Source organism: Paraburkholderia sp. USG1 (assembly GCF_031570135.1).
Lineage (GTDB): Bacteria > Pseudomonadota > Gammaproteobacteria > Burkholderiales > Burkholderiaceae > Paraburkholderia > Paraburkholderia dioscoreae.
This window is the reverse complement of the sequence record NZ_JAMWXW010000023.1, coordinates 56,684-114,354: the sequence shown is the minus strand read 5'-3', so window position 1 is coordinate 114,354 and position 57,671 is coordinate 56,684. Positions and strand designations below refer to the sequence as shown.

Below are 57,671 nucleotides of genomic sequence, written 5' to 3'. Positions count from 1 at the left end.
AGGACGGCGGTTGATGCGGAGGGTGCATGCAGCTCGCGGGGCGGGGCGCCGTTCCGGGGCCTGCGGTTCAGATATTGCCAACTCAAATGGGTATTCAAATGTTCAAGTCGCTTCATAGGTACCGCGCCATTGCGCTCGTTTCCGCCGCGCTGCTGATCGGGTCGACGGCGGTTTCGTCAGCCTTCGCCGATGCCGGGCCGCCGGAAGTGTCGAGCGGCAAGACCGCGCTGGTCAAACACCCGGACGTGTCGGTGGGCGCGCAGTACGACACCACCCATGTGTACGTCGCCTCGGCCGACCTCGACGCGTTCGTCAACAGCTTTCTCGCGACCTTCGGCGGCAAGGCCTCGCCGCGCGCCGTCTTCACCGTGACGCCGACGCCGAGCAAGACCGCCTCGCAATATGTGCAGACGCCGGTCGGCATGCTGTCGGTGTTCGGCTTCGAGACGCCGATCCCGTATCCGTTCGGCAATGAACGCACCGGCTACCTCGTCACGGACATCGACCAGGGCGTGAAAGCGGCGCGCGCGGCCGGCGCGGACGTGCTGGTCGAGCCGTTCGACGATCCGATCGGCAAGGACGCGATCATTCAATGGCCGGGCGGCCTGACCATGCAGCTCTACTGGCACACCAAGGCGCCGAATTACGCGCCGTTGCAAAGCGTGCCGGACAACCGCGTGTACGTGTCGCGTTACGAAGCGAACAACTTCGTGCGCCGCTGGCTGCACTTCTCGCACGGCAAGGTGGTGTCGGACAATCCGCGCGCGGACGCCGGCGTGATCGGCCGACCAGGCGAAACGATTCGCGAGATCCGCATCACGTCGGGCTTCGGCCGCATGATCGTGTTCGTGACGGACGGCAAGCTGCCGTTCCCGTTCGGACGTGAAACCACAGGCTACAACGTGGACGACGTGGCGCAGACGCTGGAGCGCGCGCAGGCGGCCGGCGCGAAGGTGTTGTACCCGGCGTATGCGGTCGGATCGGGCAAGACCGCGATGCTCGAATTTCCGGGCGGGTACATTGCCGAAGTGCACGATGGCAAGTGAGACGCACGTCGCGCCGTCGTTCACGCTGCGGCGCGTGCGCCGGCGGGCGCGGCACGCCGTCCGCGCATTGCTGCTCAGTACGGGGCTGGCGGCGGCGCTGCCGGCCGCGGCGGCGGACACCGCGCTCGGCGGCGCGGACGATACCTCCACGACCGGCAGCCCGGCGGCCGCCACGACTGCTGCCGGCGCTGCCGCAGCCTCGTGCGCGCGGCCCGCGATCATGTTCAATCGCTGGCAGGAAAACTGGTCGGTGCTGGCCAATCCCTGCGTGCCGAAAAAGCCCTTCGATTCGCTGAAGTACATTCCGCTGTTCGGCAATCCGGATGCGTACATTTCGCTGGGCGTGGTGCTGCGCGAGCGGCTCGAAATCAACGACGCGCCGCTCTTCGGTCTCGGCGCGCAGCACGACGATACCTACCTGCTACAACGGCTCGAAGTTCACGCGGACGTGCGCCTCGGCCCCCACGTGCAGATCTTCACGCAATTCGAAGACGCACAGCCTTATGGCAAAGACGTCGTCACGCCGGTCGACAAGAACCCGCTCGACTTGCGCCAGGCGTTCGTCGCGATTACCGAGCCGCTCGGGCCCGGCACGGTGAAGTTCCGCGTCGGCCGCCAGGAAATGGCGTTCGACTTGCAGCGTTTCGTTTCCGTGCGCGACGGCCCGAACGTGCGTCAGGCGTTCGACGCGATCTGGGCCGACTATGAAACCGGCCCGTGGCGCTGGATCGCCTACGCGACGCAGCCGGTCCAATACCGCGACAACTCGGATTTCGACGACGTCTCCAATCGCGATCTGACGTTCAGCGGCGTGCGCGTGGAGCGCAAGAACGTGGGACCGGGCGACCTGTCCGCGTACTACTCGCGCTACAACCGCAGCAACGCGAAGTTCCTCGACGCGAGCGGCGACGAACACCGCGACGTGTTCGACACGCGCTACGCCGGCAATGTCGCGCCGATCGACTGGGACGTCGAGGCGATGTATCAGTCCGGTCATGTCGGCAACAAGACCATCGGCGCGTGGGCGGTCGGCTCGCTGGCCGGCTACACGCTGGCTTCCCTGCCGTGGACCCCGCGCCTCGGCATTCAGATCGATGCCGCCTCGGGCGACAGTCATCCGGGGGACGGGCGCATCGGCACCTTCAATCCGCTGTTTCCGAACGGCTACTACTTCGCGCTGGCCGGCTACACCGGCTACACGAACCTGGTGCACGTCAAGCCGACTCTGATTCTCAAGCCCAGCAGCAAGCTCACGCTGCTGGCGGGCGTGGGTCTGCAGTGGCGTCAGACCACCGCGGACGCCGTGTACGGCCAGGGTTCGGCGGTCGTGCCGGGAACGGCGGGGCACGGCAGCCCTTGGACCGGCTTCTATACGCAACTGCGCGCCGACTATGCGGTCACCGCCAATCTCGCGGCGGCGCTGGAAGCCGTGCATTTTCAGGTCGGTCCTTCGTTGCGCGATCTGGGCGCGCGCAACGCCGACTACGTGGGCGCCGAACTCAAGTTCGGCTGGTAGAGATGGCACACGCGGCAGCACGAGCGCAATCCGCACACTGTCGTTACGGCGACGGGCTAGACGAGGTCAAGCTATGAGCACTCCGGGCACATCCGTCGACGCAGCCACGCCCTCGGAACTCGAGATCCCTTTTTCCTCGCTGGAGTATCGCCGGCATCAGATGTTCCCCCGTCTTTGCGCCGCGGAGATTGCGAGCCTGCGCCGCTTTGCGCGGCCGATGTCGTTCAAGGCCGGCGAACTGATCTTCGAAACCGGGCAGGTGGCGCTCGGCCTGTTCGTGCTGCTGCATGGCCGCGTGCGGATCGAATCGCGCGACAGCTTCGGGCGCTCGACCGTCGTCACCGAACATGACGACGGACACTTCATGGCGGAGATGGCGCAGCTCTCCGGCAAGCCGGCGTTGATCGACGGCATCGCGCTGACGGACGTCGAGACGCTCGTGATCGAGCCGGAGCGCTTGCGCGCGCTGATCGTCGCCGATGCGCAACTGGGCGAGCACATCATGCGCGCGCTGATTCTGCGGCGGCTCGGGCTGATCGAGCAGGGGCTCGGGCCGGTGATCGTCGGCAATGGCGACGACGCGCGGCTGATCCGGCTGCAAGGCTTCCTGCGCCGCAATGCCTACCCGGCGATGGTGATCGACGCCCGCACCGATCCCGACGCGATCAAGCTGCTGGGCGGCATGACGACCGGCCCCGGCGATTTCCCGCTGGTGTTCTGTCCGAACGGCTACGTGCTGCGCGCGCCGGACGAGGCGCAGCTCGCGTCGTGCCTCGGGCTCGTGCCGACCTTCGAGCAATCGCATGTCTACGACGTGGCGATCGTCGGCGCCGGCCCGGCGGGACTGGCGGCCTCCGTGTATGCGGCGACCGAGGGTCTGTCGGTCGCCGTGTTCGATCAGCGCGCGCCGGGCGGGCAGGCCGGCGCGAGCTCGCGCATCGAGAACTATCTGGGCTTTCCCACCGGCATTTCGGGCCAGGCGCTGGCTGCGCGCGCGTTCCAGCAGGCGTTGAAATTCGGTGCGCATCTGGCGATTCCCGGCAAGGTCATGGACGTGAGCCGCCATGAAGACATCTTCACGCTGACGCTGCAGGACGGGCAGCGCATCAGCGCGCGCACCGTCGTGGTGGCGAGCGGCGCCGCGTACCGTAAGCCGACGGTGCCCGGGTTCGACCGTTTCGAAGGGCGCGGCACTTTCTACTGGGCGTCGACGATCGAGGCCAGGCTCGTGAAGGGACTGGACATCGTGCTGATGGGCGGCGGCAACTCCGCGGGCCAGGCAGTGGTGTTTCTTGCGAACTTCGCGCGCAGCGTCCGCGTGCTGATTCGCGGCGCTGACCTCAACGCCAGCATGTCGAAATACCTGATCGACCGGATCGGATCCTTGCCGAACGTATCGCTTTGCACGCGTTGCGTGTTGCGCGGACTCGAAGGCGACGAAAGCGGACTGACCGGCTTGCACATCCATCATGAGGACGAGGGCGCGGACGAAGTCATTCCCACGCGCCACCTGTTTCTTTTTATCGGCGCGGACCCGAAGACGGATTGGCTCGCAGCGAGCGACGTGGAGCTCGACAACCGGGGCTTTGTCGTGACCGGTTTTGCGCGCAGCGAGCAGGGCTTCTCCGCATCGAGCGCACGCTATCCGCTCGAAACCAGCGTGCCGGGCATGTTCGCCGTCGGCGACGTGCGCTCGGAATCCGCGAAGCGGGTAGCGGCGGCGGTGGGCGACGGCGCCGCTGTCGTGAGTCAGATTCACGCGTATCTGAGCCAGCTCGCCAAGGCGACCGCTTAGGCGATAAGCCACCCGCTCGCAGCGTGCGAATCTGAAAAATGCGGGCGATCAGAAAAAAGCGGGGACTGGCCGTCGGCAATACTCGATTGGCGTATAGGACGCCGGCATGTGCCGGACAATCACCTCAAATGGAGCAATAGCAATGGCATACATCACCACCAAAGACGGTACGCAAATCTATTACAAGGACTGGGGTACGGGCCAGCCGATTACGTTCTCCCACGGCTGGCCGCTCGATGCGGACGCATGGGACGCGCAGATGCTGTTCCTCGCGGAACGCGGCTACCGCGTGATCGCGCATGACCGTCGCGGCCACGGCCGCTCGTCGCAGCCGTGGAACGGCAACGAAATGGACACCTACGCAGACGATCTGGCCGAACTGATCGAAGCGCTCGATCTGACCAACATCATGATGGTCGGTCACTCGACCGGCGGCGGCGAAGTGGTGCGCTATATCGCGCGTCATGGAACGAAGCGTGTCGCCAAAGCGGTGCTGGTCTCGGCCGTGCCGCCGATCATGCTGAAGACGGAAGCGAATCCGGGCGGCCTGCCTATGTCCGTGTTCGACGGCATTCGCGAAGGTGTGCAGAATAACCGCTCGCAGTTCTTCAAGGATCTCGCCGTGCCGTTCTACGGCTTCAATCGCCCGGATGCGAAAGTGTCGCAAGGCACGATCGATTCGTTCTGGCAGAGCGGTATGCTCGGTTCGATCAAGGGGCTGTACGACTGCGTCAAGGCATTCTCCGAAACCGACTTCAACGAAGACCTGAAGAAGGTGACGGTGCCGGCACTGGTGCTGCAAGGCGACGCCGACCAGATCGTGCCGCTCGACGACTCCGGCAAGCTGTCGTCGAAGATCATGCCGAACGCCACGCTGAAGATCTACGAAGGTGCGCCGCACGGTATGTGCACCACGCACGCGGACCGCGTGAATGCGGACCTGCTGGAGTTCATCAAGTCGTAATGAAGCAGGCCGGTGGCGCCATTGCGGCGGCCGTCGGCGCATGCGGTTCGTGCTTTTCCTGTTTTTTCGGCAGCGGATTGCGTGCGCGTTGCGCAGGCGCCGGCAGCGGCTCGCGAACAGCGCGCGACGCTGCGTCCAGCGCGGCACGCACCCGCTGTTCGCTCGTCGCGCTCACCGTTCCCAAAGGCTGGTGTTCCAATGCATCGACCGCTTGTGCGGCGCGTGCGCAGCATTCTTCGAACAGGCCCGCATCGAGCAATGCATCGGCGAGACTCGACGCCAGTTCGATTCCGGTTCGCGGGTCGCCATCGGCGGAAAACGCCCAGTCGAAAGCGACGCGCGCGTCGTCGAGCATTGGCTGAAGATCATGCGCACTGGCAGGTTCGTTTTCGCTGTCCCGCCTGTCGCCGGACAGCCGGGCCTGGACGCAGCGCGACACATAACGCGCGTTGCGTGCAACGATCTCCCGAAGTTCACCTTCAGCCTTGAGCTGCTCCAGTGCGTAGGCCCGGGTCGATTCCGAGAGCCGGTATTTCACCGCGGCTCCCACGAACTGGACGCTCACGAGCGACTTCGCCACCAGTTCGGTGATGCCGTCGATCGCATTCGCCATGGTGTGTTCCTCGTCGCAGACCACTGCGCACATGGACTCGAAACAGAACGTGCCGCTGAATACCGCAAGACGGCGGAATACGGCGCGCGTAACGGGATCGAGCAGCGCGAAGCTCCAGTCGAACGTTGCGCGCAAAGTCTGATGGCGCGGCAGCGCGGTGCGATAACCGCCCGCCAGGATCGCCATGCGGTCGTCAAGCCGGCGGTACACGCCTTCCACACCGAGCGCGACGACGCGGGCCGCCGCCAGTTCGATCGCGAGCGGAATGCCGTCCAGCCGGCGGCAGATCTCGCCGACCAGCCGCAGCTCCGCGCTGCCGGCGGCCACGGTTTCCTGCAACGAGCTGGCGCGCAGAAGAAACAGGTTCACCGCGGAACATGCCAGGATCTCCTCATCGCCGGCATCCGGCGGCGGTACATCGAGCGGGTCGACCCGGAACACCGTCTCGGCCATGATGCGAAGCGGCTCCCGGCTCGTGACGAGCACACGCAGGCGTTCGTTGCCGGCTACCAGCGCGTCGGCGATTTGCGCCACCGCGCCCACCACATGCTCCGCGTTGTCGAGCAGCAGAAGCCTGGGCTTGCCGGCGAGCGCCGCGGCCACGCGCGTCACGTCGATTTGCGTACCTGGGAGAATCAGCCCACAGCTTTCGGCAATGGCGCAGAGCACGCTTTCGTGCGTGGTCAAGGCGGCGAGCTCGATAAAGCAGACCGGATCGGCGAACTGCGCCGCGCTATGGCGGGCCGCCTCGATGGCGAGCTGGGTCTTGCCGATACCGCCGGCGCCGGCCAGCGTCAACACATGTGCGTGCTGCAGCATCGAGCGGATCAGTTCGACCTGGGCGTCGCGGGGCAGCAAGCCGGACTTGGGCGGAGGCAGGCGGTGCGCCAGGGAGACTTGCGAACTCGCTTCGTCGAGCAGAGCATTTTTCTTGCGCTGCAAAAGCCGATAACCGCGGCCGGGCACGGTGAGGATCAGGTCGCGGTCCGGCCCAAGCACCTTGCGCAGCGCCGACAGGTGAACCTGAATATTGTTCTCTTCGACAATCGTGTTGGGCCAGACCGCATTCATCAACTCGTCTTTCGTGACGAGACGGCCGGCGGCTGACGCGACTGCGGCAAGGATGTCGAATGCGCGCGATCCGAGGCGCACGACTTCGCCGTCACGCCGTAAATTGCGCATCTCCAGATCGATCTGAAAGCTGCCTATTTCCATCATGGCGTCGACAGGTTGAGGATTGCGGGCGAAGTACGGAGATCACGTCGGCGGGCCGGCAATGAGGGGAGAGAGGGTCGCGTGCGCCGGGCCTGGCAGGAGCAAAAGTACCGCGCCCCGGCAGACATGTCTTGCACGTTAGTGCGATGCTTTGTAGGAAAGTCTATTGTCGTGATCGGGGTCGCGTTCGTGGTCGCGACGGCGCCCGGCCCGGCTGGTTTCCAGGCGGGCCGGGCGCGCGCGATTCGCCTAGCTGCCGGCGAGTCGCCGCCAGCTTCCTGGCGGCGTGCCGACCAGTTGCGTGAAGGTGCGCGTGAAGTGGCTCTGATCGGAGAACCCGCATGCAATGGCGATCTCCGAGAGCGACGCGTCGGAGCTGCGAAGCAGATGGCGCGCGCGTTCAATGCGCTGTTCCAGCAGCCACTGGTGCGGCGTGCGATTGGTGGTCTCGCGAAACGCGCGGATGAAATAGCTGCGCGACAGGTTGCAGGCATTCGCGATCTCTTCGAGCGAGACATTGTCCTGGGTCTTCGCGAGCAACATATCTTTGGCGCGTGCTTCGTGCAGACCCGAAAGCCGCCGGCCTGGCTTGACCGATTGAGCGGGCGCGCCGCCATAATGATCGACCAGATGCGTGCCGATGGTGACGCCGAGCTGTTCGATGAACAGCGGGCTCGCTTCGCTCTCGCGATCCAGCGCCAGCGCGAGAACCTGCGCGAGGTGGCCGAAGATGGGATCCTTGCCGCCCGGCTGCGCGGAGAAGCCGGTCATATGCGTGCCGCTTCGTTCGTAGCCGGTGTTCGTAATGAACGCGCGCGAGAATTCCACCAGCACGAAGTCGAATGCGCCGTGCAGATCGGCGCGGCAGTCCTCTTCGAAATTGCGGATATAGACCGAGTCCTTGTCGAATTCGTGCATGGCCGAGCGGTTGCCCGAGATGATGCGGCGCCGATGGCCCGCGCTGAGCGAAACGCCGATCAGCACGCCGCGATCGGAGGCCGGCGTGGCGACTTCGCTGGTCTTCTCCTGACGGCGGCACTTGCGATAAAACGTGAAGTCGCCTGCTTCGAGTTCGATGTCCTTGTGCAACTGGTTCGCAAGACAGCCCAGCGAGTCTTTCTTGCGTGCAGCAGTGATGGGGGCAATTTCAGTCTGGTTGAACATGATCCGTCACCTCGGTTCGTCGCGCTACATTCACATGCCCGTTCGCGTTGCCAAAATCGAGAGATGTTTTATATCCGGCGGAGTCCCGCGATTATCTCGGAAATTATTATCGTTGAATATTTATTTTCGTTCAGGTCGAGTGCCGCTATCGGGAATTCGACGAATGTTTGCTCATACGAACCGCTGATTACCGCCCCTCAGGACAATTAATAAAAATTAGCACCGGTTTGGGACGCGCCGTCGTATGCTTTTTTCACGATTGCACCAGGCATGGGAAACGGAATGTCGGAACTGATTCAGCGCAGATGGCTCATGCACTTAGGCTTATGGTGCGCACTTTTTTTGAGCGTTGCGGCGGGCGTCGGGCCGCGCGCCGCGCTGGCCGCCGCGCCGCCGGTCAGGACACAGGGGCCGGGCTTTTACCGGATCATGGTCGGCGGTTTCGAAGTGACCGCATTGCTCGACGGCACGCATCCCTTTCCGATCGATACCGTCGTTCAAGGCGTACCGAAGTCCGAAATCGGGCAAGACCTGTCGCGCGATTTTCTGCAGGCGCCGGTGCAGGGATCGATCAATGCATTCCTGATCAATACCGGTGCGAAGCTGATTCTGATCGACTCCGGCGCGGGCGTGCTGTATGGCGACTGTTGCGGCCGGTTGGCCGGCAACCTGCGCGCCGCGGGGTATCAGCCCGAACAGGTCGACGAAGTCCTGCTCACGCATCTGCATAAGGACCACGTCGGCGGTGTCATCGTGAACGGCGCAATGGCGTTTCCCAACGCGATTGTCCGGGTCAGCCAGGTCGAATCGGACTACTGGCTGAATCCGGCTAATAAAGCCAGCGCGCCCGCTTTTCTCAGTTCTTTTTTCGATGCCGCGATCGCGTCTGTCGCGCCCTATGTCGCGGCCGGCCGCTTCAAGCCGTTCAGCGGCGACGTGGAACTCGATCCGGGCATTCGCGCGGTCGCGCTCCCCGGTCATACGCCGGGCCACACCGCCTATCTCGTGCAGAGCGATTCGAAAGATCTGCTCGTGTGGGGCGATGTCATTCATGTGGCGGCGATCCAGTTGCGCAACCCCACGGCATCCGTCGAATACGATACCGCCGCCGCCGCGGCGCAGCGCTCGCGCCGCTATGCGCTCAAGCTCGCAGCGGACAAACATTATCTTGTCGGCGCCGCGCATATTGCTTTTCCCGGATTGGGGCATATCAGGAAAAACGGTAGCGTGTACGACTGGGTGCCGGTCAACTACGAGGCCGAGCCGGGGCATTGAACCCGGCTCGCGCCCGGGAAACCGCGCTATTGCGCCGGATCTGCCCGGCTATGGCGAAACGGACCTGGGGACGGGATACGACGGGCGCAACGTGGGGCTGGATATCGTTCGTCCGCCGGATGAGTCAAGCAAGGGCGACGGTGGACGATCGCGGTTTTGCCGGAATCGTCGGCCGCGTCGCAAGGTTCACTGCCAGTTGATGGGAGCAAGCATGATGCATAGCGAAACCTGTTTGACGCCGCGCGGCGAGGCAAGCCGGGAAGCATGTTGCGCACCGCGCGAGCCGGCCGACGCGTCCCCCGACGGACTGCGCGCCTCGGTGTGGGATCACGTGATTCACGCTCTGTTGCCGGGCTATCGCGGCGAAGGCGGCGAAGCATCCCGCGAGCGGCGCACGCCTCGCATGGCCGCTTGCGTGCCGTCGCCGCATATCCAGGTCGAAGTGATCGAGCGTCTGTCCGATACGTCGGTGGCGGTGCTCTGGCAGGATGCGACCCGCTGCCGCTACGACGACCAGGTGTGGATCAGTTGCCGCGCCCGCCAGAAGGGTTACTGTGCGCTGAGCGGAGCGGTGATCCGTCGTGACGATCCGATCTACAAGCCGCGAGTGCGGGCGAGCATGCCGGCCAACGCTACCGCGATGATTCTCGCCTCGGTGGTCGAGCAAATGTCCGCCCTGACCACGGCGGACGATGCGCGTTAGATCTTCAGCAACTGTGCTGCGTTGCTGCCGGGATACGTAGTGAGCCCGGCGCAGTTTCCCCCAACTCCTGTCCCATTGATCGACCGCTTCGGCACGATCCGACGTTCCCGCACTTCAGGCGCGAGCCGACGCATGACGGTCTTCTCATTGTGTCCGCTTAGTGCAAAAAATTTGAACAATAGGTTCAGTTTTTTCCGCGCACGCTGATCTCCCATTGATCTAGACTTCTGGGACGCCACGCCCGGCGGCGATTCCGCAGTTTCTCCGTTCCTTCCCGTTCTCTTTCTCAGCGTCGCGTCCTGGATACTCCGCATGATTTGCATTGGCCCGCTTCAGGTGAACATCGACCGTCGCGAAGTGTTTCTCGATGGTGCGCCTGTGCGGATCGGCGGACGTGCTTTCGACATGCTTGCCGTGCTGATCGCCGCGAACGGCGGGCTGGTGTCGAAGAACGAGATGCTCAGGCAGGTCTGGCCGAATGCGATCGTCGAAGAGAACAACCTGCAGGTGCATATGTCCACGCTGCGCAAGCTGCTCGGCGAAAGCCGCGGGCTGATACAAACGGTATCGGGACGCGGCTACAGGCTGGCGCAGAGCGCGTCGGCGCCGGCCGCGGCCGGCGAATCGCGTGCCGGCGAATCGAATGCCGGCGATGAACCCGCGGACTTCCCGCCAAGCGGCAGCGTCCGGAACAATCTGCCGGTCCATTTTTCTCCGCTGATCGGACGCGACAAGGCACTGGACGACGTCTCGCAGGCGCTCGCCGCCGCACGGCAGGTGACGCTCGTCGGTTCCGGCGGCATCGGCAAGACGCGTCTCGCGGTCGAAGTCGCGCGCGGCTTGCTGGCGCGCTTTCCGGACGGCGTCTATCTGGTGCCGCTCGCGTCCACCTCCGACGCAGGCAGCGTTCTCGCGGCATTCGCCGCCAGCGTGGGCGTGAATCCGGCCATCGGCCCGCTCACGCTCGCGCGCGTCGGCAAAGAGCTCGGCGAGCGGCGTGTGCTGTTCGTGTTCGACAACTGCGAGCATGTGCTCGGCCCCGCGGCCGAACTCGCTGAAACCTTGCTCGGCGTCGGCCCGGAAATCTGCGTGCTGGCCACGAGCCGCGAGCCGCTGCGCATCATGAACGAGCATCTGTATTGGGTCGCTTCGCTGCAGGTGCCCGGTCAGGACGATCAGAGCCAGGAGGTACTGCAATGCAGCGCCGTCAAGTTGTTCCTGTCGCGCGCTCGCGCGATCGACGCGCGCTTTTCGTCCGATGAAAAAAGCATTCATCTGACCGGCACGGTATGCCGCCGGCTCGACGGCATACCGCTCGCCATCGAACTGGCGGCGGCGCGCGCGGCGATCCTCGGTATCGAAACGCTGGCCGGCCATCTGGACGACCGCTTCAATATGCTGACGGGCGGCAACCGCACGGCATTGCCGCGGCATCAGACCTTGAAGGCGACACTCGACTGGAGTCACGCGCTGCTCGACGACGCCGAGCGCACCACGCTGCGCAGGCTCGGCGTTTTCGTGAGCAGCTTTACGATGGAAGCGGCGATCGCCGTTGCCGGCGACGGGGCGCTGCATGAAATCGACGTGGTTGCGGCGGTGTCGGGGCTGGTCGAGAAATCGCTGGTGGTGACACACATGGAGCGCGGCAGGGCCAGCTATCGTCTGCTGGAAACCACGCGCGCCTACGCCATGCAGAAGCTCGACGATAACGGCGAACGGCGTTTCGTCACGCTGCAGCATGCCCGCTACTTTCTGAGCGTGCTGGAACGCGATGCGCCGCGTTGCGCCGACCCGGCGCTGGCGCTCTCCGACGGCTGGCACTACCGCATGCGCGCGTTGCTCGACGACCTGCGCGCCGCGCTGACCTGGGCCTTGTCGCCGAAGGGCGACGAGGCGCTCGGCGAGACGCTGGCCGTGAACTTCGTCTTTCTGCTCTACGAACTGTCGCTCGTCGACGAATGCCGCGCGTGGGCGCAACGCGCGCTCGATACGATAGCCGTCGCGCAGCAGGGCTCGCGTTCGACGCGTCATCTGCGCGTGCGCATGCAGCTTCAGGCGGCGCTTGCCGCGGCGCTTGTCTATGTCAGCGGACCGAACCGGGAAACGTTCGGCGTCTGGTCGGAGATTCTGGCGTCGGCGATCGCGCTGGGCGATCATGTGTTCGAGGCGCGCGCTTTGTGGGGCATGTGGAATGCGAGCCAGTCGTCCGGCGCGGCGCGCAATGCGCAGGCGTTCGCGCGCCGCTTTGCCTTGCTCGCCGCCGAGGTGGGCGACGCCAGCGGAACGATTCTGGCCTACCGGTTGCTCGGGATCGCGGCGCATTACAGCGGCGATCAACAGCAGGCGCGCGCATCGCTCGAACAACTGCTGCAACACGGCGGGGAACTGCAGCATGGCCTGCCGCTCGGGCAGTCGGTGGATCAGCGCCTCGTCGGCCATGCGACGCTCGCGCGGGTGCTCTGGCTGCAGGGCTTGCGCGATCAGGCGCTGCGGCTCGCGGAAGACTGCGTGATCGCGGCATGCGATCAGCAACAGGCCATTGTCACCTGCTATGTGCTGGTGGAGGCGTTGGTGCCGCTGACGCTGCTGTCGGGCAAATGGGAGCGTGCGGCGCAAGCCATCGCGTTGCTGCGGGACACCTCGGCGCGCGCGGGCCTGAGCGTGGCGCAGGCCTGCTGCCGCTGCTTCGACGAGTATCTGCGCTCGGTGCAGGACGGCGGCGCGCAGCACCTGCAAGCGTTCCGCGCGGCGCTGGACGATCTCGAGTCGCTCGACTTCGGTGCGCAACGCGCGATGCTGGCCGGACAATACAGCCTCGCACTCGGGCGCGCGGGGCGGCGGGAAGAGGGCATCGCCACCGTGGTCGGCGTGCTGGCGCGCTGCGACGAAACCGGCGACCACTGGTACGCCGCGGAACTCCAGCGCATCCACGGCGAATTGCTGTTCATGAGGCAGGCGGACATGCCGCAGTCCGAAATGGTGATGCGCGATGCGGAGGCGTGTCTGGTCGCGGCGCTGGAGGTGTCGCTGGTGCAAGGCTGCCGCTCGCTCCAGCTGCGCGCCTCGACCAGTCTGGGCGGCCTCTGGCACATGCGGGGCCGAAGCGCGGACGCCGCGAAACTATTGCAATCCGCCTGCGCGAGAGTCACCGAAGGTCTCGACTGGGGCGATTATCAGGCCGCCGCGCATCTGCTGCGGATCACGACATCGGAGAGCGAAGCGCGCGCTGCCGTCCCGATGATCTGTCCATCTGCCTCCCGTCGTGCGGCGGAAGCGCTCGACGTCGCGCCGTCGCGCCGAATCAGATCGGGCAGCTGATTGGCGCTCAGCCGTGCAACATTCTCTGTTGCGCAACTTCGTCGATCAGATCCGGCCGGTCCAACTGATCGACCCACCAGCGCAGCGCCTTGCCGGTTTCGTCACTGCGCCACGCGAGAAAGAAATGCGTGACGTCGCGCATGCCCAGCACCTCCTTTTGCACCAGTTCGCCCCGGCTCAGCGGCTCGGCGGCCAGACACTCCGGAATCGTGCCCGCCGCGAGCCCTTTGATCTGTGCGGCGAGCTTCGCCTCCAGCGTGGGGACCGTCATGACCTCCTGGTTGGCGGCGAGCGCGATGGTGCGCGGCGCGAGCTTGCGCGACGTATCGCCGATCGCCACCGCGCGATGCCGCGCGACCATTTCCAGCGTCAGCGGTCCCGGCGCCGCAGCGAGAGGATGATGCGGCGCCACCACGAACACGTGGCGCAGCGAGCCGATCGGTTTGGCGATCAGATTGGGAATTGGCGGCGGCTCGCCCGCGGCGCCGACGACCAGATCGGCGCGGCGCGTCAACAGCGCGTCCCATGAGCCGCCCAGCACTTCTTTCGACAGATGCAGCCGCGTGTCCAGCTTCAGCTTGTAGAACGCGTCGACGTGATCCCATAGCAGATCGAACGGAATGATCTCGTCGATGGCGACGTGCAGCTCCGACTCCCAGCCATGCTGGATACGTTTCGCCTTGCACTCGAGATCTTCCGCCGCTTCCAGCAGACGCCGCCCTTCCTCCACGACCACCCGCCCCGCATGCGTGAGGATCGCCCGACGGCCGCTGCGGTCGAATAATTTGACGCCGAGATCGAGCTCCAGCTTCTGGACCAGGTACGACAGCGACGACGGCACCTTGTGAAGCTGTTCCGCCGCATTGGCAAAAGTACCGGTTCGATCGATGGCATCGAGCACCTGCAGAACTTCGAACGAGAGATTCATGTCGTACAGCCGGATATGAGGAGGTACGTCAGCATACTGGAATCCCCGCTTCTCGCGAGTGCCGCGCGCGAGGGACGGCGGCCTTTCAATCCGCTTCTGCGAACCTGAACCGGCTGTATGGTGCCCGCGTCATTAAGGTGTTTTCAGGGCTATTTCAGGACATTTTTCGGATAGTCGCCTAGTTTAAAAGGATCGGCCAAGGCGTGCCGCGCCGTTTCCCGTGACGTTTTCTTCCGGTCTTCCCGACCGCGGTCCCGATTCTTCGGCGCCCGGTCGTTCTGCCACTACCGTGAAAAAGGAGTCAAGCATGGCCAGCAACACCATTGCCGCTTATCTCGCCCGCACGCTCGCCGCGGCGGGCGTCGAACGGATCTGGGGCGTGACGGGCGACAGCCTGAACGGACTCGCCTACAGTCTCGATCAGGTCGGCTCGATCCGCTGGATGCATACCCGTCACGAGGAATCGGCCGCCTTCGCGGCCGGCGCCGACGCGGCTTCGAGCGGGCGCCTCGCGGTGTGCGCCGGCAGTTGCGGACCGGGCAACCTGCATCTGATCAACGGCCTGTTCGATTGCCATCGCAATCACCAGCCGGTGCTCGCGATCGCGGCGCATATCCCGTCGAGCGAAATCGGCCTCGGGTACTTCCAGGAAACGCATCCGCAGGAGCTCTTCAAGGAGTGCAGCCACTATGTCGAACTGGTGTCCTCCGCGGCGCAGTTTCCGCGCGTGCTGGCGCGCGCGATGCGTACCGCGGTGGAGGAGCGCGGTGTTGCCGTGATCGTGCTGCCGGGCGACGTGGCGTTGAGCGAGGGACCGTCTGAAGCGCCGTCGTGGACGGAAAGCGCGCCGCCGCGGATCGTGCCCGCCGAAGCCGATCTCGATCGGCTCGCGGCGCTGTTGAACGCGTCCGGCGCGGTCACGATCATGTGCGGCAGCGGCACACAGGGCGCGCACGACGAAGTGGTCGCGCTTGCCGACACGCTCGGCGCGCCGGTGGTTCACGCGTTGCGCGGCAAGCAGTTCATCGAGTACGACAATCCGTACGACGTCGGCATGACCGGGCTGATCGGCTTCAGCTCGGGCTATCACGCGATGATGTCGTGCGACACGCTGCTGTTGCTGGGCTGCGACTTTCCCTACCGGCCGTTCTATCCGGCCGACGCGAAGATCATCCAGATCGACTGGAAGGGCTCGCAGCTCGGCCACCGTGCGCCGCTCGCGCTGGGTCTCGTCGGCACGGTGAAGGAAACCGTCGCCGCCACCTTGCCGAAGCTGCAGCGCAAGACCGACCGCGGTTTCATCGACAACGCCCGCAAGCACTACGCGTCCGCGCGCAAGGGGCTCGACGATCTCGCGACGCCGGCCGGCGCGGGCCGCCCGATCCATCCGCAATATCTGGCGAAGATGATCGACGAAGCCGCGAGCGACGACGCGATCTTCACCGCCGACGTCGGCACGCCGACCGTCTGGGCCGCACGCTATCTGACCATGAACGGCACGCGCCAGTTGCACGGCTCGTTCAACCACGGCTCGATGGCCAACGCGATGCCGCAGGCGCTCGGCGCACAAGGCGCGCATCCGGGGCGCCAGGTCGTGTCGCTGTCGGGCGACGGCGGCCTGTCGATGCTGCTCGGCGATCTGCTCACCGCGCGGCAGCTCAACCTGCCGATCAAGGTGGTGGTGTTCAATAACAGCCTGCTTGGTTTCGTCTCGATGGAGTTGAAGGCGGGCGGCTATCTCGACACCAACGTCGACCTCGCCAAAACCGATTTCGCGGCAATCGCGAAAGGGGCGGGTATTTTCGGTCTCCGCGTCGAGGAGTCGGAAGACGTCGCGGGCGCGTTGAAGCAGGTGTTCGACCATCCCGGTCCGGCGCTGCTGGACGTGGTCACGTCGAAACACGAACTGGCCATGCCGCCGACGATCGAGCTCGCGCAGGCCAAGGGCTTCAGCCTCTACATGATGCGGGCGATCCTCAACGGACGCGGCGACGAGATCGTCGAACTGGCGCGCACCAACCTGCGCTAGCCGTACGAACGGCTTGCAGTGAAGCGGGGCGCCTGGCATTCCAGGCGCCTCTTTGGTGCAACGTGCGCATGCGGCGAAGGCGTTTCACGCAGCGTACGGGCTTGCGCAGCCCATGCCACACAGATGCATGCCACACAGCGCATACGAAAAAAAGCGTGCGATTGCGCAAATGCGCCGTGCCCGTCTATTGCAGACTACGCATCGTAGACATAGCGGTATTCGCAAGGCCTGGCGGCCGGCGGACCCGGCAACAGGCGCACGAACACGCGCACGAATACCCACACGAACCAGCACACGTTGAGCGACTGACGAGAGCCCTATGACCCAGCAAGCCGCTGCCGGCAGCGCGGTCCAGCCTCGATGGCGGGACGAGCTGATCACCTACTGGAAGGACGACGGCCCGCGCCTGCTGCATATCGCAAAGGTGGCCATCGCGATGACGCTCGCGATGGGGCTGTGCATGCGCCTCGAACTGCGCACGCCGGCCACGGCGATGGTTTCATGCGTCATCGTGATGATGCATCAGCAAAGCGGCATGGTGATCGCGCGGGGGTTTTATCGCGGGCTGGGCATGGTGTGCGGCAGCTTCGCGGGTCTGCTGCTCATCGCACTGTTTCCGCAGCAGCCGCTGCTGTTCCTTGCCGTGCTGGCGGTGTGGATCGGCGTGTGCGTATTCGGCGCCGCCTACTACCGCAATTTCCAGTCGTACGGTTTCGTGCTGACCGGCTACGGCACCGCCATCACGGCGATACCGGTCTGGTCCAATCCCTACGGCGTCTATGACAACGTCGTGTTCACCGTCAGCGAAGTGGTGATCGGCGTGGTGTGCGCGAGCGTGGTGAGCGCGGTGGTGTTTCCGCAGCCGGTCGCGCCGGCCCTCTACGCGGCGAGCCGTAAGAATTTCACGAACCTGCTGAGCGCGATGCATACGATGCTCGGCCGCACGGAGGGCGTCGCGGGTTTCGACACGTTTCTCGATCTGATTCGCGAGCGCGTCGGCGTGGAAAGTCTGCGCAGCGGCGCCGTGTTCGAGGATCCTTCCGTCCGTCTGCGCAACCATGTGTTTCTCGATCTCGACCGGAGCTTTCTCGATACCGTCACATGGATTCACGCACTTCACCAGTTGAAGGCGCGGGTTGCCGCCGAGGCTGATCCGCGCGCGCTCGCGGCAGTCGGAGAACTGATCGGCGGGCTGCTCGCGGTCGTGCCGAACGAGGCTCAACCGGATCTGGTCACGATGGAGCAGGTCGAGATCATGTCGAGCCGCCTCGATGCTTTCGAGCGCGACTTGCCGGCGCTTCTGGGCCGGCTGCTGCAATCGCTCGCCGATCTTTCGCCGCATCAGCGTCAGTTCGTGGCGACCACCGGCGCGGCGTTGTTCTTCTCGATCGCCGATTTGCGCGTGATGTGCCGAAGCTATATCGACGTGCGCACTGTCGGCCGGCTGTCGTGGCCGCAATCGGTGCTTCAGGCCATCAGCCGGATCGGCCGAACCCGCGCCACGGCCAACCGTACCGCCGCGACGATCGCCGGTGCGCGCGCGGCCGTGGCGGTGCTCGCGGTCGGCGCGGCATGGATTGCCTCGGGTTGGGTTGGCGGCGCGACCGCGATTGTCGCGGTCGCGATCACGAGCGCGCTGTTCGCGCTGGCGCCCAATCCGGCGGTCGCAAGCTGGCAGATTTTCTGCGGCTGCCTCGGCGGCTGGCTCACCGGCTTCGCGTTCAACTTTCTGGTGCTGCCGCGGATCGATACCTTCGGGTTGCTGGCCGCTTCGATGGCGATTGTCGTGATGGTGGGCAGCTATCTGAATACGTTTGCAAAGACGGCGATTCTCGGGCTCGGCTTCAGCCTGTATTTCTGTTTCATCGTGGGCATCACGAATCCCACCGTCTATCACCCGAGTGCCTATCTCGACACCGGCTTCGCACTGCTATGCGGTATCGGGGTGGCCGCAGTCGCGTTTTCGGTGCTCGTGCCGCGCGCGGGCGACTGGATCTCGGCGCAGTACATGAAGCAGATTCGCGGGCTGATCGCGTATGACGCGCGCGACGGCGACCTCGACGATCTGCTCTACAGCTTCGAATTGAGCTTGCGGGACTTCATCCTGCAGATCGCGTCGGCGCCGGTCGACGCGCGGGTGGACCGCGATCGTCTGATCGGCTGGGCGTTCGCCGCGCTGGAGATTGGCCGCTCGATGATCCAGTTGCGACTCGATAGCGAACAGCTCGCCGCAAGCCTTCCGGCGGGCTGGCCCGCGGAGCAGGATGCGTGGCTTGCGGCGCTCGCCGACGTGTTCGCGGCGGCCACGCCGCGGGCCGCCGAACGCGCGCTGGCCGCGACGCGCAAGGCGCTGGACCTGCTGCCGCTCGGACCGAACATCGCGGTCGACGCGCAGACGCTCGCGCGCTACCGGATGCGAGCGCTGCTGCATTTCACCGAACTGACACTGCGCGACGACAGTCTCGCTCTATGGCAAGCCAGCGGAGCGCCGGCATGAAGCCCCGGCGCCTGTTCTTGCCGCTGCGCGCGACGTGCCGGCCGGTGGCGGCCGCGCTCGCCTGTGCGCTGCTGCTCACGGCGTGCATCGACAGCGGCGGCATCCGCACGCACGAGTCGATGCTCGACCCCGCGACGCTCGACCCGGGCGCCGCGCTGCGCGCCACGCAGGCCGATGCGAAGTGGCCGGCGAGCGGGTGGTGGCGTCAATGGAACGATCCGCAACTCGATACGCTGGTGCAGGACGCCACCGAAGGCAACCCCGGCTTACGCGCGGTCGAGCAACGGATCGACGCGGCGCGCTTCCAGGCGCAGATTGCCGGCGCCGACGAGTTGCCGCAACTCGAAGCGAGCGGCAGCTTCGAGCGCAGGCGCTATGCGCGCTATACGACCCCGGCGCCGCCGGGCGGCACCACGGTGTGGAGCAACACCATCCAGGCGGACCTTTCCTATGACCTCGATCTGTGGGGCAAGTCGCGCGCGCTTCGCGAAGGCGCGCTGGACAATGTGCACGCGGCAGCCGCGGACGCGCGCTTCGCGGAAATCGAATTGCAGACCGCCGTGGTGCGCAGCTACGTGCAGTTGGCGTTGGAGTATGCATTGCTCGACGTCTACCACGCAGTGCAGGCCGAACAGCAGCGCACCCTCGACATCGCGACGCGCCGCTGGCGCGCGGGTGTCGGCAGCGGTCTCGAAGTCAGCCAGGCGCAGACCCAGCTCGCGATGAGCACGACGCGGGTGCGGCAGGCGCAGCAGCAACTCGCGCTGGAGCGCATCGGCATCGCCGGTCTCGCCGGCAAGGGGCCGGGGTATGGCGATGCGCTGCGCCGTCCGGGCCTCGCGCTCAACGTGCCGGTGGTCTTGCCGGCATCTCTGCCGGCCGAGTTGATCGGGCACCGCGCGGACGTGGTGGCGGGGCGCTGGCGCGTGCTCGAAGCGGACAAGGGCATCGACGCGGCGCACGCCGATTTCTATCCGGACATCAATCTGCTGGCGAGCGCCTCGCTGGGTTCGGCGGCGACCTTCGGCGGCTTCTTCAACTTCGTCAATAGCGACGGCGTGGGTCATGGCGTGGGCGCGGCGATCTCGCTGCCGATCTTCGACGGGGGGCGGCGGCGCGGCCACTACGGCGTCGCGGTCGCGTCACGGGATGCCGCGGTGGATGCGTACAACCAGAGCGTGGTGAATGCGATGCAGGGCGTCGCGACGCAGGTCGTGTCGCTGCGTTCGCTCGAACAGCAGCAGGCGTCGATCGAAACCACGCTCGATTCGGCGCGCAAATCGTTTCAGCTCGCCGACACGGGTTATCGCAGCGGCATTACCGAATTCATCAATGTGCTGGCGGCGCAGGCCGCCCAGCTGGAGCAGGAGGAAAGCCTTGCGGCCGTGCAGGCCAGGCGGCTCGACGCATGGGCCCTGCTGATGAAGGAGCTTGGCGGCGGTTTCGCCGCGGCGCCGGCGGATCGTGTGCCGGAAGGAGTGGCCGATGCCGGGCGAAATTGATCTGTTTGCGCTGCTCGTGCCAGGGCTGTTGCCGATTCTCGCCGGTTGCGTGCTGCTGTTCGTCGTCCTCGACCTGGTGCTGGCGAGGCTCGGCTTCTATCGCTACACCTGGCACCCGAGCCTGTTCCGCGTTGCGCTATTTGCCGCGATGTTCAGCGGCGTGTCGCTGCTGCTGTGGCGATGACGCTCGCCTGTTACTGATCCCCATGAACCCGCTGACTGCTCCCGCTCACGCCAGGTTATCAAGATGAAAACGCAATCCATCCTGCGCGCCATTTTTACGCTTACGCTACTCGTGGTGGCAATCGCGCTGGTCCGCATGCTGTGGCTCGACTACATGTTCTCGCCTTGGACCCGCGACGGCCGCGTCCGCGCGCAGGTCGTGCAGGTCGCCACCGATGTGTCGGGGCTGGTGAGCGAAGTGCGCGTCAAGGACAATCAACTGGTGCGCAAGGGCGACATTCTGTTCGTGCTCGATCCGGCCCGCTTCCACTATGCGGTCGCGCAGGCCGACGCCGATCTTCTGCGCGCCCAGGCGCAACTGGCGCAGGCCAGGGCGCGCATGGCGGCAAGCGAATCCGGTTTCGCGATGAAGCGCGCCCAGGCGGCGCGGCGGGCCAACCTGGCTGGCGACGTGATTTCGGACGAAAGCCGGTTGGATTCGGCCGCGCTCGCCAAACAGTCCGCCGCCGACTATTCCGCCGACGTCGCCGCCTATGGCGCGGCGCAAGCTGCGGTCAAGGCGGCCGTGGTGGCGCAGCAGACGGCCGTGCTGAACCTGACGCGCAGCGAGGTGCGTGCGCCGTCGGACGGTTTCATTACCAACCTGAACCTGTATCCCGGCGACTTCGCCACGGCCGGCACGGCGCGCATGGCGCTGATCGACTCGCACTCGTTCTGGGTCTACGGCTACTTCGAGGAAACGAAACTGCCGCACGTCAATATCGGCGATCACGCGGTGGTGCGGCTGATGTCGGGCGGCAAGGACATCCAGGGGCACGTCGACAGTCTGGCAAGCGGGATTGCTGACCGCGACAACCCGACCAGCAACGGCGACCTGCTGGCGGACGTCAATCCGGTCTTCACATGGGTGCGGCTCGCCCAGCGGGTGCCGGTGCGGATCCACCTCGACCAGATTCCCGCCGGCCTCAAGCTCGCGATGGGCATGACCTGCACGGTCACGCTGCAGCCGCATGCAGGCCAATGATCACCGATCGCGCCGCTGCGCCCGGCCGGTGCGCGGGGCACCGGCGGAGACCACATGGCGGATGCGAGAGCTCCGCCGCCGTGCAAATTCGAAAGCGCTACGCCCGCAATCGGTTCATAGTAGCGGTCAGCGCGACCTGGGCAGCGGCACGTCAGATGCCGTCACTGTGTTGCGATTCATTTTTTTTCAACAACGCATCTCGCGGAGAAAATCATCATGAAGGCAAAGTGGACACTCGTGTTTCTGGCAGCGTCGGCGTTCGGCGCGATGAGCCAGCAGGCAAATGCACAGGTGGCGGGCGCGCAGCCGATCGGCATTACCGTGGAGCAGGCGCAACTCGTCGTCGAAGGCTGGAGCGTCAAGAAGAGCCTGCTCGGCAAGAGCATCTACAACGACAAGGGCGAGAAAGTCGGCGTGCTCCACGACATCATCGTCGCGCCGGACAACGCCGTTTCCTTCGGGATCGTGGCGGCTCACCAGTTCCTCGGCGTGTCCCAGCACGACGTGGCGATTCCGATGTCGCAGCTGGACTATTCGAACGGCAAGCTCGTCTGGGCCGGCGCCACGCGTGAGGTGGTCAAGTCGCTGCCCGTGTTCGTCTATTCGAAGGTTCGCACGGTTCCTATCGCTCGCAAGGACTACGGCCATCATTAATGGATGAGTCTCACGCGGCGGCTCGATATGTCCGCCGCGTGAATGGCGGCTCACGTCCTGGCCGCCTGTGCGACATGACTTCCGGCGCAAGTGCGGAAGTCTGTCGCGGCCGTGGTTTTTGAAGGTTTAAGAAAAAATAAGTACCGCCATTGACGCGTGCTCGCGCATGATCCACTTCAGACAGAAAGCTATCGCTCGCCGGTAGGTCTGAGTGTCATGTGCCCTGACAGCCGCGCTGGCTGTCATCCTGACGGACAGGCTGCCGGTATTCGTCAACGAATGCCCGCCTCGAACGCCATGTCCATGTACCTGCCTACCTCTTCCTTGCGCTCTGCTGGCCTGTGGCCACCCGTCGGTCCGGCCGTCATGAAAGCCTGCCGCCGAGCTCCTCCCGGAGCGCCGCTCGACGCCAATCTCATGTCGATGCCGGCCGCCGTCATCGTGCCCGGCATCGAGCCGCCGCAAGGCATGACGACGCCGGCGCGTAGTTCTCGCAGTTGAACGCGGTGTGCGCGACGGCGCAATTCGTGCGTGGTGTCCGCGGATTTCGAGGCTAGCGGACTCCTACGCGGGTATAGGTCGTTCATGGCTTCTATTCAAAGAAGCGCGGTAGTTTCCACTGATTCCGGCACGCCCCGACGTTCGCTTCCGCGCTCCCCGCGCGGCGTGCGCCGTTTGCCGCTCGATTAAACCCGGATATGAAACGACCCAACCAATGGTCATTGCAGACAACCGTAGGTAGGACAGGTTGGACCAATCGCCGTGCGATACCTTGGAGTCCATGCAGCGCCGCGTTTATTGGGCACTGCCTCACCACTTGAACGGATGCCCCGATCATGATCAGTTCGTCGACGTTATATCCCGAACCCGCAGCGGATGTCGCCCGGAAAAGTCTGGTGAGCCGGATCGGCATGGAGCATCAATGGCGCTGTCCCGGCGACGAAGCCGCCGACACGGCCCAGCGCGGCAATATTCTCGTGTCGCGTTGGACCCGTAACGACACCCAGCCCATCGAGGTCGTCAATCCGGGCAGTGCGGCATGTCATTGCTTCGCGATGAATCTCAAATGCACGTCGCTGACCTTCTCCCATGCCGGCCGCACGCTCGTGCGCGGCAGGGTGACTGCGGGCGCCTTGCAGATCACCGCGCCGGAGGTGGCGTGCCGCGCCGTGTTCGAATCGCCGGGCGACGTGCTGCACCTGTTCGTTTCGCAGCAGGTGCTGAGCGAATGCTTCGAAGACACGTTCGGCCGGCCGCATGCGGGCGATATCCGCATCGACGATCCCAGGCTCGTGCGCGATCCCGCGCTCGAACGTCTTGGACAGGCGCTCGCCGTATCGCAATCCGACGACGCCGCGCTCGGCAAGGTCTTCACCGACAGCGTGAGCCTTGCGATCGTGTCGCGCGTGATTGTCCGGCATTTCACCGCGAAAGACCGGCAGACGCGCGAGGCGAGTGCGTTGCCGCTCTGGCGGCTCAACCGCGCGATCGAATTCGTCGACGCGCACCTTGCCGAACCGATCGGACTCGCCGATATCGCCAACAGCACGGGATTGACCCGGATGCATTTCGCCTCGCAGTTTCGCCGCGCCACCGGCATGCGTCCGCACGAATACCTGTTGCGCCGCCGGATCGACCATGCGCAGCAGCTTTTGCGGGAGTCGAAACATAACGTGCTCGACGTTGCATTGAGCTGCGGCTTCCGTTCGCAGGCTCACTTTACGACGGTGTTCAAACGCCTGGTTGGAGAAACACCGTATTGCTGGCGGATGAAAGCGAATGTCGATCGGTAGACACATACGCGGCTTTTATGCCGGCTCGCCGCGCGAAGGCCGGCCTCTCATTCGCCCGCATGTGCCTGTCCCACCACCTTGCCGCGAAAAATATAGTACTGGTACAGGTTATATCCGATCATCACCGGAAAGACCATTCCGATCCCGATCAACATGAACACCAGCGTGGGTGTATCGGACGCAGCCTCGACAATCCCCAGCTTGCCCGGAACAAAGTCCGGGAACAGACTGACGGCCAGCCCGGCAAACGACAACACGAACAGCGCAACCGACGCGCGAAACGGCCCGCGCACACTGCCGAGATACAACGATCCCATGATGTAAGCGAAGGCCAACGCGGAGGCGAGCCCTAGCGCGATCAGTACATGAAACACGCCGTGCTGCGTCCACCGGTCGTGTCCCACCTCGCTGAAGAACCACGTCGCCGCGGTCAGCACGACTGCCGCGGCCACCGTGACGAACGCGCTCAGCAGCGCGAGACGGCGCGACCATTGCTCGATGGAACCCACGGTCTTCTTCACGAGATAGGTGGACCCGAGCAGCGAGTAACCCGCCACCACGCCGATAGCGGACACGGCGACGAACACACCGCTCATGTCTCCCGGAATCAGGCCGGTGATCACCTTGCCGAGTATTACGCCCTGGGCGATCGCGGCGATCAGGCTGCCGATGCCGAACACCTTGTCCCAGGTCGGACCGTGCGAGACGCTGTGACGAAACTCGATGGCGGCGCCACGCATGATCAACCCGCCGATCAGCAGCATCACCGGCAGATACAGATCCTGCAGGAGCAACGCATAGGCCGGGGGGAACGCGCCGAACAGCGCGCCGCCCAGCACGACGAGCCACGTTTCATTGGCGTCCCAGACGTGGCCGATGGTCTGCACCATCACGTCGTGGTCCTCGCGGCGTTTGCGCAGCAGGCTGAGTATGCCGACGCCGAGATCGAAGCCGTCGGTGACGACGTAGAACACCAGCATCAGGCCGATCAGTCCGAACCAGGTGACGGCGAGCATCGTGTGAGTGGAGCTGTCCATGAGATTGCCTCGGAACGGGAAGGGTTTAGTACTCGGCGACGGTCGACGCCGCCTCGGCCTTGACGGCCGCGGGTGGAATCAGCGTGAGGTCGGGACCGGCGCGCAGCCAGTTGCGCGCAAGCACGAAGAAGGTGCCGAGCAATACCAGGTAGAAGCAGAAAAACATCGCCATGCTCAGCGTCACCGACGAGGCCGCCACGCTCGACACGGCATCTTTCGTACGCAGCAAGCCGTACACGACCCACGGCTGACGTCCCACTTCACGCACGATCCAGCCGGCTTCGACCGCGACATAGGGCAGCGGAATGCACAGCACCCAGGCGAATAGCAGCTTGCGTTGCTCTAGCAGCCGTTCGAGATTGCCGCGCGTTTTGCGCAATACGTAGGCGGTCCAGAAGGCCAGCACCATGAAAGCGAAACCGATGCCCGCCATCAGGCGAAACGCGTAATAGAGCAACGGCAGCATCGGCGGCTGGTCGGCCGGCGCGAAGTCGGTGAGGCCTTTGACCTCGCCGTGCAGCGTATGGGTGGCGAGAATGCTCAGCATGCCGGGCACTTCGATCGACCAGTCGTTGCGTTGCGTCGTCTGGTCCGGCCACGCGAGCAGCGACCACGACGCGGCGGTGCCGGGCGGGTTGGTGGTCCAGTGACCTTCAATCGCGGCGCCTTTGGCCGGCTGCGTCGCGAACACGCTGCCGCCGCTCGAATCGCCGAGCCAGATCTGGATCGGCGCGACGAATACGAGCACCAGCAAAGCGATCTTGAACGAACGTGCAAAGAACTCCGGATTGCGGCGCCTGAACAGGTTCCATGCGGAAATGCCGGCGATTACGAACATGCCCGTTTCGATGGCCGCGACCCACATGTGCGTCACGCCCCAGACCATGTCCGGATTGAAGATTGCCGCCGCATAGTCGGTCACGATGATCTTGCCGTTCTCCACCGTGACGCCGGCCGGTGTCTGCATCCACGAATTGGCGACCATGATCCAGAATGCCGAGATGCTGGAGCCGAGCGCGACCATCGAGGTGGCGAACAGATGCACCCCGCGCGGCACGCGGCCCCAGCCGAGCAGCATCACGCCGATAAAGCCGGCTTCCAGCATGAAGGCCATTGCGCCTTCGAAGCCGAGAATGTTGCCGAAGAACTGTCCGCTATAGCGCGAAAAGCTGGCCCAGTTGGTGCCGAACTGAAACTCCATCGGAATGCCGCTGACCACGCCCACCGCGAAATTCAGCACCAGCAGCTTGCTCCAGAACCGCGCGTGCCGGTAATAGCCGACGTTGCCGGTGCGCAGCCACAGCACTTCGATCAGAAGAAGGAAGGCCGACAGGCTGATGGTCAGGATCGGCCACAGAATGTGAAAAATAGCCGTCATCGCGAACTGGGCGCGAGACAGATCGAGGACGTCACCGAGATGCATGATGAGCTCCCGTGGCGCCGACAATGGTCGCCTGATAAGTGGAGTCGGGACCGACCGCCGCGGCGCGCGCGATCTTCACCGGCACGGATTTGTACGAGGGGGTGCGGCTTTTCGGGTCGAACGCGTAGAGCGGCACGAGCGGATTCGCTTCGGGGTAATAGGCGCCGCAGCAGCCGTCGGGCAATGAATAGTCGATCACCTTGAAACTGCGGATCACGCGCTCGATTCCATCGCTGGACAGCGCATACACATCCACCCTCTCGCCGGGATGCAGGTTGCGTTTCTGCAATTCACGCGTGTTCATGAAGATCACGTCGCGTTGGCCGAACACGCCGCGGTAACGGTCCGAGTGCGAGTAAAGCGTCGTGTTGTATTGGTCGTGACTGCGCATGGTGGTGAGCCACAGCGCATCGGGATCGTTGTGAACCGGGTTTTCGTCGAGTCCTTTGAAGACGAGGAAATTGGCGCGCCCAGTGGCCGTGGCCCATATGCGCTCGCGCGCGCTCGATGCAAGATGGAAGCCTCCCGGTACGCGAATCCGTTCGTTGTACGCCTGAAAGATCGGATAGACGATTTCGATCTTGTCGCGAATGCGGTCGTAGCTCGCCACGAGATGTTCCCAGTCGACGTGCGAGTCCGGGCCGAGCGTGGCGCGCGCAATGCCCGCGACGAGCGCCGGCTCGCTCTTCAGATGCGGTGACGCGGGCTCATTGCGGCCGCCGGAAGCGTGCACCATCGACATCGAATCTTCGACGGTAATCGACTGCGGGCCGTCGGCCTGGATGTCGATCTCGGTGCGGCCGAGGCACGGCAGAATCAACGCTTCCTTGCCATGCACGAGGTGGCTGCGATTGAGTTTGGTGGCGATGTGAACCGTCAGATCGAGCTTGCGCATTGCCGCCTGCACGCGGATCCAGTCGGGCACGGCGGCGGCGAAATTGCCGCCGAGCGCCACGAACACCCGGGCGTCGCCGCGCATCATCGAATCGATGGCGGCGATCACGTCATGGCCGTGTGCCGCAGGCGGCCGGAAGCCGAAGGCCCGTTCTATCCCGTCGATCAACGCCGGCGAGGGCTTCTCCGTGATGCCGACCGTGCGGTTGCCCTGCACGTTCGAATGTCCGCGCACCGGGCACACGCCCGCGCCGGGCCGGCCGATATTGCCGCGCAGCAGCGCCAGATTGGCGATCTGCTGGACGTTTTCGGTGCCGCGGTGATGCTGCGTGAGCCCCATGCCGTATACGAGGATCACGTTTTTGGCCTTTGCGTAAATATCCGCCGCATTCTGGATGTCGCCGCGCGACAGCCCGCTTTGCTGCACGATCGCATCCCAGCTGGTGGCGCGCAGATCGGCGACCAGCTCGTCGAAGCCGTGCGTATGTCCGTGGATGAACTCCGTATCGAGCACGCGTGGCTGATCGGCGGCGAGGGCGGCATCGTCGGCTTCGATCACGGCTTTCATCATGCCCTTGAGCGCGGCGACGTCGCCGCCCACACGCACCTGATAAAGAAACGAGCTGATCTGCGTGAAGCCCAGCGTGGCCATTTCCACCGGATTCTGCGGCGAGGCGAAACGCTCCAGCGCGCGCTCGCGAAACGGATTGAACGAGACGATTTTCGCGCCGCGCCGCGAGGCGCTGTGCAGATCGCTCATCATGCGCGGGCTGTTGGTGCCGGGATTCTGACCGAAGATGAAGATCGCGTCGGCTTGCTCGAAATCTTCGAGCAGTACCGTGCCTTTGCCCACGCCGATCGATTCGGGAAGACCGACACTGGTCGCCTCGTGGCACATGTTCGAGCAGTCGGGGAAGTTGTTCGTGCCGAACTCGCGCACGAAGATCTGGTAGAGAAACGCGGCTTCATTGGACGCGCGCCCTGAAGTGTAGAAGTCGGCCTGATCCGGGCTGTCGAGGCCGTTCAGATGCCGTGCGATCAAGGCGAAGGCGTCGTCCCATTCGATCGGCAGGTAGCGGTCGGAGGCCGCGTCGTAAGCCATCGGATGGGTCAGACGGCCGGCCATTTCGAGGTCGTAGTCGTCCCATGCGGTCAGTTCCGACACGCTGTGCGCAGCAAAAAAACCGGGCGTGCAACGATTCGCGGTGGCTTCCCAGGCCACGGCCTTTGCGCCGTTTTCGCAGAACTCGAACGACGACGTGTGTTTCGGGTCCGGCCACGCGCAGCCCGGACAGTCGAAGCCTTCCGGCTGATTCATCCGCAGAAGCGTCTTCGCGCCGGACACGGCCACGCCTTGTAGCGCGAGTGCCTCGCCGGTTGCCTTCAGCGCACCCCAGCCGCCCGCGGGCTCGCTATAGATGCGAATAGTCTTTCGTTTGGACATGACCGTTTCCCGATGTTTCGTTGAGGAACATGAAGTCGAAGGATGAGCCGCCGCCGGACACAGGTCTTGTTTAAATGCCCGTCAATTTCAAATTCGCACGCAGGATGCGGTGCACGTCGGCGGTAGCGTGAGGACAGTGCGGCGCACGCCGTGCATTTTCGAAAGCTCGCAGGCGTTCTGAAAAGATCGGCGCGGCGCGGCGGCGAATAATGGTTCGCACCCGGCGAGGTCGCGTGAAGTCGGCGCAGCGGCGCCACATTCCTCACGATTGATGGATTGCTTATTGCGCGCCGACACCTGAGCGCCACCGGAGCATCAACATGCGATATCTGGACGAAGCACACCGCGAGATGAACGACAGCGATCTGGGTTTTTTGCCGGCCGCCCGGCACGCCGACACGACGGACTGGCACACTCGGAACCTGGCGCCGATCAAACCTGCGGTACTCGGGCGCTGGACGCGCAGCGTCGTCATCGCGACCGCCGTCTGGTCTGTGTTGGAGTTGCCGTTCGAACTCTGGGTCAGCATGTCCACGCGCGATGCGCTTGCGTGCGTGGTCGCCAAAGTGCTGTGGGTTGCGCTGGTGGGCTTCGTTCTGGCCGGCAGCCGTGTGGCGCGGATCGCCTACGCGTTCCTTTGCACGATCGGCCTGATGGCGGTGGCCTTCGGGCTGCCGGTCGAGTATCGGGTGTTTCCGCTGGGATTCGTGCTGTCTTCGGTGGAATGCGTGCTGAAAGCGACCGCCTTTGTGTGCCTCGTGTCGGCTGGCGTGTACCCCGACGAGGAGTGATTGGGCAGCCGTCGTCGCGACGGCGCTTTCGTGGGTTCCCCTTCGCTTCTATTCTTCGAGTGTTCTGTTAAGGCGTGTCGCGGGTTGCTCAGGCCGCCCGCGCTCTATCCAGCGCTGAGAGCGCGCGCGTCATTGCATAGGCGCTGTGCACCGCGGCTTCGAATGCGTGCTCGTCGGCCAGGCGCCGTCCGTCGACCGCGACGATCCAGCGTGCGCCATCGTGCTCGCAAACAAGGCGCCGGTCGGCCATCAGATCCGCATACCAGCGCCGGATCCTCGGGTCCGAAATGGTAGCCGTCGGCGTGGCTCCAGTGAGCGCGGCCGGCCGTAGCGATTGGTTGATCATGGGACAACTCCGATGATTGGCGGGTGGTCGGATGAACGGGGTTGACCGGTCACGTCCAGTTCTTGTGGTCGTCGGTCTTCCTGTAGTAGCCGGGTGCGCCGGTCTTCCGGCGTGGTGTGCCCAGCCTGGCAAAGCCGTTGTCGGTCCCTGCGGTCCAATTGGGCACGTAGTCGCTCATGCGTCGATCCTGTGGCGAGCGCTGCGCGCCGTGCTGGGGCGACTGACCCGGCGACGGCGCCGGCAGTTGCCGCTGTGGCTGCCGCAGTGCTTGCGACGACGAGGCGGCCGTGTTGGCCGCTTCGACGGCAAACCGTTCGAGCGGCAATTGCATGTCGCGGTCGGTCTGGTCGAGCACCTGCACGATGCCGAGCGTGGGCGGTGGACTCGCTGCGCCCCAGGCCGCGAGCGCGACACACACGGCGGCTGCTGCATAGCCCCAAGCGGGTCGAAACCAGATAGCTTTCTCGGCGCTCATGATGTGTTCTCCGCGCGCCGACCGCGAAAGGCTGCGCAATGGATCGAGTGAGGGAAGACTGACGGAGCCCAGTATCGTGGTCCGGCCGGCTTCGATCTTTCGTTGCAGCACGATTGCTTGCGGATTCGCACGCGGCGGGCGGCGTGGCCCGCCGCCTGGGGCGAGGCAGGGAACGTGGGTTGGGCAGGTTGTCCGCGCCCCGCGCATGACGGGGGCGTACATCGGTGCGATATGTGGCCGGTTCCCGGGGCGCGGCGGTGCCGCAACAGGCGGCCGCCAGCGAGGTCAGGCGCGATTTTGACAGGCGCTCGCGGGCCACTGCGACGGCCCGCATCGTATCCCTATCGATAATAGCTTCGGATAACTTTCCAATTCAGTATGGTTTGACGTCGCAGGTGTTCCACCGGCTGCGCAGAATGCGGGAAGCGACACGCCCGACACGATGGGCACCCCGAAGCGGTGGATATCGCACCGGAGTGGCGGCGTGTGTCTTCCGAAAGTACTCAGCGCTTTGCCATTCCGCCTCGCCACCCTTCAAGTACCAGATCGGCGCTGCTGACCTCGGATATCCCCGCCGGGATCGCCGGTGTCCGGCTCAAGCGCGGCGCCGGCGCCGGTCGCAGCATATCGCTGTCGACCCCATAGCTTCGGCGCGCGGCCATATGCTCGTGCCTTGCCGCTTCATGCAAGCTGAGAACCGGACTCACGCATGCATCGGAATTGCGGAAATGCGCGGCCCACGCGTCGCGCGGGAGGCTCGAAAAACGCTCTGCCAGCGCAGCGCGGATCACCGGCCAGCCCGTCTTGTCGGATCGCGGCGGCAGACTGTCGGATGGAATTTCGAGCTGCGTCAGCAGCAGTTGCCAGAACGGTTCTTCGATCGCCCCTACAGCGACATAGCGATTATCCTGAGTCCGATACGTGTCATACCACGGCGCTCCACCGTCGAGCAAATTGGTGCCGCGCGAGTCGTTCCACTGGCCCAGCCCGCTCAGCTTGCAGAACAGCGACATCAACGTGGCCGTACCGTCGACCATTGCCGCGTCGATCACCTGGCCCTCGCCGCTATTGCGCGCTTCCCACAACGCGCAGAGTGCGCCGAACGCGAGAAACATTGCGCCGCCACCATAGTCGCCGAGGAGGTTAAGCGGTGGCACCGGCGCGCCATTCGCCGGGCCGATTGCATCCAGTGCGCCGGCAAGCGCGATGTAATTGATGTCGTGCCCGGCAGTGGCGGCGAGCGGGCCAGTCTGGCCCCAGCCCGTCATCCGCCCGAACACCAGGCGCGGATTGCGCGCGAGGCAAACGTCGGGGCCGAGCCCGAGCTTTTCCATCACGCCGGGACGGCTGCCTTCGAGCACGATGTCGGCATGTCCGACAAGTTCAAGCGCGGTATGGCGGTCCGCCGGGGACTTCAGATCGAGCGGCACGATACGGCGTCCGCGTTGCATGAAGTCATCGGCATCGGTGCGGGTGCCCGGACGGGCAATCCGCACGATGTCCGCGCCCATGTCGGCGAGCAGCATCGCACAGAAGGGTACGGGACCGAGCGCGCTGAACTCGATCACGCGCACGCCGGAGAGAGGGCCTCGTTTCATCGCTACTCCTGTCATGCATGGGAGGCGAGACGCCGGCCGGCAAAGAATACGCACACCGACGACAGCACGAAGAGAATTGCCACCACGATCATGCCGGCGGCGAGGCTGTGCGCCTGCTGCTGCACGCGGCCGATCATCATTGGAACGACCCAGCCACCCAGGATTGCACCGAACGAACTGATGATCGCGATCACGGCGGGTTTGGCCCTGGCAGGCAGATACGTTTGCGGGATCGACCAGAAGATCGCCAGTGACGCGTACACACCGATATTGGCCAACGCGAAACCGAACAGCGCGACGGCGAGCGTGCCCGACATGGCGACGGTGGTGTAGCCGGCCGCGGCGATCAGCATGGCGGCCACAGTGTGCAGCACGCGCTCCTTGCTGCGGTCCGAGCGGCGCGACAGGAACGTCATGCCCACTATGCCTGCGAGCGGCGGCAGTGCGGTGACGAAGCCGATGATGCTGAGCGGCACGCCCGTGTGATGCAATATCTGGGGAAGCCACGCGCCGACCGTCGCGTTGCCGGAGAAGATGCCGACATATCCTAGCGTCAGCACCCACATCTCTGGGCGACGCAGCAGCGTCACGACGCCTTCGGGTACACCGTGAGCGGACGGTGCGTCGCCGCTCTCGAGCTGTTTCGCGAGCCACCTCTTCTCGTCGCTCGAGAGCCACTTCGCCTGATGCGGCCTGTCGGTCAGATAGAACGCGCCGAAGATGCCGAGCATCACGGCGGGCAATCCTTCCAGCAGGAATAGCCATTTCCAGCCCGGTACGCCCCATGCGCCGTCGAGTTGCATGATCGCGCCGGACACGAGCGACGAGACCACGTACGCGGCCGGGATCGAGTAGGAAAACATCGCGTTGTAGCGAGCGCGATGCTGCTGCGGAATCCAGTAGCTCAGAAACAGAAAGACGCCAGGGGTCAGTCCGGCCTCGGCAATGCCGAGAAGCGCGCGCACCGTATAGAAACTGCGCGGTCCGGTGACGAACGCCATCGACATGGTCACCAGGCCGAACAGCATCGCGATTCGCGTGAGCGTGATGCGCGCGCCGAACCTGGCGAGCGCCAGGTTACTGGGGACTTCGAACAGCGAGTAGCCGAGAAACAGGATGCCGACACCGACGGCATACATTTGAGGCGTGAGCCCCAGTTCCTTGTTCATCGAGAACGACGCGAAGCTGAGGTTGCCGCGATCCAGCACCGATACCACGTAAAGCGCAATCAGATACCACATCAAGCGTCGCCCGACGCGCGACACCACCCGGGTGCCGTCGACATCGGCGGCGTCCGCCAGGGCGGCAACCCCTGGCGCCGAGGGCGCGATAGGGGATTGGGACGACAGGCTCATGTTCATCTCCTCTTGTTATGTTCCTCGTTTGGAGGGACCAATTTGGTGGGCTCACTATAAAATGACTACGCAAAACGTCAAAGCCCGGGAAATCCCTGAAAGCCTGCGCGACGCAGCCGGAGAAGTCGGAAAAGCTCCGTGGTTAATAAGATAAAGTGCATTAGAAACAGTTATTTGAGCGGGTTTTATGATTTTCTATGAACCCCGGCAGGATACCGCCAAAGGTTGCAAAAACGTCTCCATCGAAAAAATTCCCGGTTGACCACTCCCGAATTCTTTATATAATTGGTCCCACCAATTTTGCTATCAATGGAGACGGTCATGCTTTCCCACGAAGACAACGAGACCTTGGTGCGTGTCGGCCCCGGCACGCCGACCGGACAATTCATGCGCCTTTACTGGCTGCCGTTCCTGCCGTCGTCGGATCTGACCGTCGACGGCCAGCCGCAGCGCGTGCGTCTGCTAGGTGAAGATCTGATTGCGTTTCGCGACAGCGAAGGGCGGGTCGGTCTTGTCGATCATGTCTGCCCGCATCGCGGCGCGCCGCTCGTGTTCGGCCGCAACGAGAACTGCGGATTGCGCTGCGTCTACCACGGCTGGCAGTTCGGCGTGGATGGGCAGGTGATCGATACGCCCGCCGAGCCCGCGGAGAGCCGGCTCAAGGACAAGGTGCGGATCAGGAGCTATCCGTGCCGTGAGCGCAACGGCATCGTTTGGGCATACATGGGTGAGGCCGATGCGGACACGCTGCCGCCGCTGCCGAATCTCGAATGGAACATGGTGCCGCTGGAGAACGTGCACTTCAGCTTCCGCGTGCAGGAATGCAACTGGCTGCAGGCGGTGGAAGGCGAGATCGATTCGGCGCACGCGCCGATCCTGCACGGCCGCATCGACTCGCAAGGCGCGATCAACGAATGGACCGCCAAGCGCGACCTGCGTCCTGTGTTCGAGTGCCAGCGGCGCGATTTCGGCATCAGCATCGCGTCGCGCCGGGTACTCGACGACAGTCATCACTACTGGCGCGTCAACCAGTTCCTGTTTCCGTTCTACACGCTCGTGCCGCCGCAATCGAAGTATCCGGAACTGAGCGGCCACGCATGGGTGCCGATCGACGACGAGAACACACTGTGCCTGATGTTCTCGTACACGCCGGCCGCGCCGCTCTACGAGAAAACCCGCAAGCTGTTCGAAGACGGCCATGCGGGACGCGAGACCGGCCACGCGAGTGCGCATGCGTTCGCGCCGCGACCGGTCACGCAGCCGTATGCGAAGTACTGGACCCGGTTCAACCTCGAATCGGCTTTCCAGTTCAACTACGACGCGCAGACAAAAACCTGGTTCTCGGGCCTGCCGGGCTTGTGGGTGCAGGACGCCGCATGCCAGTCGGGCGTTGCGCCGATCTACGACCGCCGCAAGGAAAATCTCGGCATCAGCGATACGGGTGTGGCGATGACCCGGCGCCTGCTGCTCGAAAACGTGCGCAAGTTGGCATCCGAACGTGTGTCGCCGGTGCGGGTGGACGACCCGGATCTCTGGATGGTGCGTGCCGTGTCGTTGACGTTGCCTGCGGGCGCGCCGTGGCAAAGCGACGGCGCTGAACACATGCGCGCGCGACTCGGCGCCGATTTCGGCTACACGCCCTGAGCGGCCGCCTGCGAGAGTTCGACATCATGTCCCAGCACAACGCCGATCGCATCGACGTCCGTCTTACGCAGATCCGTCTGGAAGCGGACGACGTGGCGTCCTACGAATTCCGGCCCATCGACACGCCCGTTTTGCCGGCCTTCGAAGCCGGCGCGCACATCGACCTCTATTTGCCCGAGGACCGTGTGCGCAGCTATTCGCTGGTCAACGATCCTCATGAGCGCCACCGTTATGTCATTGCCGTGCAGCGCGAGGCGGCCGGTCGCGGCGGCTCCGCATGGATGCACCGCACGCCGCGGGTCGGAGACCGCTTCACGATCGGCGCACCGATGAACGACTTTCCGCTGTGCGAAGCAGCACGGGAATCGGTGTTCATTTGCGGCGGCATCGGCATCACGCCGATCGTTTCGATGATCAGGCGTCTCGAGCGCACCGGCGCGTCGTGGCAACTGCACTATGCCGCGCGCGAGCGCTCACGTGCGGCTTATGCAGACGATCTCGCGCAGATCGACGAGGCCGGCTCGCGAATCACCATGCATCTGGAAAGTGAAGGTGGGCGGCTCGACTTGCGGCGTGTGGTGGAACGCGCGCCCGTGGACGCTCACCTGTATTGCTGCGGACCGCGCGGCATGGTCGACGCGTTTATCGACGCATGCGCGTCACGGCCTCGCACACAGGTGCACTTCGAACGTTTCGCGGCCGCAAACGAATCGGCGACGGGCGGCGGCTTCGACGTGGTGCTCCGGCGCGACGGCAGACGTATCCCGGTAGCGCCAGGCAAGACGATCCTCGACACGCTGCTGGATCACGGTGTCGACGTTCAGTACGCCTGCTCGGCCGGCGTATGCGGCACTTGCCGCACGGGCGTGATCGACGGCGTGCCCGATCATCGCGACGATTATCTGACCGACGAGGAGAAGGCGGGGAACCGTGCGGTGATGGTGTGCTGTTCGGGGTCGTTGTCGCCGACGTTGGTGCTCGATCTCTGATCTTCAAACCGAACACGAATCACTGATAGAAGGTGCGCCGCGCGCATCGACGAGGAGACTTCATGCTTTCCAGACTGGTCGACGAATTTCCCGAGCACGAGCCGCGTCCCGCCAATGCGCCCAAGGCGCTCGCCGGCATTCGCGTGGTCGACTTCACTCACTTTATCGCCGGGCCGTTCGCGACGATGATGCTGGCCGACATGGGCGCGGAGGTCATCAAGATCGAAGCGCCGGGGCGCGGCGACGAGTTCCGTTATTATCCGCCGGCTCATCCCGAGGACGCCAGCATCGGCGGCCCCTATCTCTGGGCGAATCGCAACAAGCGCAGCATTGCGCTCGATCTGAAATCGGGGGAGGGGCAGCGCATTGCGCGTGAACTGGTCGCGACCGCGGACATCGTCGCGGAGAATTTTTCGACCGGCGTGATGGAGCGTCTCGGTCTGAGCTACGAAGCATGCCGCGAGCTGAATCCGCAGGTAATCTACTGCTCGGTCTCCGCTTATGGACGCGAAGGTGCGTTCGCGGACCGGCTGGGATTCGACCCGATCGCGCAGGCCGAAAGCGGATTCGTATCGATGAACGGCTATCCGGATCGCCTTGGCGTGCGTGCGCTGTCGCCGGTAATGGACATCAGCACGGCAATGATGGCGAGCAACGCCATGCTCGGCGCGCTGGTTGCACGCGAACGTACCGGCAAGGGCCAGGCTGTCGAGGTTTCGTTGTTCGACAACGCTGTGCTGATGACCGGCTACGCGACGGTGCAGCATCTGTTCACCGGCGAGGAGCCGCGCCGCCACGGCAACACGAGTCCCGATACGTGTCCGTCGGGAGTTTTCAAAGCGGCGGACAAAGCGTTCTATATCAATTGCGGTAACGACAAGATCTTCCATCGGCTCGCCAACCAGGTGCTGGAGATGCCTGAACTGGCCGCCGACCCGGTGCTTGCCGATCGCAACGGCCGCATCGCGCGGCGCGACGAACTGTTTCGTATCCTCGACGAAGCGTTCATTCGCCACCCCTGGGCACATTGGCAGCAACGCATGCGGGCCGCGTCGATCCCGTGCGGCGAAGTACGTACGGTCGGCGAGGCGCTGCGTTCGCCGGAAGCACGCGAGCGCAAGCTCGTAAGCCGTCTTGAACATGCGGAGCTCGGCTGGCTGCCGAATATCAATCTGCCGTTCCGCTTCAGCGAGACGCCGATCGACGATCCGTCGCCCGCGCCGCGCGTCGGTGAACACAGTCGCTCGATTCTGACTGAGGTGCTGGGGTACTCCGGCGAAGGTGCGGATGCGCTGTTGCAAGGCGGCGCGGTGTATAGCTGCAATCAGGTGGTCGCAGCCGCAGGCGGTGCCGAGGTCTCCACGTCATGACGGAGCGCACGCTGCGCGGGCAGGTCGCGGTAGTGGGCGTCGGCGAGAGCGAATACTACCGTGCCGGCCGCGCGCCGGACCCGGAATTCAAGCTTCTGCTCAAGGCGGTGCTGGCGGCGTGCCGCGATGCGGATATCGACCCGGCGGACATCGACGGCTTCGCCTCGTTCGCCGACGATCGCAACGACGCGGTGCGCATAGCCACGGCGCTCGGCGTGAAACGCTTGCGCTCCACGACGATGCAGTGGGGCGGCGGAGGCGGCGGCTGTGCCGCCGCGGTAGCCAACGGTGCGGCCGCGATCATGAGCGGCATGGCGCAGTGCGTGCTGGTCTATCGCGGGCTCGCGCAGGGGCAGTTCGGCCGCTTCGGCCAGGCGGCGCCGCGCGCGACCATCTCCGGCGATATGGCATATCAGATGCCGTATGGCGTACTTGCGCCGCCACAGAAGTTCGCGATGAAGGTGCAGCGTTTCATGCACGAACACGGCGTGCGCCGCGAAGCGCTGCGCGCGATCGCGCTCGCGTCCTATCAGCACGCGCAGGCCAATCCGCGCGCGGTGATGCACGGCAAACCGCTTTCCGCCGAAGCGTACGACGCATCGCGCTGGATCGTCGAGCCGTTTCGTCTGTTCGATTGCTGCATGGAGAATGACGGCGCGGGCGCGTTGCTGCTGGTGGCCGCAGAACGCGCGAAAGACTTTCCACATTGGCCGGTGTATCTGCTTGGCGCGGCGAGTGGCGGTGACTGGCGAGCGGCCGCCTCGCCGCACAACGCGCCCCATTACGCGAGTGCCAACTATAGCGGCGTTTCAAGCGATTTGTACCGGATGGCGCGCGTGTCGCCCGCGGACGTCGGCGTGGTGCAGAGCTATGAGAACTTCACCGGAGGCGTGGCGATGGCGCTGAGCGAGCACGGGTTTTTCCATCCGGAAGAAGCCAACGATTTTTTAACGCCGGAGAATCTCGTCGCGCCGTCGGGCAAGCTGCCGCTCAACACGAGCGGCGGCAATCTTGGCGAATGCTACGTGCACGGCTTCGAGCTGGTGATAGAAGCGGCGCGCCAGGTGCGCGGCGAGTCGACCAGTCAGGCGGCGCGGCATGACGTGGCGCTGGTAATCGGCGGCCCGATGGTGACGCCGGCAAGCAGCCTGCTGTTCGGATCGGAGGCAACGTTATGACGGATTCATCCGCTTCGTCGACATATCTGCCCGTCGGGCTTCCCGCCCCGGTGCCCGAACCGGACGGCTTATCCGCGCCATATTGGGCGGGTCTGCGGGAAGAAAAGTTGCGCGTGCAGCGTTGTGCGCACTGTCACACCTGGCAATTCGGGCCGGAGTGGGTCTGCCACGGGTGCCGTACCTTCGATCCCGCGTGGCATGAAGTGGCGCCGCGCGGCCGCATCTTCAGCTGGGAGCGCGTCTGGCACCCGTCGCACCCGGCGCTCGCTCAAGCGACACCGTATCTCGTGGTGCTGGTGGAATTGCCGCACGCGGGGCATGTGCGCATGCTCGGCAACCTGCTCGGCGATCCCCGTCAGCAGATCGAAATGGGCGCTGCGGTGACTGGCGTGTTCGAACATCATGCCGACGTCGCGACGCCTTACAGTCTGCTGCAATGGCGGCTTTCGACGTGAAAGTACCGAGAGGTTTGGGCGGGGGCTGTCTGTATAATCGTCAGCTACCGTCCTTGCGACTTTCTTCTTCTCAGCCTTATGCAATTAACGCCTCCCGCTACACGCGAATCGACTTCACGCTCGGAGCTCGTCGGCAAGATGCTGGCGTTCTTCAAGGAGCGCGGCTACGAAAGCGGCGAGCGGTTGCCGTCCGAGCGCGCGCTGGCGGAGCGCTTTGGCGTGGGTCGCAACGCGTTGCGCGAAGCGCTCTCCACGCTGAGCGCGCTGCGGGTCATCGAATCACGTCCGAACTCTGGCATCTATCTGCGCCGCATGTCTACGGACAGCAGCTTCGAGACCATCGTGCTGCTGACGGAGATGGGCTCGGAGCCGTCCATGAAAGAGGTCAAGGAGACGCTGGAGGTCCGCTGGGCGTTAGAGATGCGCGCAGTACAACTGGCGTGCGAACGCCGCACTGAAGGAGATCTGGACAGTCTCGCATCGGTAATCGACGCGACCCAGGCGGTGCTGTCGAACAAGGGCAACATCTCGGTGCAGGACACGGCATTCCACATGGCTCTTGCGCGCTGCACCCACAACGAGGTGCTGGTGCGGCTACTCAATTCGTTCTACCGGATTTCGGAAAGCCGCCGCTTTGCGCTGTTCGCCGACCCCGAGCGCGGTGAGATCTCGGCAGTTCAGCACGCAAAGCTCTACGAAGCAGTGAAGAAGCGCGACGTGAAGAAAGCCACTGCATTGATGGAGACGCATTTCTCGCGCGCCGTGGAGGCGTGGAACGAGATTCTCGGCGAAGAGCCGGCTTCAGGGACAAAACGGACGGGCAAGACGAAGTAAATGGCACGCGGGCAATATGCGCCCCACGAAGCGAACAAAGCCGGCTCAACGGGGAGCCGGCTTTTTTCGTGGATGCGCCTGTCTTCGCCAATCAGAACGTGTGCACTATGCCGAGACGCACAAGCAACTGATGATCGGTCGCCGATGGCGTCAATTGCGTGATCGACGCGACCGCTGCCTGGCCGAGAGAATCCGTCCCGCCTGCTTTCTGATAGATGGCGAGAGCATACAACTCGGTGCGCTTCGACAGGAAGTACGCGGTCGACAGCGTCCCCTGGCGATAGGTCGCGCCGTCATATGCGCCGACGCTCGCTTTACGCGTGTAGCTGTACGCAGCGTTCACGCTGAAGGCGGGCGTGAATGCGTAACTCGCGTTGACTTCGCCGTTGTTGAAAACAGCGCTGCCCGCATAGTGCAAGGTGTTCGGTCCAGCGCTGGTGTCGCCTAGGCCGCCGAAGCCCGCATGCGAAAAGGTCGCGCCGATGCTTGCCGGGCCGAGGTGATACTTCGCGCCTGCGATCAGCAGTTGCAGCGTGGCGGCGGATGCAAAGCCCGCATAGATCGGATTTGACTGACCGGCGGTAGCCGAGCCGAATGAGCCGAGGTTATTGGCCGTGTTGCCGCCCGAATTGCCGTTCGTGCCGAAGTACGACAGATTCGGGTCGCGTGCATTCAGGTAGCCCGCGGCCGCGGCAAACGGTCCATTCGCGTACGACGCGGCGAGCGCCCACACCTGGTTGCGGACCGTCGCACCAGCCACGCCGCCCACCGCATACATGCCGCCCAGCGTCATGCCCGCATACGGCGTGCTTCTGAATTTGACCGCGTTGTTGATGCGGATGGAGTGGCCGAGATCGTCGAAATCGTCGGGGTTCGCGCCCATGTGGCCGGGCACTTCTCCGGCTTCTGAAAGCGGCGCGAGCATGTCGCTGACGATGCTGTATTGCCGCCCGAAAGTCACCTGCCCGAATGGATTGGCGAGGCCCACATAGGCCTGGCGGCCAAACTCGAGGCCGCCCTGCGCGAGACCGCCGGTGTTGATGTTGAAGCCGTTTTCCAACGTGAAGATCGCGCGTAGGCCGCCGCCCAGATCTTCGCTCCCACGCAGGCCCCAGCGACTGCCGCCGATGCCCGTTGCGCCGTCCGACATCGCATATTGGTGTTTGCCGGCGAGCGCACCGCCGGCGCGGCCCGTCTGCACGTTACTGACGTAGTTGAACCCCTGGTCGATCAGGCCGTACAGCGTTACTGAACTTTGCGCGTTAGCCGCGGAAGCGGCCGTGCCGGCGATCGCTATCGCTACCAGCATGGGTTTCTTCATTGTGTCTCCGGATTTCCGATCGAATGTCGTATTTGCGAATGGCTTTCAGTGGATGAAGTCAAATTGGCTCCATCAAATTGGCCCACCATAAGTGGTGGGGCCAATCGTAGCGATGCACGATTCGTGCTGTCAATCCTGAGGACAACCCTGGTGGGTGATGTCGGCGTACGGCGTGCGCTTTAGCTTGCGAAACCCGGGCGGCTTTCGTGCTCGATTTATTCCTGACGGATGACTGACTCCCGGCACCAGTTCTTCCGGGTTGAAGAGCCTGCGAGCGCGCCGAATTCCGAATCGCCAACCGCTCCTGGCGAGGAAAGCAGGATCAATTGACGTGGGTCAAGAGGCCGAATCGCAGCGTGCGATATTGATTCGGAACGGTCACGATTTATTGCGCGACCGGGAGTCGGCGATCCGGCGAAGAACATGTCGCAGGAGCGGGTGGATAACCGGATTCGACTCTGCGCAGAGTAGCCAGTCTGCGCAGGCCACCACGGCGTGCGCTGAAACTCCCTTGTGAGCCGATTTCCAACCGACATCCGCGTCCAGCGCATGTTCGCCTTTCCGGAGCCCCATCATGTCGAAGAAAGTCCTTAGCCGCGAACAGATCCGGCAGGAAGTTCAGCAACGCCTGCTGCGAGGCCCGTCCACGCCGGCGGGTCTGGCCGGGATTGCCATTCCAATGCCGAAATCTCATTCGCTCGATGTCCATGCCCGCAATTGGGACATGGAGGAATTCGGCGGCGCCGGATATGGCGAATACGTCCGGAAAGTGGTTGACGAGGCGAGAAAGGAGTTCCTTCTATCCGATTCGGCCGAGCGTGACGAGTTGCTGGGCGACTCGCTTGCGCATAGTTGATGCCCGCGCGGCATCGTAATGCACCTGCACCTGTCAACGTCGGCCGGGCCTGAACGATTCAAATGCCCCCCGGCGCCGTCAAGTCATGAACACTCACCCTGGAAGACAAGAACATGGCATACGCAAGCATCAACCCGAACAGTGGCGAGACCCTGAAGCGCTTCGATCAATTGACCGACGCGCAGCTCGAACAGTCTCTCGCGAGCGCTCAGGCTTGTTCCCAGACGTGGAAGCAGACCACCTACGCTCAGCGCGCCGAGATCCTTAACAAAGCGGCCGCCTTGCTGCGCACTCATGTGGATGAATTCGCGAAGCTGGCGACGCTGGAAATGGGCAAGCGTATCAATGAAGCGCGAGGCGAGGTCAATTTCAGCGCCGATATTCTTGCCTACTACGCGAAGCATGCTGAAGCGTTTCTTGCTCCGGTCAGGCTGGAGCCGAAGGTTGGCGAAGCCCACATGGAAAGCAGCCCGTTCGGCGTACTCTTCTGCGTGGAGCCGTGGAATTTCCCGTATTACCAGTTGGCGCGAGTCGCGGGCCCGCAATTGATGGCCGGCAATGTCCTCGTGGTCAAGCACGCGGCCTGTGTGCCGCAATGCGCGATTGCATTCGAAAAGCTACTGATCGATGCGGGTGCACCCAAAGGCGCTTATACCAACCTGCTAATCTCGCATGAGCAGGCCGAGCGTGTGATCGACGATCCGCGTATCAAGGGCGTGGCACTGACCGGTAGCGTCGCGGCCGGCAAAAGCGTCGCCGCGCGAGCCGGGCAGAACCTCAAGAAAACCTCGATGGAATTGGGCGGCAGCGATGCATTCATCGTGCTGGATGACGCCGACCTCGAAAAGACGATTCCGTGGGCAGTGTGGGGACGCATGTATAACGGCGGCCAGACCTGCTGTGCAGCGAAGCGCTTTATCGTTCTCGATTCGATTGCTGACAGGTTCCTCGAGAAATTCAAGGCGGCGTTGTCGGAACTCAGGCCGGGCGATCCGATGGATGAAAAGACGACACAGGGTCCGCTCTCTAGCGAAGCAGCGCTTCTTCAACTGCTCAAGCAGGTCGACGATGCGGTGGCGAACGGCGCCACGCTGTTGATGGGCGGCAAGCGGATCGATCGCCCCGGCTCGTTTATGGAAATCACCATTCTGACTGATATCAAACCGGACAACCCCGCTTTCCGCGACGAGTTTTTTGGCCCGGTCGTGTCGTTCTTCCGTGTGAAGGACGAAGCCGCGGCGATTGCCCTGGCGAACGATTCCGACTTCGGTTTGGGCGGCTCCGTCTTCACAGAAGACATCGTGCGCGGCAAGCGGGTTGCGAGCAGCGTCGATACGGGAATGATGTTCATCAACAACATCGACTGGTCCGATGCGGAACTGCCGTTCGGTGGGATCAAGGACTCGGGCTACGGACGCGAGCTGGGCAACATGGGCATCCAGGAGTTCGTCAACAAGAAGCTGGTTCGCACCGCGCATCTCAACGCGCCGGTGTGAGCGATGGGGGGCGGCCGCCCCCATTATTCTGGAGAGATGCCACGCATGACAGATCGAGAAGCCCAGGCCCCCGCGCCGGACCCTCACGGCACGCTCTCCGCCGGCATTTTCGATGTCGACGGCGTGCTGCTTGCGTCTCCTCACGAACGTGCCTGGCGCGAAGCGCTCAGGGGCTTCGCCGACGAACAAAGGTTCACCACGGCGATGTACCAGTCCCAGGTGGCCGGCAAGCCACGGCTGAGCGGCGCGCTTGCCGCGCTGCAAACGCTCGGCGTGCCGAACGCCGCACAACGTGCCGAAGCTTACGCAGAGAGCAAGCAGAGGCGGCTGGAGGCGCTCATCGGCGCAGGAGCCGTGTCCGCTTTCGCCGACGCACTTCGCTTCGTCAATGCGGTGCGAAGGCTCGGCTTTGCGATTGCCGTCGCGTCATCCTCGAAAAACGCCAACGACATGATGCGGGGCATCCGGCTCGATGACCATCACAGTCTCTTCGATGTATTCGGCGCCAATGTCTGCGGCCGGGATTTGCCCGCCGGCAAGCCGGATCCGGCGATATTCCTGCTCGCTGCCGCGGAGTTGCCCGCCGCGCCCGCGAACTGCTTCGTGGTCGAAGATTCACCGGCGGGTATCGAGGCTGCCCGTGCAGGCGGAATGACGGCACTCGGGGTTGCGCGGCTGGATGACGCGAACTCGCTCTGGGAGGCCGGAGCCAATCTGGTCGTGACCACTCTGGACGAAGTGGATCTCGATCAACTGTCTCGTGGAAAACTCTGGCGGCGGATTTATGAACAGTCCTGAACAGTGGGACCGGTTGATGTGCCCGACCGCCGATTCGAGCTGGATCGCGCGGGAAGGCGGCTACGACCCTTTGCTTGAACGTAGCCGCGCCGCGCGCTTCGCAATCAGCAATGGCTTTTTCGGTGTGCGAGGCGTGCGCGCGATACACCGTGGCGGCCGCTGGGCGGCCACCTCGCGTACACTCGTTGCCGGCGTGTTCGATACAGCCGGTGAGGAACCCGGCATCCCCAAACTCGCCGTGGCGCCCGATTGGCTGAAGGTCCGCATTCTCCTGCAAGGAGAGCCTCTCATACATCACGTCGATGACGAAGCGCGCCAGGAGAGGATTCTCGACATGCGCCGGGGCGTGGTGATCGGCAAAGGAGACCTGTCGAACGAGTCCGCTTTCGGCGTGAAGATGCGCAGTTTCCATATGGCTTCTCTCAGCCAGCGCGCGATCGGTATGCAAATCATTCTGCTGGAGATGGAGCAGGGTGCGATTGAGGTGACGCTCGAAGCATCGATCGATGCGGTGGATGTCGGTCTGTTATCGGAGCGCTCGGAGCATGGCCTCAGCGTGTGGCGCACGCGGTCTTCCGGTACCCGGCTCGCAGTCGCCGCTGCAGTAACGCTGCAGATCGACCGGCAGCTCATTCCTTTTACCGTATGCGGCCTGTCGCAATGGTCGTGGAAGTGGACGTCGACGCCGGGGCAGGTGATATGTCTCACGCGAATGGTGGCCATGACTCGCGCGGGCAAGGATGATATCGATCCGGCTCGTGCTGCACAGGAAGCCCTGGCGTCCGCGCAAACCCTCGGTTGGCCGGCTCTGGTGGCGGTGCACGAGAGGGCATGGCAAGACCGTTGGGCATGCAGCGAGGTCGAAGTCGAGGGCGATCCGTCCGCACAACGGGCTCTAAGATTTGCGCTCTACCATCTGAACGGCGCGGCCAATCCTGCAGACGAACACGTTTCAATCGCTGCAAAGGCGCTGACGGGCGACGACTATCACGGTCACGTCTTCTGGGACACGGAAATCTATCTGCTGCCGTTCTACACGTTGACGTGGCCTGAGGCGGCACGAGCATTGCTGATGTACCGCTTCAATACGCTCGCCGGAGCCCGGCAGAAAGCAGCGTCAATGGGCTGGCAGGGGGCGTTGTATGCCTGGGAATCGGCCGATACCGGCGCGGAGACGTGCCCCCTTCAGGTCGTCGGCCCGGATCGGAAACTCGTGGATGTCAACTGCGGCAAGCAGGAACAACACATCAGCGCGGACGTTGCGTACGCTGTCTGGCAATACTGGCATGCGACTGGAGATGATGCGTTCCTTCGCGAGGCCGGCGCCGAGATTCTTCTGGAGACCGCCCGTTTCTGGGCAAGCCGTGCAAAGCTGGAGTCCGATGGCCGTTGTCATATCCGTGGCGTGATCGGACCGGATGAATATCACGAGTCGATCGACGACAACGCCTTTACGAACGTGATGGCACGCTGGAACATCCGGCGCGCTATCGAAACGGCGGCATTGCTGCGTACGAGTTGGCCGGAAAGTTGGCGACGCCTGTCGGGTCAACTGAAAATCGACGAGGCCGAGTTGCAGCGGTGGGGCAGGGTTGCAGAGACGATTGCCACAGGCTTCGATTCGAACACGGGTCTGTTCGAGCAGTTCGCCGGATTTTTTACGCTTGAAGACATCGATATCGCCGCCTATGCCGGCCGGTCGGTTCCAATCGACGTCGTGCTTGGCCGCGAGCGTATCCAGCGGTCCCGGATCGTCAAGCAGGCAGACGTGGTAGCGCTGCTGGCGCTGCTGCCGGAGGAGTTTCCTCGCGGCTCCGCTGCGGCGAACTTCGAATACTATGCGTCGCGTTGTGGTCATGGCAGTTCCTTGAGTCGCGCCATGCACGGCATAGTCGCGGCCAGACTGGGCCAGTCCGAAGTCGCGCTCGATTTCTTTCGCCAGACCTCCGCCATCGATCTCGACGATACACATGTGGCCACGGAAGGCGGTGTGCACATTGCAAGCCTCGGTGGCATCTGGATGATAGCGGTTCTTGGCTTTGCCGGTGTGTCCTTTGCCGGTGATCATCTATGTCTCGCCCCGGCGTTGCCCGCGGCGTGGAAGAGCCTTTCCTTCCCGATGCAATGGCGCGGCCGTCATCTGAGGATCGAGATAAGTGACGCGAGTGCCGGGGTACGTGTAACGCTGGAAACGGGTGATCCGCTGAAGCTGGCCATCAATGGTGAACTGTTCGCGCTAAGCAGTGCGGAGCCGCTGGTCGTGAATAGTAAAACGCAGGCAGGTGTTGCCTGAAGTATGGGCAATTGCGGTGACAGAGTGGAAACTGACCGCTGTGCGGACACGCGGCCACCGTACCGACTTCCGGCGGCAGACATGCGAATGTGTGACGTGTCATACCATTTCCGCGTGGGCAAGATGAAAAATTCTGTATTCCGAACTCTGGGCGTGTTTGTGTGGTTAGCCGGGATGATTTCTCCGGTCCCGGGTCACGCCCATGCAATCGACCCGCAACTCGACTGCAAATCGAGCGCGCACGGATTTATCACATCATTGCTGGACGATCAATCTATCGATCCAACCCCCATGCGGATTGAAGCGAACTCCGTCAACGCGTTCCGGCCGGTTCATGGCGGTGACCTGACGGCATTCGGATTTCATGTCTATGCAGTCTTCGGTTATGCGCAGGGCGATCCGATGTTCAAACAGGGAAGCGGTGATCCGATTGCGGCACCGACGTACGGCGTGGTGGTAACCGGTGCCGCCGAGTCAGTGGAGGCCCTCGCACGACAGTCCGGGAGCGACGCAGGCATCCGGGAAGTGGTTCCCTTTCTCCTCACCGCGGTTTTCTGCAACGGGCATTGAGGTGAACGCCGTCGTCATCCACGATGCAGGCCTTGTGACTGACGCCCGCGAGCGTTGGACAGCGCTTGCCTTGCTGTTTGCCGCAACGCGGTTAATGCCGATCGAACCACATCCTTAGCACCCGGTTTCCACGAGCAAGCTTTCAACTGAGAAAAAGAATGCCTGATGAAGGAAAAATTGAGGCGATCTTCGCAACGGGGCTGACCAAGTGGTTCGGCGATGGTGCGACGCGAATGACTGCTGTGAGTGAGGTCGAGTTCATCGCCCACTTTGGCGAGATGCTGTTCATTGTGGGCCCGTCCGGGAGCGGCAAGACCACGCTTCTAAGCATGATTTCGGGCATCTTGCGGCCCAACGCTGGCAGCGTGAAAGTCAATGGCCGCGACATATGGCAACTCACCAACGATCAACTGGCGGACTTTCGTCTCAATACGATTGGCTTTGTGTTTCAGGACTATCATCTGTTTCCCCGCCTGACGAGCGCCGAGAACGTTGCCATTCCGTTGATCCTCAAACACCTCGACTGGGATGAATCGATCGTCGCGGCCAGAAAATGTCTTGAGGTTGTCGGACTGAAGGAGCGCAGTGAAATTCTCCCAGTAAAGCTCTCAGGGGGCGAGCAGCAGCGCGTGGCGATTGCGCGCGCCATTGTGAGTGGCCCACAGATCCTGATTCTCGACGAGCCGACCGCCTCGCTCGATGGCGATACCGGAAAGATGATCATCTCCTTCGTCAAGGAGAAGATACTCAACCAGAGCCGGTGCATTGTGATCGTGACCCACGACGCCCGGATCAACGAGTATGCCGACCGGATCATCCATATGGAAGACGGTCGCATCACTGGACTCGACAAGGGGACCGAGTGAGAAACAAGCTCATCTTCGCCCTTTCGATCATCGGCATTGTGGCCGGGCTGGTTGGCGCGTACCTGTTCGGAATCGAGCGTAAGGCCGAGCCCCCGGCATTTGCACCGGTCAGCAACCCCTACGTGACGGCGATTTACGCGGACGGTATTGTCGAAAGCGAACAGCGCGGCGGCGAGAACATCAATATCTACCCTGAGGTGTCCGGCCCGATCACCCAGGTGCTGGTGCATGAAGGCGACCATGTGGCGGCCGGCACTCCGCTGATAACTATCGACGATTCGGTGCAAAGGGCGACCACCGCGCAACTACGCGCACAGTCCGAAGCGGCACTGACGGTCTTGCAGGAACTCAAGGCAGAGCCGCGCAAGGAGACGCTTGCGGTCACCAGGGCTCAGGTCGAGCAGGCTCAGTCCAACCTCAAGGCAGCGCGTGATCAGTATGAGAAGCGTCGAGCGTCTTACGATTTGGACCAGAGATCGATCAGCAAGGACGTAGTCGATACAGCACGGGACGCCGTCGCGCAGGCCGAGGCGGGATTGGACGTCGCGCAAAGGCAATATGAGTTGACCCGGGCGGGTGCGTGGAGTTACGACATAAACAATCAGCAGAAGCAGTACGAGGCACTCACCCAGGCATACAAAGCCGCCAGCGCGCTGCTGCAAAAGTATTCGCTCAAAGCGCAGGCAGACGGTGTGGTGCTGGCGATCAACGGGACATCCGGCAGTTACGTTTCGTCGCAAGGTGTCTACGATGCCTACACGCAGGGATTCGATCCGCTCGTGGTCATGGGGGCCTCTCAGGATTATCTGGCGGTTCGCTGCTACGTCGACGAGATACTCGTTTCGAGACTGCCTGCACCGGCACACATCCAGGCGCAGTTGTCGATTCGTGGCACCAACGTCAAGGTGCCGCTCGAATTCGTCCGTGTGCAACCTTATGTTTCACCCAAGATCGAGTTGTCGAATCAACGCCAGGAGAAGGTGGACCTGAGAGTACTCCCGGTTATCTTCCGCTTCAGGAAGCAGGACCTGCCAATGGTTTATCCGGGTCTGCTGGTCGATGTATTCATAGGGTCGAAATAATGGCCACGCGCGACGGCGAAGAGGGCGAATGCCTTGCGCAGCACGTACGGCCGCGCATTGCTGGCGGGTTGTCTGTCGCTGCAATCGCGGTGGCAGTGCTTGGGGCTTGTTCCGTGGGTCCTGATTTCGTGCGTCCCACGCCGCCGGCCGGGAATGATTACACGCGCGAACAGCTGTCGGCGTCGACTGTCGCCGCGGATAACGAAGCTCAAAGCTTCACACGCGGCGCGGAGATTCCCGCCGACTGGTGGACGCTTTTCAAATCCGATCAACTGAACACGATCGTTCAGCAGGCAATGGAAAACAATCCGACGCTGGCCGCGTCGGAAGCGAGTTTGCGGGCGAGTCAGGACAATCTTCGGGCGGGCTATGGCGTATTTTTCCCGCAAATCGGCGCGGAATTCGATGCCACCCGCGCGCGCTCCGCGCCTTTGAGAAACGGTCTGCAGACACCAGGAAGCATCTTCAACCTGATCACCGCGAGTGGCAGCGTAAGCTATTTACTCGACGTATTCGGTGGCAAGCGTCGCACGGTGGAAGGATTGCGCGCGCAAGCCGACTATCAGCGCTATGCGGAGAAAGCCGCGTATGTAACCTTGTCCGCTAACGTGGTCAATACCACGATAGCGCGGGCTGCTTATGCCGCCGAGCTCGTTGCGACCGAACAGCTGATTGAGCTGGAGAAGCAGCAACTTGCTGCTACCGAAGCGCAAGTGCGCTCAGGCACGGCAGCTTACGCCAACGTATTGAGCGTTCGCAGTCTGATTGCCGGCAACCAGGCGTTAATCGCACCGCTGCAACAGAAGATCAGTCAGACCGAGCATCTGCTTGCAACGCTGGAGGGATTGCTGCCCTCCGAGGCGAGATTGCCGGAGATCGACCTGAGTTCGCTCGCGCTTCCAACGGATCTTCCAATAAGCCTGCCGTCGGACCTGGTACGCCAGCGTCCCGATATCCTCTCTGCTGAAGCCGCATTGCATATCGCCAGTGCGAACATCGGCGTGGCGACAGCGGCCATGTTCCCGAGCATCGCCCTGAACGGTACCTACGGTGCGGGGGGGACGAGTTTTGGCAATCTCTCGGCGGACAGTTTCCGATTCTGGAGCATTGGTCCTTCTATCACGCTTCCGCTGTTTCAAGGCGGCAGCCTATGGTATGGCCGTAAGGCGGCAATCGACGCGTTCCAGCAGGCGCAGGCGAACTATCGGCAGACGGTTCTCACCGCGTTCGCCCAGGTTGCCGACGCACTGAATGCACTCGACCATGACGCGCAGGCTCTGCAAGCCCAGGTTGAAGCGAGACGGGATGCGGACATTGCGTTGCATCTCCTGCAATTAAATTACCGCGCCGGCATGGTGAGATATCTGGATGTGCTGGTTGCCGACGTTCAATTTCATCAGGCAACTATCGCGTACTTCCAGGCAGTCGCACAGCGATATCAGGATACCGTAGCATTGTTCGTCGCACTGGGCGGAGGCTGGTGGAATGTGCAAGCTTCGGTCAGCAAAGGGGACGCTCCGTGAAATACAGCGGCATCATGCGCATCGGATTCAAGCTGCTGGTCAACGACAAGGCGAAGTTCTCCGCGTTGCTGATCGGCATTACCTTTGCCGTGTTTCTGATGGCGCAGATGACGGCAATGTTCGCCGGGATCCTGAACCGCGCCTATTCGACTGTCACCAATATCGGCGCGACAATGTGGATCATGGACCCGGCCGTCAATACGCCGACCACGTCCTTTCCGCTGCCGGACTACCTGCTGGACGCGGTGATCAGTATGGACGGCGTTAGCTACGCCGTGCCGTTGTTCATTGGTGGCGCACAGGTGAAGCTGGCGGACGGCACTTATCAATCGGTCAACGTAGTCGGGCTGGACGACGCGAGCCTGTTTGGCCGTCCACAAATGGAGCAGGGAAACATTCTCGATATCTATGCCGACGACGCCTTCCTGGTGGTCGACGACTCTGAATTTTCGAAGCTGGAAAATCCGAAGATCGGCACGACGTTCGAAATCAACGACCATCGCGGCGTCATTGTCGGCACGGCCAGGGTTGCCGCAAATGGGCTGAACGGTGTGCCGACGCTCTATACGACCTACAACCGGGCGATCCAGTACATTCCGGGAACGAGATTCACTATTTCCTATATCCTGGTGCAGGCGAAGAATGACGCAGCCATTGCCGGTATCAAACGGCAGGTCGAAAATTTAGGGTATCTGGCCTTGACCAAGAATGAATTCAACGAGCGGATCGCCGACTACTACACCTACAAAACGGGTATTGGAACCAACATCCTGTTGATGACCATTATCAGCTTCATAGTTGGGCTATCTATTTCGGGCCAGACGTTCTACACATTCATCCTCGAAAACCTGGATAAATTCGGTGCGCTCAAGGCTATCGGTGCAAAGGGGCGCGAGCTGGTCTACATGATCCTTTTCATGGCGACCTTTACTGCACTCACGGGTTATGGACTCGGGATCGGTCTCGTGACGCTGGTGATTTCGATTGCCAAAAGCCTGCTGCCCAACTACGCGGCAATTACGACCTTCTGGAATCTTGCTCTGGCGTTCGGCATGGTCGTGCTGATTGCGGGAATCTCCAGTTACATCGGCGTACGCAAGGTGCTAAAGATCGAGCCGTTCGATATTTTCAGAGGATAGCCGCGCGGCGTCTGAGCGTAGTAGCGGATTGTTGTCGGCTCCGGGACGGCGCGCTTCAGGCGTTGCTGCAACCGGTACATAACTGCGTGTCGAGGAGCCGAATCCGATACGGCACCGTCGCGCCGCGCGGCCCAATGATTGCCCTTTCCAAATCGCGCATCCCGCGCTCTTAGGCAATATTCACGGAATAGATCGCCCGGTACCAACTCCGCGCGGCGGTCTTCCCATGCCGCCAAATTTCCGTCAGCAAGCCTCTCTCCGCGACACCGCGCTGAAAAAATAACGAGCCCAGACCGGCAACGCGCGGCCCGTGCGTAAGCATCTCACGCTTGAGATGTCCAGAAATATTTGTTGTGCTTCTCTTTTTTGTCGTTCTAAAGTCAATCGTCGAGCGCTTACTGGTTGATTGTGAGCATCTCACCAGGATGCGTTTCTTGCGCGCCTCGTCCAGGAAATAAATCGACAAAGCGGCTCACGCTGAGATGCTTAGTAATCCGACATTAATCATTTACCGAAACGGGAATCTGAAATGCGCAAGATGGCTTTGGCATGTTCTGCAGCACTCGTTGCACTTGGCACCGTGACAGTGACGCCGGCCCGGGCCGAGGTCACGCTGTACGGCATTCTCGATACGTACCTCGGTTATACGAACGCAGGGGGCAAGGGCGCGCAGACCGCGATGCAGAGCGGCGGTCTGTCGGCAAGCCGCGTGGGGATCAGAGGAAGTGAAGATCTCGGCGGCGGCTTGCGTGCGACCTTCGATCTCGAGAACGGAATTCTCACGAACTCCGGCGCGGCGACGGATTCCACGCTCGCTTTCAGCCGCAGTGCGTGGGTCGGTCTCGGTACGCCGTATGGCGAATTCCGTTTCGGACGCCAGAACTCGGTGCTGCTGCTGATGCATAGCAAGTTCGACGCGTTCTCCGGCGGTACGTACGGCTCGTTTCTTCACAACGCGTCGACGTTCTCGTTCCGTTACGACAACATGATCACGTACTGGTCGCCGAACATCGCGGGATTCACGTTCTCCGCGGGTGCGAGCCTGGGCGGTCAGACGTCGCCGCACGACGCTTTGAACGCCTACGTGGGCTCGATCGATTATCAGCGCGGCCCGCTATACCTCGGCGTCAGCCACGCGGAACAGAATGGCGCGAACGGGAAAAACATTACGAAGACGACGTTCGCCGGCGGTAGTTATCAGTTCGGCAGCTTGACGGGTTATTTCGGCTATTACCGCGGCAACAACCTCGGCTCGAATATTTCAACCAATGTCCAAGGCAAATATCACAGCGTCTATTCGCTATCGACGACCTACAACGTCACACCGGCGCTACGGCTCGCGGCCGGCGTCGGTTACGCGCAGGATAGTTCAGGGCAGGACAACAATGCGGGAGAAGTAAGCGTTGGCGCGTTCTACAGTTTCAGCAAGCGGACGCTGGTCTATGGAACGTTTGAACGGCTCGTGAACCGCCACGGCGCGACCTATGCGCTGATCGCCAACGGGCCCATCACGCCGAACACGCCGACGCGCGGAGAAGGCGTGACGGGCGCGCAGCTCGGCATACTGCATTCGTTCTGACGGCACGAAGGCGCAGTGAACGCCATGCGGATATGTCATGCGGGAGAGGCCCGGGAGCGGCGTGACATATCGCTGAACAGCTCAGAAGTCACCTTTTTTTACGTGCATTTTTTTAATGGCTGTTCTAAGTTAACTCATCACCTGCCCACACGGATCCCTGTGAGCAGCCTACGAGACGAAGGAGAGGTGTCGTGAAAGATCCTGCAGCTCCGACGGTGGAATTGATCGACTGTTCGAACGAAGCAAAACTCCTTAGCGAGCGGGCGTGTTCTGCAATCCGTCAGGACATTCTGTCCTGCGTAATCGAACCGGCCGCCACGCTGACGGAAAGCGCGCTGACCGCACGCTACGGCATCGGCAAGGCAACCTGCAGGGTGGCGCTGCAGCGTCTCGCACAGGAAGGCTTTGTGCGCATCGTGCCGCGTCAGGGTTACGTGGTGACGCCGATTACGTTGAAGGATGTCGAAGAAGTGTTTGCGCTTCGCCTTGAGCTTGAGCCGCTATCGGCGCGCCTCGCTGCGGGCAAGGCGGATATCGATCTGTTGAACCGGCTGGAGCGCGCGTGCCGCAACGACGATACGTCGCTTGGCATCGGCAGCCGGATCGGCATCTTCATGGACGCGAATGCGGCTTTCCACATGGCGATCGCCGAATGTTCGGGCAATGGCCGGCTGGTTCGCATGCTGGGTGGCCTGCTCAACGACATGGCGCGACTCGTGTCGCTTGGCTTCGGCGTGCAGAACACCAAGCCGGAGATCCGCCATGACCACACGGCGATGATCAGCGCGCTCGCGAGCGGCGACGGCAAGCGCGCCGAGCAGATCGCGCACCGGCATGTGGCGACGTTCCGCGACATGACGATGGAAAAGGTAATGGCGAGCCTGCGCGACACGCATGCGGGCGCACCGATCGTTCCGCTGCGAGGCGCACGATGAACGCTGTGACTACTCAAGCCATGTTCGAGAAGGCAACCACGGTACGCAACGCGGTGGAAGTGGAGCACGTTTCGAAGCACTACGGCAAGCTGGCTGTGCTCGAAGACATCAGTCTGACCGCGCCTTCGGGTTCGGTGCTGGCGATCGTCGGCGCGTCCGGATGCGGCAAGAGCACGTTGCTCAACATCATCGCAGGATTGGCACAGGCGGATCAGGGCGACGTACGGATCGACGGAGTGGCCGGCGAGCCGACGCACGATACCCGCGTGGTCAGCTACATGTTCCAGGAGGACCGCCTGCTGCCCTGGCGCACGATCGTGGCGAACACGGAATTCGGTCTCGAAGCGGGTTCGCTCAACGCCGAACGGCGGCGCGAACGCGCGCTGGCCGCGCTGAAGATGACCGGCCTCGAAGGATTCGAGCACGCCTACCCGCACGAACTCTCGGGTGGCATGCGCAGCCGGGTGGCGCTTGCGCGCAGCCTGGTCGTGAAGCCGTACATCCTGTTGATGGACGAACCGTTTTCCAAGCTCGATCCGCAGATGCGCTCGCAGATGCACGCGGAACTGCTGCGAATCCGCGAGCAGTTGAAGATGACCGTCGTATTCGTCACACACGACGTGGAAGAAGCCATCGTGCTCGCGGATAAGGTGGTTGTCCTGCGTCCACGGCCGGGACGCGTGCGCGATGCGCTGATGATCGACCTGCCGCGACCGCGCGACCCGCTCGCCGCCGAAGTCGCGGAAACGGTGCGCCGCGTGCGCGCCCTCATTTAAGGACGTTGCGATGTCTTCTGTTTCGACCGCCAGTTCTGTTTTTCCCGCACGGTTTGGGCGACTGACGCGCTTTGCGAAAGTCGCCGGTCAACGTCTTTCGCTGCTCGCCATCTTCCTGATCGTGTGGTGGCTGGCGGCGCAACGCGTGCCTGCCTTCATTCTGCCTGGTCCGGGAAAAACGTGGAACGCGCTGCTTGACCTGATCGCCACCGGCACCTTTGCCGAAGATCTTGGCATTACGCTGTACCGCGTCGTCGCGGGTTTCCTTCTGGCCGCGCTAGTGGGCACGCCGCTCGGCATCCTGCTTGGCGCGAACCGGCGCCTCGGCAGTTTCTGCGAACCGGTGCTGTCGGTGGTCAACACGGTATCCGCCGCGATCTGGGCCATCTTCGCGTTGATCTGGTTCGGCATCTCGAACGGTACGACCATCTTCGTCGTGTTCATGGAAGCGATGCCGCTGATTCTCACGAACGTATGGCAGGGCGCACAAAGCGTCAACGCCGAATACGTGGAGCTTGCCCGCAGCTTTCAGATGTCGCGCAGCAAGGTGATGACCAAGATTTATCTGCCCACCGTGCTGCCGTATTTCTTCTCCGGTGCGCGCCTTGCGTTCGGTTTCGGCTGGCGGGTGTCGCTGGTCGCGGAGACGATCGGGTCTTCGAACGGCGTCGGCTACCGGCTGCGTCAGGCGGCGGATCTTGTTCAGACCGATCAGGTTTTCGCATGGACACTCACTATGGTCGTGCTGATGGTGGTGCTCGAGTACGGCATTCTCAAGCCGCTTGAAAACCACCTGTTTCGCTGGAAGAAGCGAGCATAGAGAATGGGCTCGCGGCGCACCGCTGCCGCGCCGCGAGCTGAAGTAGTCGAACATTTACGAAGAAGTAATGCGTTTGCATTCTATAAATAGGAGTACATATGAGCAGTACGATGAAGGCTTTGATTCTCTCTGAACACGGTGACGTCGACAAACTCCATGTCGGCGAGATGCCGATGCCGAAGGCGGTGCCGGGTCATGTGGTCATCCGTGTGCGCGCGTCCTCCTTCAATTATCACGATGTCTTCACGGTGAAGGGCATGCCGGGCATCAAGGTGCCGCTGCCTGTGGTCATCGGTCTGGATATGGCGGGGGAGATCACGGAGGTTGGCGACAACGTCGAAAACTGGTCGGTCGGCGCGCGCGTGCTCGTCAATCCGCTCAACAAGAAGAAAGGTCTGATGGGCGAAATGCTCGACGGCGGCATGGCGCAATACTGCCTCGTCAGCGCAGACCAGTTGATCGCAATGCCCGAAGGCGTGACGTTCGAAGAAGCGGCGTCGCTGCCGGTCGCCTACGGTACGGCGCACCGGATGCTCGTTACGCACAACACCATCAAGCCGGGCGATCGTGTAGTCATTCTGGGTGCGAGCGGCGGCGTCGGGACCGGTTGCGTGACGCTTGCCAAAATGCTCGGCGCCGAAGTGATCGCGGCCGCCGGCAGTGCGGACAAGGCTGAACGGCTCAAGGCGATGGGCGCGGATCACGTCATCAACTATCGCGACACCGATTTCTCGAAGTGGGTCATCGAGAAGTACGGCAAGCCGCAACGCCGCAGCTATGAAGGCGGCGCGGACGTCGTAATCAATTTCACCGGCGGCGATACGTGGGTGCCGTCGCTCAAATGCATCAAACGCGGCGGTAGCCTGCTCGTCTGCGGCGCGACCGCGGGCCACGATCCGAAGGAAGACCTGCGCTACATCTGGAGCTTCGAGATTCGCGTGATCGGTTCGAACAGTTTTTACGACGACAACCTCGCGGCGCTGATGGAATTGATTCGTACGAAGAAGATTGCCGTGCAGATCGACAAGGTGTTGCCGCTCGAACAGGCAGCCGAAGGCCTGCGCATGATTCGCGATCGGGAAGTGCTCGGCAAGATCGTCGTTACCCCATAAAAGTACGGAGACTCGAATGGCTGATAACCAGCAACTTACCGCGGAGCAGGTTCAGGCAATGCTTACGCGTGGTCCTTACCACCAGTGGCTCGGTCTGCGCGTGCTCGAAGTCGGCGAGGACTCGATCGAAATCGCCGCGACGTGGCGCGAAGAGTGGGTCGTGAACCCCGAACGCCGGTACACGCACGGCGGCATTCTTGCCGCGCTGATCGACCTCACGGCCGACTGGGCGCTGGTGTCGAAAACGGGCCGCGGCGTACCGACGATCGATCTGCGCGTCGACTATCACCGCGCGGCGATGCCCGGCGATCTCATCGCGCGCGGTAAGGTGGTGAAGTTCGGTAGCGCGATTTCGGTTGCGGAGGCGCATATTTACGACCAGTCCGGCGCGCTGCTCGCAAGCGGCCGGGGCGTCTATTCGACCGCGCCCGCACCCGCGCCGAAGGCATGATG

Annotated in this window: 49 protein-coding genes (2 of these 49 running past the window's edge); 38 read left to right on the top strand and 11 right to left on the bottom strand. The window is 63.1% G+C overall.

The window, feature by feature from the left end; genetic code table 11:
- The 5 genes from NE850_RS27110 to NE850_RS27090 form a co-directional block, all read left to right on the top strand.
- Positions 1–14 carry the end of a DUF1427 family protein gene (locus tag NE850_RS27110; protein ID WP_007176385.1) on the top strand. It extends 229 nt beyond the left edge of the window, so 14 of the gene's 243 nt are visible here — the last part of the coding sequence; the start codon falls outside the window, past its left edge; the stop codon is at positions 12–14.
- Positions 15–98: 84 nt separating this feature from the next.
- A complete protein-coding gene (locus NE850_RS27105; protein WP_035517055.1) occupies positions 99–1,046 on the top strand; it encodes a glyoxalase in 948 nt (315 codons plus the stop codon).
- Positions 1,036–2,562, top strand: coding sequence for an alginate export family protein (locus NE850_RS27100; protein WP_007176387.1), 1,527 nt, complete (start codon positions 1,036–1,038; stop codon positions 2,560–2,562). The genes NE850_RS27105 and NE850_RS27100 overlap by 11 nt, the downstream gene beginning before the upstream one ends.
- Positions 2,563–2,635: 73 nt before the next feature.
- Positions 2,636–4,357, top strand: a complete 1,722-nt coding sequence (locus NE850_RS27095) for an FAD-dependent oxidoreductase (protein WP_310699622.1) — start codon at positions 2,636–2,638, stop codon at positions 4,355–4,357.
- A 142-nt stretch (positions 4,358–4,499) separates the two neighbouring features.
- A complete protein-coding gene (locus NE850_RS27090; protein WP_007176389.1) occupies positions 4,500–5,321 on the top strand; it encodes an alpha/beta fold hydrolase in 822 nt (273 codons plus the stop codon).
- Here NE850_RS27090 and NE850_RS27085 read toward each other — a convergent pair.
- Positions 5,311–7,152 (bottom strand): winged helix-turn-helix domain-containing protein, encoded by a 1,842-nt coding sequence (locus NE850_RS27085; RefSeq protein ID WP_310699621.1) that lies wholly within the window; start codon positions 7,150–7,152, stop codon positions 5,311–5,313. The two genes, NE850_RS27090 and NE850_RS27085, sit on opposite strands and share 11 nt — an antisense overlap.
- A 246-nt stretch (positions 7,153–7,398) precedes the next feature.
- Entirely contained in the window at positions 7,399–8,313 is a 915-nt protein-coding gene (locus NE850_RS27080; protein ID WP_310699620.1) for an AraC family transcriptional regulator, read from the bottom strand.
- Positions 8,314–8,625: 312 nt separating this feature from the next.
- Between NE850_RS27080 and NE850_RS27075 the strand changes: the two genes are divergently transcribed.
- The 3 genes from NE850_RS27075 to NE850_RS27065 all read left to right on the top strand — a co-directional run bounded on the left by NE850_RS27075 (position 8,626) and on the right by NE850_RS27065 (position 13,609).
- On the top strand, positions 8,626–9,588 hold the full coding sequence (locus NE850_RS27075; RefSeq protein ID WP_405044905.1) for an MBL fold metallo-hydrolase: 963 nt from the start codon (positions 8,626–8,628) through the stop codon (positions 9,586–9,588).
- 214 nt (positions 9,589–9,802) lie between these two features.
- Positions 9,803–10,291, top strand: a complete 489-nt coding sequence (locus NE850_RS27070; protein ID WP_035517056.1) for a DUF3331 domain-containing protein — start codon at positions 9,803–9,805, stop codon at positions 10,289–10,291.
- 312 nt (positions 10,292–10,603) lie between these two features.
- On the top strand, positions 10,604–13,609 hold the full coding sequence (locus tag NE850_RS27065; RefSeq protein WP_310699619.1) for a winged helix-turn-helix domain-containing protein: 3,006 nt from the start codon (positions 10,604–10,606) through the stop codon (positions 13,607–13,609).
- Positions 13,610–13,616: 7 nt separating this feature from the next.
- On the opposite strand, the gene NE850_RS27060 is transcribed toward NE850_RS27065, so the two are convergent.
- The gene (locus NE850_RS27060; protein ID WP_007176395.1) at positions 13,617–14,537 is read right to left on the bottom strand and encodes a LysR family transcriptional regulator; all 921 of its coding nucleotides are present in this window, start codon (positions 14,535–14,537) and stop codon (positions 13,617–13,619) included.
- Positions 14,538–14,844: 307 nt separating this feature from the next.
- Here NE850_RS27060 and poxB point away from each other — a divergent pair, with 307 nt between their 5' ends.
- The 7 genes from poxB (at position 14,845) to NE850_RS27025 (ending at position 24,219) form a co-directional block, all read left to right on the top strand.
- Positions 14,845–16,566, top strand: a complete 1,722-nt coding sequence (poxB, locus tag NE850_RS27055; protein WP_310699618.1) for a ubiquinone-dependent pyruvate dehydrogenase — start codon at positions 14,845–14,847, stop codon at positions 16,564–16,566.
- A 319-nt stretch (positions 16,567–16,885) separates the two neighbouring features.
- Complete coding sequence (locus NE850_RS27050) at positions 16,886–19,063, top strand: FUSC family protein (RefSeq protein WP_165187892.1); 2,178 nt, start codon at positions 16,886–16,888, stop codon at positions 19,061–19,063.
- Positions 19,060–20,565 (top strand): efflux transporter outer membrane subunit, encoded by a 1,506-nt coding sequence (locus NE850_RS27045; protein ID WP_165187894.1) that lies wholly within the window; start codon positions 19,060–19,062, stop codon positions 20,563–20,565. The genes NE850_RS27050 and NE850_RS27045 overlap by 4 nt, the downstream gene beginning before the upstream one ends.
- Entirely contained in the window at positions 20,549–20,749 is a 201-nt protein-coding gene (locus NE850_RS27040; RefSeq protein WP_007176399.1) for a DUF1656 domain-containing protein, read from the top strand. The genes NE850_RS27045 and NE850_RS27040 overlap by 17 nt, the downstream gene beginning before the upstream one ends.
- Before the next feature lie 63 nt (positions 20,750–20,812).
- Positions 20,813–21,772 (top strand): HlyD family secretion protein, encoded by a 960-nt coding sequence (locus NE850_RS27035; protein ID WP_007176400.1) that lies wholly within the window; start codon positions 20,813–20,815, stop codon positions 21,770–21,772.
- Between the two features lie 216 nt (positions 21,773–21,988).
- The gene (locus NE850_RS27030) at positions 21,989–22,426 is read left to right on the top strand and encodes a PRC-barrel domain-containing protein (protein WP_007176401.1); all 438 of its coding nucleotides are present in this window, start codon (positions 21,989–21,991) and stop codon (positions 22,424–22,426) included.
- Between the two features lie 836 nt (positions 22,427–23,262).
- A complete protein-coding gene (locus NE850_RS27025) occupies positions 23,263–24,219 on the top strand; it encodes an AraC family transcriptional regulator (RefSeq protein ID WP_007176403.1) in 957 nt (318 codons plus the stop codon).
- Positions 24,220–24,266: 47 nt separating this feature from the next.
- Here NE850_RS27025 and NE850_RS27020 read toward each other — a convergent pair whose 3' ends face one another.
- The 3 genes from NE850_RS27020 to NE850_RS27010 are packed head-to-tail and all read right to left on the bottom strand — an operon-like array spanning position 24,267 to position 29,017.
- Complete coding sequence (locus tag NE850_RS27020; RefSeq protein ID WP_007176404.1) at positions 24,267–25,256, bottom strand: cytochrome d ubiquinol oxidase subunit II; 990 nt, start codon at positions 25,254–25,256, stop codon at positions 24,267–24,269.
- A gap of 25 nt (positions 25,257–25,281) precedes the next feature.
- Positions 25,282–26,679 carry a cytochrome ubiquinol oxidase subunit I gene (locus NE850_RS27015; protein WP_165187899.1) on the bottom strand — a complete coding sequence of 466 codons (1,398 nt, stop codon included), beginning with the start codon at positions 26,677–26,679 and terminating at the stop codon, positions 25,282–25,284.
- A complete protein-coding gene (locus tag NE850_RS27010; protein ID WP_007176406.1) occupies positions 26,666–29,017 on the bottom strand; it encodes an FdhF/YdeP family oxidoreductase in 2,352 nt (783 codons plus the stop codon). The genes NE850_RS27015 and NE850_RS27010 overlap by 14 nt, the downstream gene beginning before the upstream one ends.
- 320 nt (positions 29,018–29,337) lie before the next feature.
- On the opposite strand from NE850_RS27010, the gene NE850_RS27005 reads away from it, so the two are divergent.
- A complete protein-coding gene (locus NE850_RS27005) occupies positions 29,338–29,808 on the top strand; it encodes a hypothetical protein (protein ID WP_165187904.1) in 471 nt (156 codons plus the stop codon).
- Between the two features lie 88 nt (positions 29,809–29,896).
- Here NE850_RS27005 and NE850_RS27000 read toward each other — a convergent pair whose 3' ends face one another.
- The 4 genes from NE850_RS27000 to NE850_RS26985 form a co-directional block, all read right to left on the bottom strand.
- Positions 29,897–30,154, bottom strand: coding sequence for a hypothetical protein (locus NE850_RS27000; RefSeq protein ID WP_007176408.1), 258 nt, complete (start codon positions 30,152–30,154; stop codon positions 29,897–29,899).
- A gap of 49 nt (positions 30,155–30,203) precedes the next feature.
- Positions 30,204–30,629, bottom strand: coding sequence for a hypothetical protein (locus tag NE850_RS26995; RefSeq protein ID WP_310699617.1), 426 nt, complete (start codon positions 30,627–30,629; stop codon positions 30,204–30,206).
- A gap of 503 nt (positions 30,630–31,132) precedes the next feature.
- Positions 31,133–32,227 (bottom strand): CaiB/BaiF CoA-transferase family protein, encoded by a 1,095-nt coding sequence (locus NE850_RS26990; RefSeq protein ID WP_310699616.1) that lies wholly within the window; start codon positions 32,225–32,227, stop codon positions 31,133–31,135.
- An 11-nt stretch (positions 32,228–32,238) separates the two neighbouring features.
- The gene (locus tag NE850_RS26985; protein ID WP_165187908.1) at positions 32,239–33,582 is read right to left on the bottom strand and encodes an MFS transporter; all 1,344 of its coding nucleotides are present in this window, start codon (positions 33,580–33,582) and stop codon (positions 32,239–32,241) included.
- A 321-nt stretch (positions 33,583–33,903) separates the two neighbouring features.
- Here NE850_RS26985 and NE850_RS26980 point away from each other — a divergent pair, with 321 nt between their 5' ends.
- The 6 genes from NE850_RS26980 to NE850_RS26955 all read left to right on the top strand — a co-directional run bounded on the left by NE850_RS26980 (position 33,904) and on the right by NE850_RS26955 (position 40,052).
- Positions 33,904–35,226, top strand: a complete 1,323-nt coding sequence (locus NE850_RS26980; RefSeq protein WP_165187910.1) for a Rieske 2Fe-2S domain-containing protein — start codon at positions 33,904–33,906, stop codon at positions 35,224–35,226.
- Between the two features lie 26 nt (positions 35,227–35,252).
- Entirely contained in the window at positions 35,253–36,215 is a 963-nt protein-coding gene (locus NE850_RS26975; protein ID WP_165187912.1) for a PDR/VanB family oxidoreductase, read from the top strand.
- A 62-nt stretch (positions 36,216–36,277) separates the two neighbouring features.
- On the top strand, positions 36,278–37,585 hold the full coding sequence (locus tag NE850_RS26970) for a CaiB/BaiF CoA-transferase family protein (protein WP_165187914.1): 1,308 nt from the start codon (positions 36,278–36,280) through the stop codon (positions 37,583–37,585).
- Positions 37,582–38,763, top strand: coding sequence for a thiolase C-terminal domain-containing protein (locus NE850_RS26965; RefSeq protein WP_165187916.1), 1,182 nt, complete (start codon positions 37,582–37,584; stop codon positions 38,761–38,763). Before NE850_RS26970 ends, NE850_RS26965 begins: the two co-directional genes overlap by 4 nt.
- Positions 38,760–39,218, top strand: a complete 459-nt coding sequence (locus tag NE850_RS26960) for an OB-fold domain-containing protein (protein ID WP_310699615.1) — start codon at positions 38,760–38,762, stop codon at positions 39,216–39,218. Before NE850_RS26965 ends, NE850_RS26960 begins: the two co-directional genes overlap by 4 nt.
- A 78-nt stretch (positions 39,219–39,296) precedes the next feature.
- Complete coding sequence (locus tag NE850_RS26955) at positions 39,297–40,052, top strand: FadR/GntR family transcriptional regulator (protein WP_165187920.1); 756 nt, start codon at positions 39,297–39,299, stop codon at positions 40,050–40,052.
- Between the two features lie 91 nt (positions 40,053–40,143).
- Here the strand turns inward: NE850_RS26955 and NE850_RS26950 are convergent, their stop codons facing one another.
- Positions 40,144–41,373, bottom strand: a complete 1,230-nt coding sequence (locus NE850_RS26950; protein ID WP_165187922.1) for a porin — start codon at positions 41,371–41,373, stop codon at positions 40,144–40,146.
- Between the two features lie 574 nt (positions 41,374–41,947).
- Between NE850_RS26950 and NE850_RS26945 the strand changes: the two genes are divergently transcribed.
- From NE850_RS26945 to NE850_RS26870, 16 genes are all read left to right on the top strand, one after another.
- Complete coding sequence (locus NE850_RS26945) at positions 41,948–42,229, top strand: hypothetical protein (protein ID WP_007176411.1); 282 nt, start codon at positions 41,948–41,950, stop codon at positions 42,227–42,229.
- Positions 42,230–42,342: 113 nt separating this feature from the next.
- The gene (locus tag NE850_RS26940; RefSeq protein WP_007176412.1) at positions 42,343–43,725 is read left to right on the top strand and encodes an NAD-dependent succinate-semialdehyde dehydrogenase; all 1,383 of its coding nucleotides are present in this window, start codon (positions 42,343–42,345) and stop codon (positions 43,723–43,725) included.
- Positions 43,726–43,728: 3 nt separating this feature from the next.
- A complete protein-coding gene (locus NE850_RS26935; RefSeq protein WP_197740271.1) occupies positions 43,729–44,523 on the top strand; it encodes an HAD family phosphatase in 795 nt (264 codons plus the stop codon).
- Positions 44,510–46,816: a glycosyl hydrolase family 65 protein gene (locus NE850_RS26930; RefSeq protein ID WP_310699614.1), complete on the top strand. Its 2,307-nt coding sequence runs from the start codon at positions 44,510–44,512 to the stop codon at positions 46,814–46,816. Before NE850_RS26935 ends, NE850_RS26930 begins: the two co-directional genes overlap by 14 nt.
- A 123-nt stretch (positions 46,817–46,939) precedes the next feature.
- Positions 46,940–47,386: a hypothetical protein gene (locus NE850_RS26925; RefSeq protein WP_232064309.1), complete on the top strand. Its 447-nt coding sequence runs from the start codon at positions 46,940–46,942 to the stop codon at positions 47,384–47,386.
- A gap of 158 nt (positions 47,387–47,544) precedes the next feature.
- Positions 47,545–48,252 (top strand): ABC transporter ATP-binding protein, encoded by a 708-nt coding sequence (locus tag NE850_RS26920; protein WP_007176416.1) that lies wholly within the window; start codon positions 47,545–47,547, stop codon positions 48,250–48,252.
- Positions 48,249–49,334, top strand: a complete 1,086-nt coding sequence (locus NE850_RS26915) for an HlyD family secretion protein (RefSeq protein WP_007176417.1) — start codon at positions 48,249–48,251, stop codon at positions 49,332–49,334. The genes NE850_RS26920 and NE850_RS26915 overlap by 4 nt, the downstream gene beginning before the upstream one ends.
- Positions 49,334–50,857 (top strand): efflux transporter outer membrane subunit, encoded by a 1,524-nt coding sequence (locus NE850_RS26910; RefSeq protein ID WP_310699613.1) that lies wholly within the window; start codon positions 49,334–49,336, stop codon positions 50,855–50,857. The genes NE850_RS26915 and NE850_RS26910 overlap by 1 nt, the downstream gene beginning before the upstream one ends.
- Before the next feature lie 14 nt (positions 50,858–50,871).
- Positions 50,872–51,996 (top strand): FtsX-like permease family protein, encoded by a 1,125-nt coding sequence (locus NE850_RS26905; protein WP_035517070.1) that lies wholly within the window; start codon positions 50,872–50,874, stop codon positions 51,994–51,996.
- A 529-nt stretch (positions 51,997–52,525) separates the two neighbouring features.
- A complete protein-coding gene (locus NE850_RS26900) occupies positions 52,526–53,575 on the top strand; it encodes a porin (RefSeq protein ID WP_007176420.1) in 1,050 nt (349 codons plus the stop codon).
- A 191-nt stretch (positions 53,576–53,766) separates the two neighbouring features.
- The gene (locus tag NE850_RS26895; protein WP_007176421.1) at positions 53,767–54,510 is read left to right on the top strand and encodes a GntR family transcriptional regulator; all 744 of its coding nucleotides are present in this window, start codon (positions 53,767–53,769) and stop codon (positions 54,508–54,510) included.
- A complete protein-coding gene (locus tag NE850_RS26890; protein WP_007176422.1) occupies positions 54,507–55,286 on the top strand; it encodes an ABC transporter ATP-binding protein in 780 nt (259 codons plus the stop codon). Before NE850_RS26895 ends, NE850_RS26890 begins: the two co-directional genes overlap by 4 nt.
- Before the next feature lie 10 nt (positions 55,287–55,296).
- Positions 55,297–56,106, top strand: coding sequence for an ABC transporter permease (locus NE850_RS26885; protein WP_007176423.1), 810 nt, complete (start codon positions 55,297–55,299; stop codon positions 56,104–56,106).
- Between the two features lie 98 nt (positions 56,107–56,204).
- Complete coding sequence (locus NE850_RS26880; protein WP_007176424.1) at positions 56,205–57,218, top strand: zinc-binding dehydrogenase; 1,014 nt, start codon at positions 56,205–56,207, stop codon at positions 57,216–57,218.
- A 16-nt stretch (positions 57,219–57,234) separates the two neighbouring features.
- Positions 57,235–57,669, top strand: coding sequence for a PaaI family thioesterase (locus tag NE850_RS26875; protein WP_007176425.1), 435 nt, complete (start codon positions 57,235–57,237; stop codon positions 57,667–57,669).
- Positions 57,666–57,671 carry the beginning of a VOC family protein gene (locus NE850_RS26870; RefSeq protein ID WP_007176426.1) on the top strand. 897 nt of this gene lie beyond the right edge of the window, so 6 of the gene's 903 nt are visible here — the first part of the coding sequence; its start codon is at positions 57,666–57,668; its stop codon lies beyond the right edge, outside the window. The genes NE850_RS26875 and NE850_RS26870 overlap by 4 nt, the downstream gene beginning before the upstream one ends.

What these genes read in the sequence shown, in the direction of transcription:
- NE850_RS27035 (WP_007176400.1), top strand. Translation starts at nt 20,813, where the DNA reads ATGAAAACGCAATCCATCCTGCGCGCCATTTTTACGCTTACGCTACTC.
- NE850_RS27090 (WP_007176389.1), top strand. Translation starts at nt 4,500, where the DNA reads ATGGCATACATCACCACCAAAGACGGTACGCAAATCTATTACAAGGAC.
- NE850_RS26990 (WP_310699616.1), bottom strand. Translation starts at nt 32,227, where the DNA reads ATGAAACGAGGCCCTCTCTCCGGCGTGCGCGTGATCGAGTTCAGCGCG.
- NE850_RS26930 (WP_310699614.1), top strand. Translation starts at nt 44,510, where the DNA reads ATGAACAGTCCTGAACAGTGGGACCGGTTGATGTGCCCGACCGCCGAT.
- NE850_RS26970 (WP_165187914.1), top strand. Translation starts at nt 36,278, where the DNA reads ATGCTTTCCAGACTGGTCGACGAATTTCCCGAGCACGAGCCGCGTCCC.
- NE850_RS26910 (WP_310699613.1), top strand. Translation starts at nt 49,334, where the DNA reads ATGGCCACGCGCGACGGCGAAGAGGGCGAATGCCTTGCGCAGCACGTA.
- NE850_RS27025 (WP_007176403.1), top strand. Translation starts at nt 23,263, where the DNA reads ATGATCAGTTCGTCGACGTTATATCCCGAACCCGCAGCGGATGTCGCC.
- NE850_RS27020 (WP_007176404.1), bottom strand. Translation starts at nt 25,256, where the DNA reads ATGGACAGCTCCACTCACACGATGCTCGCCGTCACCTGGTTCGGACTG.
- NE850_RS26950 (WP_165187922.1), bottom strand. Translation starts at nt 41,373, where the DNA reads ATGAAGAAACCCATGCTGGTAGCGATAGCGATCGCCGGCACGGCCGCT.
- NE850_RS26880 (WP_007176424.1), top strand. Translation starts at nt 56,205, where the DNA reads ATGAGCAGTACGATGAAGGCTTTGATTCTCTCTGAACACGGTGACGTC.
- NE850_RS26925 (WP_232064309.1), top strand. Translation starts at nt 46,940, where the DNA reads ATGAAAAATTCTGTATTCCGAACTCTGGGCGTGTTTGTGTGGTTAGCC.
- NE850_RS27005 (WP_165187904.1), top strand. Translation starts at nt 29,338, where the DNA reads ATGCGATATCTGGACGAAGCACACCGCGAGATGAACGACAGCGATCTG.
- NE850_RS27065 (WP_310699619.1), top strand. Translation starts at nt 10,604, where the DNA reads ATGATTTGCATTGGCCCGCTTCAGGTGAACATCGACCGTCGCGAAGTG.
- NE850_RS26960 (WP_310699615.1), top strand. Translation starts at nt 38,760, where the DNA reads ATGACGGATTCATCCGCTTCGTCGACATATCTGCCCGTCGGGCTTCCC.
- NE850_RS26935 (WP_197740271.1), top strand. Translation starts at nt 43,729, where the DNA reads ATGGGGGGCGGCCGCCCCCATTATTCTGGAGAGATGCCACGCATGACA.
- NE850_RS26905 (WP_035517070.1), top strand. Translation starts at nt 50,872, where the DNA reads ATGCGCATCGGATTCAAGCTGCTGGTCAACGACAAGGCGAAGTTCTCC.
- NE850_RS26920 (WP_007176416.1), top strand. Translation starts at nt 47,545, where the DNA reads ATGCCTGATGAAGGAAAAATTGAGGCGATCTTCGCAACGGGGCTGACC.
- NE850_RS27015 (WP_165187899.1), bottom strand. Translation starts at nt 26,679, where the DNA reads ATGCATCTCGGTGACGTCCTCGATCTGTCTCGCGCCCAGTTCGCGATG.
- NE850_RS27100 (WP_007176387.1), top strand. Translation starts at nt 1,036, where the DNA reads ATGGCAAGTGAGACGCACGTCGCGCCGTCGTTCACGCTGCGGCGCGTG.
- NE850_RS26875 (WP_007176425.1), top strand. Translation starts at nt 57,235, where the DNA reads ATGGCTGATAACCAGCAACTTACCGCGGAGCAGGTTCAGGCAATGCTT.
- NE850_RS27080 (WP_310699620.1), bottom strand. Translation starts at nt 8,313, where the DNA reads ATGTTCAACCAGACTGAAATTGCCCCCATCACTGCTGCACGCAAGAAA.
- NE850_RS26980 (WP_165187910.1), top strand. Translation starts at nt 33,904, where the DNA reads ATGCTTTCCCACGAAGACAACGAGACCTTGGTGCGTGTCGGCCCCGGC.
- NE850_RS27010 (WP_007176406.1), bottom strand. Translation starts at nt 29,017, where the DNA reads ATGTCCAAACGAAAGACTATTCGCATCTATAGCGAGCCCGCGGGCGGC.
- NE850_RS27070 (WP_035517056.1), top strand. Translation starts at nt 9,803, where the DNA reads ATGCATAGCGAAACCTGTTTGACGCCGCGCGGCGAGGCAAGCCGGGAA.
- NE850_RS26995 (WP_310699617.1), bottom strand. Translation starts at nt 30,629, where the DNA reads ATGAGCGCCGAGAAAGCTATCTGGTTTCGACCCGCTTGGGGCTATGCA.
- NE850_RS27060 (WP_007176395.1), bottom strand. Translation starts at nt 14,537, where the DNA reads ATGAATCTCTCGTTCGAAGTTCTGCAGGTGCTCGATGCCATCGATCGA.
- NE850_RS26985 (WP_165187908.1), bottom strand. Translation starts at nt 33,582, where the DNA reads ATGAGCCTGTCGTCCCAATCCCCTATCGCGCCCTCGGCGCCAGGGGTT.
- NE850_RS27000 (WP_007176408.1), bottom strand. Translation starts at nt 30,154, where the DNA reads ATGATCAACCAATCGCTACGGCCGGCCGCGCTCACTGGAGCCACGCCG.
- NE850_RS26955 (WP_165187920.1), top strand. Translation starts at nt 39,297, where the DNA reads ATGCAATTAACGCCTCCCGCTACACGCGAATCGACTTCACGCTCGGAG.
- NE850_RS27045 (WP_165187894.1), top strand. Translation starts at nt 19,060, where the DNA reads ATGAAGCCCCGGCGCCTGTTCTTGCCGCTGCGCGCGACGTGCCGGCCG.
- NE850_RS26900 (WP_007176420.1), top strand. Translation starts at nt 52,526, where the DNA reads ATGCGCAAGATGGCTTTGGCATGTTCTGCAGCACTCGTTGCACTTGGC.
- NE850_RS26945 (WP_007176411.1), top strand. Translation starts at nt 41,948, where the DNA reads ATGTCGAAGAAAGTCCTTAGCCGCGAACAGATCCGGCAGGAAGTTCAG.
- NE850_RS27075 (WP_405044905.1), top strand. Translation starts at nt 8,626, where the DNA reads ATGCACTTAGGCTTATGGTGCGCACTTTTTTTGAGCGTTGCGGCGGGC.
- NE850_RS26890 (WP_007176422.1), top strand. Translation starts at nt 54,507, where the DNA reads ATGAACGCTGTGACTACTCAAGCCATGTTCGAGAAGGCAACCACGGTA.
- NE850_RS26885 (WP_007176423.1), top strand. Translation starts at nt 55,297, where the DNA reads ATGTCTTCTGTTTCGACCGCCAGTTCTGTTTTTCCCGCACGGTTTGGG.
- NE850_RS27085 (WP_310699621.1), bottom strand. Translation starts at nt 7,152, where the DNA reads ATGATGGAAATAGGCAGCTTTCAGATCGATCTGGAGATGCGCAATTTA.
- NE850_RS27105 (WP_035517055.1), top strand. Translation starts at nt 99, where the DNA reads ATGTTCAAGTCGCTTCATAGGTACCGCGCCATTGCGCTCGTTTCCGCC.
- NE850_RS26965 (WP_165187916.1), top strand. Translation starts at nt 37,582, where the DNA reads ATGACGGAGCGCACGCTGCGCGGGCAGGTCGCGGTAGTGGGCGTCGGC.
- NE850_RS27030 (WP_007176401.1), top strand. Translation starts at nt 21,989, where the DNA reads ATGAAGGCAAAGTGGACACTCGTGTTTCTGGCAGCGTCGGCGTTCGGC.
- poxB (WP_310699618.1), top strand. Translation starts at nt 14,845, where the DNA reads ATGGCCAGCAACACCATTGCCGCTTATCTCGCCCGCACGCTCGCCGCG.
- NE850_RS27095 (WP_310699622.1), top strand. Translation starts at nt 2,636, where the DNA reads ATGAGCACTCCGGGCACATCCGTCGACGCAGCCACGCCCTCGGAACTC.
- NE850_RS27040 (WP_007176399.1), top strand. Translation starts at nt 20,549, where the DNA reads ATGCCGGGCGAAATTGATCTGTTTGCGCTGCTCGTGCCAGGGCTGTTG.
- NE850_RS26975 (WP_165187912.1), top strand. Translation starts at nt 35,253, where the DNA reads ATGTCCCAGCACAACGCCGATCGCATCGACGTCCGTCTTACGCAGATC.
- NE850_RS27050 (WP_165187892.1), top strand. Translation starts at nt 16,886, where the DNA reads ATGACCCAGCAAGCCGCTGCCGGCAGCGCGGTCCAGCCTCGATGGCGG.
- NE850_RS26940 (WP_007176412.1), top strand. Translation starts at nt 42,343, where the DNA reads ATGGCATACGCAAGCATCAACCCGAACAGTGGCGAGACCCTGAAGCGC.